Origin of the sequence: Sulfitobacter donghicola DSW-25 = KCTC 12864 = JCM 14565, assembly GCF_000622405.1 — a bacterium.
Taxonomy (GTDB): Bacteria; Pseudomonadota; Alphaproteobacteria; order Rhodobacterales; family Rhodobacteraceae; genus Sulfitobacter; species Sulfitobacter donghicola.
This window is the reverse complement of record NZ_JASF01000005.1, coordinates 2,565,048-2,620,552: the sequence shown is the minus strand read 5'-3', so window position 1 is coordinate 2,620,552 and position 55,505 is coordinate 2,565,048. Positions and strand designations below refer to the sequence as shown.

The 55,505-nt window shown below is 55.3% G+C and carries 58 protein-coding genes and 3 tRNA genes (2 of these 61 cut by a window edge); 27 read left to right on the top strand and 34 right to left on the bottom strand.

The annotated features are described in order from the left end of the window. Positions 1-426 carry the 3' end of an alpha-hydroxy acid oxidase gene (locus tag Z948_RS0114060; RefSeq protein ID WP_025060192.1) on the top strand. The gene continues 720 nt to the left of window position 1, outside the view, so 426 of the gene's 1,146 nt are visible here — the last part of the coding sequence; the start codon falls outside the window, past its left edge; it ends in the stop codon at positions 424-426. 3 nt (positions 427-429) lie between these two features. On the opposite strand, the gene Z948_RS0114055 is transcribed toward Z948_RS0114060, so the two are convergent. Further along, positions 430-984: a hypothetical protein gene (locus Z948_RS0114055; protein WP_025060191.1), complete on the bottom strand. Its 555-nt coding sequence runs from the start codon at positions 982-984 to the stop codon at positions 430-432. Positions 985-1,233: 249 nt separating this feature from the next. Between Z948_RS0114055 and Z948_RS0114050 the strand changes: the two genes are divergently transcribed. The 3 genes from Z948_RS0114050 to Z948_RS0114040 all read left to right on the top strand — a co-directional run bounded on the left by Z948_RS0114050 (position 1,234) and on the right by Z948_RS0114040 (position 5,221). Then, the gene (locus Z948_RS0114050) at positions 1,234-4,671 is read left to right on the top strand and encodes a pyruvate carboxylase (RefSeq protein ID WP_025060190.1); all 3,438 of its coding nucleotides are present in this window, start codon (positions 1,234-1,236) and stop codon (positions 4,669-4,671) included. After that, positions 4,672-5,067, top strand: a complete 396-nt coding sequence (locus tag Z948_RS0114045; protein ID WP_342665870.1) for an MAPEG family protein — start codon at positions 4,672-4,674, stop codon at positions 5,065-5,067. Positions 5,068-5,146: 79 nt separating this feature from the next. Further along, positions 5,147-5,221: transfer RNA gene (locus Z948_RS0114040), tRNA-Gly, on the top strand. 144 nt (positions 5,222-5,365) lie between these two features. Here Z948_RS0114040 and Z948_RS0114035 read toward each other — a convergent pair. The 7 genes from Z948_RS0114035 to Z948_RS19280 form a co-directional block, all read right to left on the bottom strand. Next, positions 5,366-6,010, bottom strand: a complete 645-nt coding sequence (locus tag Z948_RS0114035; protein WP_037951911.1) for a response regulator — start codon at positions 6,008-6,010, stop codon at positions 5,366-5,368. 10 nt (positions 6,011-6,020) lie between these two features. Next, on the bottom strand, positions 6,021-8,114 hold the full coding sequence (locus Z948_RS0114030) for a sensor histidine kinase (protein ID WP_037951909.1): 2,094 nt from the start codon (positions 8,112-8,114) through the stop codon (positions 6,021-6,023). 119 nt (positions 8,115-8,233) lie between these two features. Continuing rightward, positions 8,234-9,406, bottom strand: coding sequence for a surface lipoprotein assembly modifier (locus tag Z948_RS0114025; protein WP_025060186.1), 1,173 nt, complete (start codon positions 9,404-9,406; stop codon positions 8,234-8,236). Between the two features lie 41 nt (positions 9,407-9,447). Further along, positions 9,448-10,119, bottom strand: a complete 672-nt coding sequence (locus Z948_RS18975) for a hypothetical protein (protein ID WP_025060185.1) — start codon at positions 10,117-10,119, stop codon at positions 9,448-9,450. A gap of 275 nt (positions 10,120-10,394) precedes the next feature. Further along, complete coding sequence (comE, locus tag Z948_RS0114015; protein WP_025060184.1) at positions 10,395-10,949, bottom strand: sulfopyruvate decarboxylase subunit beta; 555 nt, start codon at positions 10,947-10,949, stop codon at positions 10,395-10,397. Beyond that, a complete protein-coding gene (gene comD, locus Z948_RS0114010; RefSeq protein WP_025060183.1) occupies positions 10,946-11,452 on the bottom strand; it encodes a sulfopyruvate decarboxylase subunit alpha in 507 nt (168 codons plus the stop codon). The genes comE and comD overlap by 4 nt, the downstream gene beginning before the upstream one ends. A gap of 57 nt (positions 11,453-11,509) precedes the next feature. Continuing rightward, positions 11,510-11,641 carry a hypothetical protein gene (locus tag Z948_RS19280; RefSeq protein WP_255209609.1) on the bottom strand — a complete coding sequence of 44 codons (132 nt, stop codon included), beginning with the start codon at positions 11,639-11,641 and terminating at the stop codon, positions 11,510-11,512. Between the two features lie 276 nt (positions 11,642-11,917). On the opposite strand from Z948_RS19280, the gene Z948_RS0114000 reads away from it, so the two are divergent. The 5 genes from Z948_RS0114000 (at position 11,918) to Z948_RS0113980 (ending at position 16,933) form a co-directional block, all read left to right on the top strand. Further along, positions 11,918-13,159, top strand: coding sequence for an NAD(P)/FAD-dependent oxidoreductase (locus tag Z948_RS0114000; RefSeq protein ID WP_025060182.1), 1,242 nt, complete (start codon positions 11,918-11,920; stop codon positions 13,157-13,159). Between the two features lie 25 nt (positions 13,160-13,184). Continuing rightward, entirely contained in the window at positions 13,185-14,174 is a 990-nt protein-coding gene (locus tag Z948_RS0113995) for a TRAP transporter substrate-binding protein (protein WP_025060181.1), read from the top strand. A 67-nt stretch (positions 14,175-14,241) separates the two neighbouring features. Next, positions 14,242-14,955, top strand: coding sequence for a TRAP transporter small permease (locus tag Z948_RS0113990; RefSeq protein WP_025060180.1), 714 nt, complete (start codon positions 14,242-14,244; stop codon positions 14,953-14,955). Then, positions 14,952-16,265, top strand: a complete 1,314-nt coding sequence (locus Z948_RS0113985) for a TRAP transporter large permease (RefSeq protein ID WP_025060179.1) — start codon at positions 14,952-14,954, stop codon at positions 16,263-16,265. The genes Z948_RS0113990 and Z948_RS0113985 overlap by 4 nt, the downstream gene beginning before the upstream one ends. After that, positions 16,262-16,933 (top strand): aspartate/glutamate racemase family protein, encoded by a 672-nt coding sequence (locus Z948_RS0113980; protein ID WP_025060178.1) that lies wholly within the window; start codon positions 16,262-16,264, stop codon positions 16,931-16,933. Before Z948_RS0113985 ends, Z948_RS0113980 begins: the two co-directional genes overlap by 4 nt. Here Z948_RS0113980 and Z948_RS0113975 read toward each other — a convergent pair. Further along, a complete protein-coding gene (locus Z948_RS0113975) occupies positions 16,926-17,258 on the bottom strand; it encodes a hypothetical protein (protein WP_052033121.1) in 333 nt (110 codons plus the stop codon). The two genes, Z948_RS0113980 and Z948_RS0113975, sit on opposite strands and share 8 nt — an antisense overlap. After that, positions 17,258-17,497, bottom strand: a complete 240-nt coding sequence (locus Z948_RS0113970) for an Lrp/AsnC ligand binding domain-containing protein (protein ID WP_025060176.1) — start codon at positions 17,495-17,497, stop codon at positions 17,258-17,260. Before Z948_RS0113970 ends, Z948_RS0113975 begins: the two co-directional genes overlap by 1 nt. A gap of 127 nt (positions 17,498-17,624) precedes the next feature. Here Z948_RS0113970 and hisB point away from each other — a divergent pair, with 127 nt between their 5' ends. Beyond that, the gene (hisB, locus tag Z948_RS0113965) at positions 17,625-18,212 is read left to right on the top strand and encodes an imidazoleglycerol-phosphate dehydratase HisB (protein ID WP_025060175.1); all 588 of its coding nucleotides are present in this window, start codon (positions 17,625-17,627) and stop codon (positions 18,210-18,212) included. Next, on the top strand, positions 18,213-18,851 hold the full coding sequence (gene hisH / locus Z948_RS0113960; RefSeq protein ID WP_025060174.1) for an imidazole glycerol phosphate synthase subunit HisH: 639 nt from the start codon (positions 18,213-18,215) through the stop codon (positions 18,849-18,851). Positions 18,852-18,934: 83 nt separating this feature from the next. Here the strand turns inward: hisH and Z948_RS0113955 are convergent, their stop codons facing one another. Further along, positions 18,935-19,318, bottom strand: a complete 384-nt coding sequence (locus Z948_RS0113955) for a DUF2147 domain-containing protein (RefSeq protein ID WP_025060173.1) — start codon at positions 19,316-19,318, stop codon at positions 18,935-18,937. Between the two features lie 134 nt (positions 19,319-19,452). On the opposite strand from Z948_RS0113955, the gene hisA reads away from it, so the two are divergent. From hisA to Z948_RS0113940, 3 genes are all read left to right on the top strand, one after another. Further along, positions 19,453-20,172, top strand: a complete 720-nt coding sequence (gene hisA, locus Z948_RS0113950) for a 1-(5-phosphoribosyl)-5-[(5-phosphoribosylamino)methylideneamino]imidazole-4-carboxamide isomerase (protein ID WP_025060172.1) — start codon at positions 19,453-19,455, stop codon at positions 20,170-20,172. Between the two features lie 88 nt (positions 20,173-20,260). Continuing rightward, a complete protein-coding gene (gene hisF / locus Z948_RS0113945; RefSeq protein ID WP_025060171.1) occupies positions 20,261-21,022 on the top strand; it encodes an imidazole glycerol phosphate synthase subunit HisF in 762 nt (253 codons plus the stop codon). Continuing rightward, positions 21,019-21,324 (top strand): phosphoribosyl-ATP diphosphatase, encoded by a 306-nt coding sequence (locus Z948_RS0113940; RefSeq protein ID WP_025060170.1) that lies wholly within the window; start codon positions 21,019-21,021, stop codon positions 21,322-21,324. The genes hisF and Z948_RS0113940 overlap by 4 nt, the downstream gene beginning before the upstream one ends. Positions 21,325-21,425: 101 nt before the next feature. On the opposite strand, the gene Z948_RS0113935 is transcribed toward Z948_RS0113940, so the two are convergent. From Z948_RS0113935 to rlmB, 3 genes are all read right to left on the bottom strand, one after another. Next, positions 21,426-21,893 (bottom strand): CoA-binding protein, encoded by a 468-nt coding sequence (locus tag Z948_RS0113935; protein ID WP_025060169.1) that lies wholly within the window; start codon positions 21,891-21,893, stop codon positions 21,426-21,428. 77 nt (positions 21,894-21,970) lie between these two features. Beyond that, positions 21,971-22,150, bottom strand: a complete 180-nt coding sequence (locus Z948_RS19220) for a hypothetical protein (RefSeq protein WP_052033119.1) — start codon at positions 22,148-22,150, stop codon at positions 21,971-21,973. Between the two features lie 138 nt (positions 22,151-22,288). Then, positions 22,289-23,065 carry a 23S rRNA (guanosine(2251)-2'-O)-methyltransferase RlmB gene (rlmB, locus tag Z948_RS0113925; protein WP_025060167.1) on the bottom strand — a complete coding sequence of 259 codons (777 nt, stop codon included), beginning with the start codon at positions 23,063-23,065 and terminating at the stop codon, positions 22,289-22,291. A 186-nt stretch (positions 23,066-23,251) separates the two neighbouring features. Here rlmB and Z948_RS18970 point away from each other — a divergent pair. Next, positions 23,252-23,335: transfer RNA gene (locus Z948_RS18970), tRNA-Tyr, on the top strand. A gap of 162 nt (positions 23,336-23,497) precedes the next feature. On the opposite strand, the gene Z948_RS0113915 is transcribed toward Z948_RS18970, so the two are convergent. Together Z948_RS0113915 and Z948_RS18150 are read right to left on the bottom strand one after the other, a co-directional pair. Then, positions 23,498-25,654, bottom strand: coding sequence for a hypothetical protein (locus tag Z948_RS0113915; RefSeq protein ID WP_025060165.1), 2,157 nt, complete (start codon positions 25,652-25,654; stop codon positions 23,498-23,500). A 281-nt stretch (positions 25,655-25,935) separates the two neighbouring features. Next, entirely contained in the window at positions 25,936-26,529 is a 594-nt protein-coding gene (locus Z948_RS18150; RefSeq protein WP_025060164.1) for a hypothetical protein, read from the bottom strand. A 114-nt stretch (positions 26,530-26,643) separates the two neighbouring features. Between Z948_RS18150 and Z948_RS0113900 the strand changes: the two genes are divergently transcribed. From Z948_RS0113900 to Z948_RS0113880, 5 genes are all read left to right on the top strand, one after another. Further along, positions 26,644-27,648 (top strand): hypothetical protein, encoded by a 1,005-nt coding sequence (locus tag Z948_RS0113900; protein ID WP_025060163.1) that lies wholly within the window; start codon positions 26,644-26,646, stop codon positions 27,646-27,648. A gap of 260 nt (positions 27,649-27,908) precedes the next feature. After that, the gene (locus Z948_RS0113895) at positions 27,909-29,189 is read left to right on the top strand and encodes an O-acetylhomoserine aminocarboxypropyltransferase/cysteine synthase family protein (RefSeq protein WP_245604581.1); all 1,281 of its coding nucleotides are present in this window, start codon (positions 27,909-27,911) and stop codon (positions 29,187-29,189) included. Between the two features lie 150 nt (positions 29,190-29,339). Continuing rightward, positions 29,340-32,123, top strand: a complete 2,784-nt coding sequence (locus Z948_RS0113890; protein ID WP_025060161.1) for a hypothetical protein — start codon at positions 29,340-29,342, stop codon at positions 32,121-32,123. 184 nt (positions 32,124-32,307) lie between these two features. Then, the gene (locus tag Z948_RS0113885) at positions 32,308-32,766 is read left to right on the top strand and encodes an Lrp/AsnC family transcriptional regulator (RefSeq protein ID WP_025060160.1); all 459 of its coding nucleotides are present in this window, start codon (positions 32,308-32,310) and stop codon (positions 32,764-32,766) included. 32 nt (positions 32,767-32,798) lie between these two features. Then, positions 32,799-34,706 carry a cation:proton antiporter domain-containing protein gene (locus Z948_RS0113880; RefSeq protein WP_025060159.1) on the top strand — a complete coding sequence of 636 codons (1,908 nt, stop codon included), beginning with the start codon at positions 32,799-32,801 and terminating at the stop codon, positions 34,704-34,706. A gap of 19 nt (positions 34,707-34,725) precedes the next feature. Here the strand turns inward: Z948_RS0113880 and cobT are convergent, their stop codons facing one another. Further along, entirely contained in the window at positions 34,726-35,736 is a 1,011-nt protein-coding gene (gene cobT / locus Z948_RS0113875; RefSeq protein ID WP_025060158.1) for a nicotinate-nucleotide--dimethylbenzimidazole phosphoribosyltransferase, read from the bottom strand. Between the two features lie 82 nt (positions 35,737-35,818). On the opposite strand from cobT, the gene cobS reads away from it, so the two are divergent. Next, complete coding sequence (gene cobS / locus Z948_RS0113870; protein ID WP_025060157.1) at positions 35,819-36,568, top strand: adenosylcobinamide-GDP ribazoletransferase; 750 nt, start codon at positions 35,819-35,821, stop codon at positions 36,566-36,568. Between the two features lie 53 nt (positions 36,569-36,621). On the opposite strand, the gene Z948_RS0113865 is transcribed toward cobS, so the two are convergent. From Z948_RS0113865 to Z948_RS0113845, 5 genes are all read right to left on the bottom strand, one after another. Then, positions 36,622-37,140 carry a CarD family transcriptional regulator gene (locus tag Z948_RS0113865; RefSeq protein ID WP_025060156.1) on the bottom strand — a complete coding sequence of 173 codons (519 nt, stop codon included), beginning with the start codon at positions 37,138-37,140 and terminating at the stop codon, positions 36,622-36,624. A gap of 263 nt (positions 37,141-37,403) precedes the next feature. Next, entirely contained in the window at positions 37,404-37,739 is a 336-nt protein-coding gene (gene fdxA / locus Z948_RS0113860; protein ID WP_025060155.1) for a ferredoxin FdxA, read from the bottom strand. 54 nt (positions 37,740-37,793) lie between these two features. Next, positions 37,794-38,183 carry an RNA-binding S4 domain-containing protein gene (locus tag Z948_RS0113855; RefSeq protein WP_025060154.1) on the bottom strand — a complete coding sequence of 130 codons (390 nt, stop codon included), beginning with the start codon at positions 38,181-38,183 and terminating at the stop codon, positions 37,794-37,796. Beyond that, positions 38,180-40,900 (bottom strand): helicase-related protein, encoded by a 2,721-nt coding sequence (locus Z948_RS0113850; protein ID WP_025060153.1) that lies wholly within the window; start codon positions 40,898-40,900, stop codon positions 38,180-38,182. Before Z948_RS0113850 ends, Z948_RS0113855 begins: the two co-directional genes overlap by 4 nt. An 18-nt stretch (positions 40,901-40,918) precedes the next feature. Continuing rightward, the gene (locus Z948_RS0113845; RefSeq protein WP_025060152.1) at positions 40,919-41,482 is read right to left on the bottom strand and encodes a tetratricopeptide repeat protein; all 564 of its coding nucleotides are present in this window, start codon (positions 41,480-41,482) and stop codon (positions 40,919-40,921) included. 76 nt (positions 41,483-41,558) lie between these two features. Here Z948_RS0113845 and Z948_RS0113840 point away from each other — a divergent pair, with 76 nt between their 5' ends. The 3 genes from Z948_RS0113840 (at position 41,559) to Z948_RS0113830 (ending at position 44,953) form a co-directional block, all read left to right on the top strand. After that, on the top strand, positions 41,559-41,849 hold the full coding sequence (locus Z948_RS0113840) for an SCP2 sterol-binding domain-containing protein (RefSeq protein WP_025060151.1): 291 nt from the start codon (positions 41,559-41,561) through the stop codon (positions 41,847-41,849). Between the two features lie 11 nt (positions 41,850-41,860). After that, a complete protein-coding gene (locus Z948_RS0113835) occupies positions 41,861-42,811 on the top strand; it encodes an alpha/beta fold hydrolase (protein WP_025060150.1) in 951 nt (316 codons plus the stop codon). Between the two features lie 321 nt (positions 42,812-43,132). Next, positions 43,133-44,953, top strand: a complete 1,821-nt coding sequence (locus Z948_RS0113830) for a M3 family oligoendopeptidase (protein WP_025060149.1) — start codon at positions 43,133-43,135, stop codon at positions 44,951-44,953. 51 nt (positions 44,954-45,004) lie between these two features. Here Z948_RS0113830 and Z948_RS0113825 read toward each other — a convergent pair whose 3' ends face one another. From Z948_RS0113825 to Z948_RS0113805, 5 genes are all read right to left on the bottom strand, one after another. After that, a complete protein-coding gene (locus Z948_RS0113825; RefSeq protein WP_025060148.1) occupies positions 45,005-45,763 on the bottom strand; it encodes an enoyl-CoA hydratase in 759 nt (252 codons plus the stop codon). A gap of 55 nt (positions 45,764-45,818) precedes the next feature. Further along, the gene (locus tag Z948_RS0113820) at positions 45,819-46,682 is read right to left on the bottom strand and encodes an alpha/beta hydrolase family protein (RefSeq protein WP_025060147.1); all 864 of its coding nucleotides are present in this window, start codon (positions 46,680-46,682) and stop codon (positions 45,819-45,821) included. Continuing rightward, positions 46,675-47,145, bottom strand: coding sequence for a MarR family winged helix-turn-helix transcriptional regulator (locus Z948_RS0113815; RefSeq protein ID WP_025060146.1), 471 nt, complete (start codon positions 47,143-47,145; stop codon positions 46,675-46,677). The genes Z948_RS0113820 and Z948_RS0113815 overlap by 8 nt, the downstream gene beginning before the upstream one ends. A 174-nt stretch (positions 47,146-47,319) precedes the next feature. Next, a complete protein-coding gene (rpoH, locus tag Z948_RS0113810; RefSeq protein WP_025060145.1) occupies positions 47,320-48,216 on the bottom strand; it encodes an RNA polymerase sigma factor RpoH in 897 nt (298 codons plus the stop codon). Between the two features lie 173 nt (positions 48,217-48,389). Next, positions 48,390-49,424, bottom strand: a complete 1,035-nt coding sequence (locus Z948_RS0113805) for an RluA family pseudouridine synthase (protein WP_025060144.1) — start codon at positions 49,422-49,424, stop codon at positions 48,390-48,392. Here Z948_RS0113805 and Z948_RS0113800 point away from each other — a divergent pair. Then, positions 49,423-49,707: a DUF6476 family protein gene (locus Z948_RS0113800; RefSeq protein ID WP_025060143.1), complete on the top strand. Its 285-nt coding sequence runs from the start codon at positions 49,423-49,425 to the stop codon at positions 49,705-49,707. The genes Z948_RS0113805 and Z948_RS0113800 overlap by 2 nt on opposite strands. Positions 49,708-49,752: 45 nt before the next feature. Here Z948_RS0113800 and Z948_RS0113795 read toward each other — a convergent pair. Further along, positions 49,753-49,829: transfer RNA gene (locus tag Z948_RS0113795), tRNA-His, on the bottom strand. 210 nt (positions 49,830-50,039) lie between these two features. Between Z948_RS0113795 and Z948_RS0113790 the strand changes: the two genes are divergently transcribed. Further along, a complete protein-coding gene (locus tag Z948_RS0113790) occupies positions 50,040-50,240 on the top strand; it encodes a DUF6324 family protein (protein ID WP_025060142.1) in 201 nt (66 codons plus the stop codon). Here the strand turns inward: Z948_RS0113790 and Z948_RS0113785 are convergent. From Z948_RS0113785 to Z948_RS0113755, 6 genes are all read right to left on the bottom strand, one after another. Further along, complete coding sequence (locus Z948_RS0113785) at positions 50,237-50,692, bottom strand: MmcB family DNA repair protein (protein ID WP_037951902.1); 456 nt, start codon at positions 50,690-50,692, stop codon at positions 50,237-50,239. The two genes, Z948_RS0113790 and Z948_RS0113785, sit on opposite strands and share 4 nt — an antisense overlap. A gap of 307 nt (positions 50,693-50,999) precedes the next feature. Further along, on the bottom strand, positions 51,000-51,224 hold the full coding sequence (locus Z948_RS0113780) for a hypothetical protein (RefSeq protein WP_025060140.1): 225 nt from the start codon (positions 51,222-51,224) through the stop codon (positions 51,000-51,002). Positions 51,225-51,661: 437 nt separating this feature from the next. Further along, a complete protein-coding gene (gene nusB / locus Z948_RS0113770; protein WP_025060138.1) occupies positions 51,662-52,150 on the bottom strand; it encodes a transcription antitermination factor NusB in 489 nt (162 codons plus the stop codon). Further along, positions 52,147-52,698 carry a 6,7-dimethyl-8-ribityllumazine synthase gene (locus Z948_RS0113765; RefSeq protein ID WP_025060137.1) on the bottom strand — a complete coding sequence of 184 codons (552 nt, stop codon included), beginning with the start codon at positions 52,696-52,698 and terminating at the stop codon, positions 52,147-52,149. The genes nusB and Z948_RS0113765 overlap by 4 nt, the downstream gene beginning before the upstream one ends. A 5-nt stretch (positions 52,699-52,703) precedes the next feature. After that, positions 52,704-53,825 (bottom strand): 3,4-dihydroxy-2-butanone-4-phosphate synthase, encoded by a 1,122-nt coding sequence (ribB, locus tag Z948_RS0113760; RefSeq protein WP_025060136.1) that lies wholly within the window; start codon positions 53,823-53,825, stop codon positions 52,704-52,706. An 83-nt stretch (positions 53,826-53,908) separates the two neighbouring features. Continuing rightward, complete coding sequence (locus tag Z948_RS0113755; protein WP_025060135.1) at positions 53,909-54,499, bottom strand: riboflavin synthase; 591 nt, start codon at positions 54,497-54,499, stop codon at positions 53,909-53,911. A 101-nt stretch (positions 54,500-54,600) separates the two neighbouring features. On the opposite strand from Z948_RS0113755, the gene Z948_RS0113750 reads away from it, so the two are divergent. Further along, positions 54,601-55,505: the 5' portion of a capsule biosynthesis protein gene (locus Z948_RS0113750; RefSeq protein WP_025060134.1), read on the top strand. The gene runs 388 nt beyond the window's last position; the window shows 905 of its 1,293 coding nt (coding positions 1-905); it begins with the start codon at positions 54,601-54,603; its stop codon lies beyond the right edge, outside the window.

Sequence of the window (55,505 nt, the reverse complement as noted above, 5' to 3'; positions counted from 1 at the left end):
GTCGATTGGCTAAGGGACGCATGGCAAGGCGATTTTATCGTAAAAGGCGTTATGCGCCCCGAAGATGCAACCAAACTAGAAGCCGCTGGCGTGGATGCCTTGTGGGTCTCGAACCACGCCGGACGCCAATTTGACGGCGCGCCAGCCACAATCGAAGCCTTGCCCGATATACGCGCAGCCACCACACTGCCGCTGATCTTTGATAGCGGGATTGAAGGGGGTTTGGACATTTTGCGCGCCCTCGCATTGGGCGCCGATTTTGTCATGTTAGGCCGTGCCTTCCATTACGCGCTGGCCGCACTAGGGCCAATGGGGGTCGACCATTTGATAGATGTACTGGCCAAAGATATGGAATCAAACATGGGCCAAATCGGGGCGCGCAACCTATCCGAGCTGCCCGCCACCATTAAATTAAGCCCTAGCTGACCCTTATTGCGCGCGCAGTTTCGCATCCCCAGAAATGAACTGGAACCGCGTATCACCAGGAGGGAACGGTTCGCCGTTTGCACCAACTGTGCTGACGACATACCCATTACCAGACCGAAAATATGTACCACAAAAGCTGCCGCCAAATTCATTGATCAGCTGACGCGAACCCGCAAGAACAAATGCTGACGCGGTATCACGGCCCACCACCGACAGATCATTGGCCCGCGCACAGGATTTGCCGTCTTGGATCGTGCTATTGGTAATCAGCTCAACGCGCTGCGTGTTATTCGAACCAGGGATTTTTAGCGCCGCGATCTCTTGGGTGATCATCCTATTCCCCTCCACCCGCGCCGTTATGATCGAAGAACAGCTATTGGACGCAGCCTCATATTCAAAGCAGGCCTTTTTACCAGGATTGGCCGCAATAATATTCTGAATCCCCAGCTGCTCACCTTTTTGCAGGGCTTTCGCGGCGAAAGGGTCCTGTTCGACCGCACAACCCGCCAAAACCCCCAACGCCAGCCCCATCCCAGCGGCAATTCCCAGCTTTCTCATGGCCTAAATCTCCTGTTTTCTTATTTTTCTGCTTGAGAACAGGTTATCCAACGCGAGATTTGTTTCAAGTGTAACAACAGCTATGTGCCCGAATTACCACGAAATTCCACTCAGATCAGGCCAGTAAGGCCCCAAAACAGCATATAGTTGTGCCAAAATCCGCCCTTTCTACCCAATGTCACGCATTGCAGCTTTGCACCCGTTGCGCCTACAAATCGTCCAATTGACCTATAATTAAGGCCTGAATACATGACCGACTTCCGCAAAATCCTGATCGCCAACCGTGGTGAAATCGCCATCCGCATTATGCGCGCTGCAAACGAGATGGGAAAAACGACCGTTGCCGTTTTTGCCGAAGAGGACAAACTTGGCTTGCACCGCTTTAAGGCGGATGAGGCCTATCGCATCGGTAAAGATCTCGGCCCCGTTGCGGCGTATCTGAGCATTGACGAGATGATCCGCGTTGCCAAAGCCAGCGGTGCAGACGCCATCCACCCTGGATACGGTCTTTTGTCAGAGAACCCCGATTTTGTAGATGCCTGCGCCCAAAACGGTATCACCTTCATCGGCCCAAAGGCCGAAACCATGCGCGCCCTTGGCGACAAAGCCAGCGCGCGCCGTGTGGCCATTGCGGCCGATGTGCCTGTTATCCCAGCGACAGAGGTCTTGGGCGATGACATGGAGGCGATCAAAGCCGAAGCCAAGGAAATCGGCTATCCGCTGATGCTCAAGGCATCATGGGGCGGAGGCGGTCGTGGCATGCGCCCCATCTACAACGAAGACGAGCTGGAAGAAAAAGTACGCGAAGGCCGCCGCGAAGCCGAAGCCGCATTCGGCAATGGCGAGGGCTATCTGGAAAAGATGATCCTAAAGGCGCGCCACGTTGAGGTGCAGATCCTTGGTGACAACCACGGCGATATCTACCACCTGTACGAGCGCGACTGCTCGGTTCAGCGCCGCAACCAAAAAGTGGTTGAGCGCGCGCCAGCCCCCTATCTAACCGAAGAACAACGGGCACAGGTCTGTGAGCTGGGCCGAAAAATCTGTGAACATGTGAAATATGAATGCGCAGGTACCGTTGAATTCCTGATGGATATGGAAACCGAGGAGTTCTACTTTATCGAGGTGAACCCCCGCGTTCAGGTGGAACACACTGTGACCGAAGAGGTCACCGGCATTGATATTGTACGCTCGCAAATCCTGATCGCAGAAGGCAAAACCATCGCCGAGGCCACAGGCAAGGCCCGCCAAGAAGACATCACCCTGACGGGGCACGCGCTGCAGACACGGATCACCACAGAAGATCCGCAGAACAACTTTATCCCTGATTACGGGCGCCTCACCGCATATCGGTCGGCCACGGGCATGGGCATTCGTCTGGACGGCGGCACCGCCTATGCGGGCGGCGTGATCACGCGCTACTATGACAGCCTGCTGACCAAAGTAACCGCCAAAGCACCAACGCCAGAGATGGCCATCGCCCGTATGGACCGCGCCCTGCGCGAATTCCGTATTCGCGGCGTCTCTACCAACATTGCCTTTGTGGAAAACCTGCTGAAGCACCCGACGTTCCTCGACAATACGTACCACACGAAGTTCATTGACGAGACGCCGGATCTGTTCACCTTCAAGGCCCGCCGTGACCGCGGCACCAAGGTTCTAACCTATATCGCCGACATCAGCGTGAATGGTCACCCTGAAACCAAAGACAAGCCCCTCCCCGCAGCTGCTTCGCGCGCGCCTTTACCACCAGAAAACCGCGCCGAGCCCATGATGGGCACGCGCAACCTGTTGGAACAAAAAGGCCCGCAAGCCGTGGCCGATTGGATGGGCCAGCAGCGTCAGTTGCTGATCACCGACACCACCATGCGCGATGGGCACCAGTCTTTGCTGGCCACGCGTATGCGCAGCCATGACATGATCAAAGCGGCCCCTGCCTATGCCGCCAACCTGCCGCAGCTGTTTTCGGTTGAGTGCTGGGGCGGTGCGACATTTGATGTGGCCTATCGCTTTTTGCAGGAATGCCCATGGCAGCGCCTGCGCGACATTCGCGAAAAGATGCCAAACATCATGACGCAAATGCTGCTGCGTGCCTCAAACGGTGTGGGCTATACCAACTACCCCGATAACGTGGTGCAGCATTTTGTAAAAACCGCCGCCAGCAGCGGCGTAGACGTGTTCCGCGTGTTTGACAGCCTGAACTGGGTCGAAAACATGCGCGTCGCGATGGATGCCGTGCAAGAGGCCGGCAAGGTCTGCGAAGGCACCATCTGCTATACTGGCGACATCTTTGACCCTGATCGTTCGAAATATGATCTGAAGTATTATGTCGATATGGGCAAACAGCTGCGCGACGCTGGTGCCCATGTTCTTGGCCTGAAAGACATGGCTGGCCTGCTCAAACCCGCGCAAGCACGCCAACTGGTCCGCGCGCTGAAATCCGAGGTCGGCCTGCCGATCCATTTCCATACCCATGACACCGCAGGCATCGCCACGGCGACCATCCTTGCCGCCTCTGAGGCGGGTGTGGATGCGGTTGATTGCGCCATGGATGCGTTTTCGGGCAATACATCACAGGCCACGCTGGGCTCGGTCGTAGAGGCGCTGCGCCACACCGACCGCGACACAGGTCTGGACATGAACGCCGTGCGCGAAATTTCCGATTACTGGGAAGAAGTGCGTCACCAATACGCCGCCTTTGAAACCGGCATGCAGGCCCCCTCCTCTGAGGTGTATCTGCACGAAATGCCCGGTGGTCAGTTCACCAACCTCAAGGCCCAAGCCTCCAGCCTTGGTCTGGATGACCGCTGGCCCGAGGTTGCGCGCACCTATAGCGATGTGAACAAAATGTTCGGCGATATCGTAAAGGTCACGCCATCCTCGAAGGTTGTGGGTGACATGGCGCTGATGATGGTGTCCCAAGGGCTGACACGGGCGCAGGTCGAAGACCCCGGAACGGATGTTTCTTTCCCTGACAGTGTCGTGGACATGATGCGCGGCAACCTTGGCCAGCCTCCCGGTGGCTTCCCAACAGGTATCGTCAACAAAGTCCTGAAGGGCGAGAAACCCAACACAGATCGCCCAGGTGCCCACCTAGAGCCTGTCGATCTTGAAGCTGTGCGCGCCGAGCTTGCGGCCAAATTCGACACTGAGATCGATGACGAGGACCTCTGCGGCTATCTGATGTATCCAAAAGTCTACACCGACTATATGGACCGCCACGAAACCTACGGCCCTGTGCGCACCCTGCCCACGCCAACGTTCTTCTATGGCATGGAGCCCGGTGAAGAGATCGCCGCCGAAATCGACCCCGGTAAAACACTGGAAATCAGGTTGCAGGCCATTGGCGAGACCAATGAAGACGGCGAAGTAAAAACGTTCTTTGAACTCAACGGTCAACCGCGCGTTATTCGCGTGCCAAACCGTCTGGTCAAAGCAACAACCCAGCAACGTCCAAAAGCCGAAGCAGGCAACCCCAACCACATCGGCGCGCCGATGCCGGGTGTTGTTGCCTCTGTGGGCGCGATTGTCGGCCAGACCGTAAAAGAAGGTGATCTGTTGCTAACGATTGAAGCCATGAAAATGGAAACAGGCCTACATGCCGAACGCGACGCTGTTGTAAAAGCAGTGCATGTTTCCGCAGGTGGCCAGATAGACGCAAAAGACCTGCTGGTAGAATTGGAGTAAATGACAATGCCATTAGCAATCACACCTCTCTACGCTGGTCTTCTGGCGCTCATCTTTATTGTGCTTAGCGTTTTGGTCATCCGCGAACGATTTGCTGTAAAAAGCTCGGTTGGGGATGGCGGCGACCAAGGTTTGATCAAGCGCATGCGAATCCATGCCAACTTTGCCGAATACGCCCCACTTGGGTTGATTCTGATGCTTTGTGCCGAACTTCAGGGCGCGCCTGCAGTTGCAGTTCATGCAATGGGCGCCAGCCTGCTGTTGGGCCGTTTTCTACATGCGGTCGGCATGTCGCGCACCCCACAGATCATTGCCCTCCGACAGGCAGGAATCCTACTTACTTTTGCGATGTTGACCCTTAGCGCACTCACTCTGATTGGCCATTCGATCTTCTAAATGAAACTTTTTTCGAAACTTGTGAAATTACCTCTTGCGGCTCCCAGCGCAGAGGGCTAAATCACCCCCACTAGCGGATGCGGGCGTAGCTCAGGGGTAGAGCATAACCTTGCCAAGGTTAGGGTCGGGCGTTCGAATCGCCTCGCCCGCTCCAGCTAGTTAAAGAAAAACAAAGAGTTACAGCGCAAGCTGTAGCTCTTGTTTGTTTTTGGGGTCCTGATTTTCCCTGCACAGGCTTTTTGCGCCCTCCCCGCTTATTCAAACCAGAAATCGTTAAATCCGATAGGCTTTGCGTGAATCACTCATCGGTGAGAAACCCCATACGTGCCGCCTGATAGGCCGCTTCTGCGCGATTCGAGATGTTGAGCTTGCGGTAGATCGCCTTGACGTGACTCGAAATTGTGCTGGGGGCTAGACCCAGCTCTGCTGCCACATCCGAAACACGCATGCCCCGCCCCACCAACGATAAAACTTCGCCCTCACGCGGGGTCAGTTCAGGTTCGGAATCCACACTAGGGCCAGTAGCCCGAAAGTGCCCCAGTACACGCCGCGCAATTGCAGGTGAGAGCGGCAACTGCCCCTGTGGAATTAACCGGATGTGACTTGCGATCATATCGCGCGGATCGCTTTTCAAAACATACCCATCCGCCCCTGCGGACAAAGCGGCCACAATAGCAGCGTCACTTCCCAGTGCTGTCGTGACAATAGAAATGACGCGATCCTGTGTCTGAGCCAATTTGCGCAAAACTGAATACCCGTCACCATCTGGCAGCTGCAAATCAACCAAAGCCAGATCAAATTGTGATCTTTCACACAGATGAATCGCTGATCGCAGGTCCACGGCCTCGGACACTGAGGCACGTGGGAAAACGTCCCCAAGGATATCGACCAAAAACGCTCGCGCCTGTGAAATATCCTCTACGATAAGAATCTCTTTGATCATCAAACCTCTTTCAGGCGCCTTGAACTGCACCGCTCTTTATAGGCACTTCAAATTTCACTCCCGAGCCGTCCTGATCACTTTCAAAGGCCAAATTGCCTTTCATCGCTTTGACACGTGCCGCGATGTTATCAAGCCCCGCACCACGTTTGACAGTTTGCGGATCGAAAGCTGCCCCATTGTCGCGAATGTGGATTTCTATGCTATCCCCCTTTTGGGTGAGGGAAACTTGCATTCGGGTCGCGCCGGAATGTTTGATCGTGTTGCTCGTGACTTCGCGCAAGATTGACCGAAGGTTGTTCACAAACAGATAAGGCAGGGCCGCATCGCATTTTGGTACAGTTGCCATTGGCCAATCCAACCCGATGTCATGGATTTCCAACCGGTCCGCCATTTCAACCCGCAGATCAGCCGCAACATCGGCAAGGTTGAATTTTGCCGAAAACCCATCGCTGATGATAAGGCGCAGATCCGCTAAGGTTTCGCGTAAGAGCGCATCCTTGTTGGTGTTTTCCGGCGTGTGCAACGCGCTGAGAAGCTGGGCCCCGATATTGTCATGCACATCACGGCTGATCCTGTCTCTTTCAACCGTTACGCCCCGTTCATAGGCGACATGGCTGTCATGGGCGACCCCCAGCATTTGTATCAACACGCCAGCCGCGGTTACATCTGCCGAATTGAACAAACGCCGACCGCCATCGGCATATTGCAATTTACGCCCCTCCAAACCTGAAACCATCGGGATCAGCAAAGACAACCCGTTATCTGCTATTTGAACAACCGCAGGGGGGGCCTTTAATTCGACCACAGTACTGGCCGTCGAAAAGAAGTCCTTTAACAAACGATCCCAACGCGCCCCCTGAAGACGTTTTGTCGGGGCCAATGCCACCTCGAATACATCGGGGATATGTTCTGAAGGGCGTGGGGTTTTGGGCGATAGTATCTTGATCAACAGGAACTGGCGCAAAGGGAAATACAGAAAGCTGGCGATAACCAATGCAATCGCCAATGACGTTAGCGGCTGGTTACTAAGCCACAGCAAGAGCAGGAAGTCCGTTGCAAAGATCAAAAAGACCCCTGCCAGCCACAACCATATGAAATAGGCATAACGATCCAGATCAAAGACCCGCCAGCGCACCACCCCCAAGGCCAAACCGATTTGCATTAGATTGAAAAAGCCAAACGCATAGGATTGTGAAATCACCCCCTGTTCCGCCAACCCCAAAACGGGCGGCAAGACAGACAGGCAAATGAATAAGGTGCATCCGATCAGACAAAACAGGAAAAACCACCGCAGGCCCGCGCGATCCAGTTGATTGCCTTTTGATCGCCGCCACTGAAGCACACCAAAGATGATAGAGATGATCAGCTGGGTGCTGATGATCAAATTGATCCATAGCTCTTCACCAACGTAAAGCATCTCTAAAACCAACCCGACGCCATAAACGCCAAGAGGCAACAGCAGCCAAATCGGGCGCACGATCGGGCGCGGATACATCATAAACAACCCGACCAAAGCAATTCCAAAAGCCCCTGATCCGAAATGGTTTATGCGCGACAGTATCCCGAACTGATCCCCCGGAAGCGCGATTTGACGGGTTGAATAAACAGCAGCCGCCATCGCGGAAACAGCCAGAAACAACCCCGTCAAGGCGAACATACGCGCGCCCCACTCGCGCCCCTTTAGCGACATCACCCAGCCCGCCATCAAAACCCCAAAGATGCCCACCGCTTGCTGAAACCAAAATGGGAAAGGAAGGTCGGAAACGGCACGCGGCCTTGGGGCGTAAACATTGGTTTGTTGCTTGCCCTCAAGGGTTTCAAACGTCACCTCGACCTGAGCCTTTTCCAACCGCTCTGCGATTTCGGTCTGCCGTGCAAAAAACTTCGTTAATTTTGGATAGGTTCCCAAATGATCAGGTTCAATCAACCGGTCAGACGGGATCAATTCAAAATCTTCAACTTTGATCACGGTTACCCCTTTGGGCAAATCCATGAACGGACGGTTCACCGCAACAATGACCGAAACCATCGACATCACCAAAGCCAGAAAAACCGAAACTCCAACAATAGAAAGAGGTGTAATTCGAAAGGAAGAAAAATTCATAATGCCGCTTCTGCCTCCTGCTGTTTTTGGATCATACGAACCCAATCTCAAAACACGCGATACTCGGCAAAATACGCTCAAAGCCTAGCCGAGCCGCGTAATATTGCAAGTTTCCCTGTTTAAAACTTGCGCGTAACGCCAATGGACACACTTCTGTTCAGGTAATTCGCGACAGGTATGTTTGAGTTATTTTTCTCAATGGCAAAGCGGATTTGGGGGGCCAAAGAACCGATCGTAAAGTTCGTGTGATGCAGGCTAAGGTCCAAACCCACCTTATGATCCTTTCGCGCGACACCAAAGATCGGGCTGATCCCGCTGCGCCGATCTATCTCGCCTCTCAGGGTGACACTCGCCGTTAGGCCGCCATCAAAAGAGTAAGAGCCGCTGAGCGACAATCCTTGGCGCAAACCATCCGAAACCGCCTGATCGGTGCTTGAGACATCGACAAACGCATTCACTGACGCCGATGCATTCCCGCCAATCTGCTGCTGGTAGCCTATGTTGAGGAACATGCGGTCGATATCAGCCCGCCCATATCGGCGAAAGGCGCGTGAGACCTCGGAACCGACCCGCAATGTCCCTGCATCTCCGACCCTACGTGCATGGTGGAAATACAGGCCCAACGTATCGGAATACGGATCATCCGCGATCATCCGCGTCCCCAGTTTCACGCCGCCTTCCCAATACTTTAGCGGATCACGATTAAAGGACAGCCCAGCGCGCCCGATCAACTGATAATCACGTAGAACTTCCTGAGAGGAATACTTCAAATGGGCGTTCAATGAAAACTTGGCCTTCACCCCCGGCTTTAGGGTCGGCGCATAGGTGACGCCCGCGTTTAGCAATGCGCTGACCGCGGGCTTGCCGATCGCGGCATCATCCAGTTGCAAAGGAAAGCCGCCAACGATTACCACCTGCCCCTCGGTTTGTTTGGTGCCGTTCGATTCCGGCAGGATGTTGAAATTGAGGTAGCCCGACCAAACCTTTCGCGCGTTTAGCTTAACGATCATGGAATTCACCAACTGCCGCTGCCCAGTGTTCAGCTCCGCGCCCAGCAGCCGATTGAAATGGTACTTTGATCGCGCGTCCCGCCCGAGGTGGTACAAGGCCAAAGCCAGTTCATAGCGGTAATTCTTGTTTGTGGGGTCTTTCGCGACAAGCCCCTCTAACAGCGGCAGAGATTGAACATGTGCACCAGTCGATTTGAGACGCAGCGCAACTTGCCACGCCTCCCCCTCTGGGGGCTGGGCATTCGCCTGTCCAAGCATCAGCAAAAGGCAAAGACCAAACATAGCCCCCGCCTTTTGTAATCTTCTTATGCCCTCAGAAAAGGTCAATCGCGGTCAACATACCATGTGCCGCCCGTGATCTGATTGGCCCCCGTTGAAGGATCAATAACAACCGCCGAAGCACCAAAGGCCCCTTCGCCGTCAACGCCAACCATGTTGCCCTGCAACGTCATCAAAGCATCCCCCGTCAACGTGGAGCCTGGATCGGACAATGCGCCGCGCATCTCAACTGAAAGGCCTGTAAAGGTCGTTGCGCCCTGCCCCGGTACGTTCACCGTTGAGGTTGTCACCGCATTCACGCCAGACGGTGCGTTTGCTGTGCTCAATGATCCCCCCACATCGGTCTGAACGCCGTTGATCTCACCCGAGAAGTTTGACGCCGTAGCAGAAATGGGGCGGTTTACGTTGGGGTCAAAGTTGACCGTCATGGCCAGATCACCCACGACGATCTCATCAGAGTTCGCGTTGTTGGCATCTGTCCTTACACTAACTTCGCCAGAAAAATCGCCCGACCCTGTGAGTGCCGTTTGTGTTGGTAATTTCATCGACGCGGCGTCAAAGCTGTCTTGGAAGCTGGAACCGCCGCCACCTCCACCGCCGCCGCCACCGCCACCGCCTCCAGCGGCTGTACCGCCATTTGAGCTACCGAAACAGGCAGCAAGTGACAGGCAAGCGACCCCAATAAATGAAATCTTTAGTGTCCGTTGTATAAACATTTTCTAATTCCCGTTTTTAAGGGCGCAAAAGCCCTCAATTGCATGAAAGTCGCTACAAATATTCGACTTGCAGCATGGTTCTGCATTCACGGGATCACATCACTCCCCCCAACAGGGGAGAAGTGTTAACGAATTTCTAATCATTCTCCACTTATGGGGGAATTTCGGTTTTGCCACGTCAGAATCGATCACGCCAACGGCGCAACAAATAAGGGCCGCACCGTTTGGTGCAGCCCTCTTTTCGATTAGACATCGCCTTGCAGGGTGGCCCTGCTTCAGGCGCTAACGGCTTTCATAAACCGATCACGGATCACAACAGGATCCATGGTGATAACAGGCAGCTTAATGTTGCCGCTGTCGCATTTGCAAACGATCACCGTCATCTGTTTGCTGTCGATCGCTGATTGCAATACGGGGCCAAGATCCTTGTCTTGCACCTCAATCACATTCTCACAGCCGCAGGCTGTTGCCACTGCCGCCAGCGAGGTCTTTTTGCCCGCATAGGTCGGCTGATCGCCCGTCGAACCATAAGACCCGTTGTCGATGATCAGCAGGATATAGTTATCCGCCACGTTGTTTGCGATGGTTGGCAGCGTGCCAAGGTTGGTCAAAACCGACCCATCCCCATCAATCGAGATCACAGTCTTGTCTTGGGCAAGGGCAAGCCCAAGGCCGATCGACGAAGACAGGCCCATCGTGCCCAGCATGTAGAAATTTGTCGGCTGGTCGTCTATCATATGCAGCTCTTGGCTGGGGAGACCGATGTTACAGATTACCAATTGATCCCGTAGGATCGGCGCGATTTCACGTAAGATTTCAGAGCGTATCATTGTTCGCCGTACCCTCCCCAGAAATTAGCATCCGTCAGGATCGCCACGGGCTTGTTGCACATAAAGGTGTATTTCAGGATCGCGTCAAATTCCTGCACATCGGATTGGTGATGGAAATGGTAGGTCGGGATGTTCATCTCGGCCAGCAGCGCCTTTGTGTGAACGGCCATTTCGACCTGACAGGCAATCGGTTCGCGTAGCTCACCACGATAGGAAATCAGCATTGGCAGCGGCATCCGGTAATATTGGATCAATGTCGCCAGCGTGTTGATTGTCACGCCAATCGCCGTGTTTTGCATGATGATCGCTGGACGTTTGCCGCCCATATAGGCGCCCGCGCATAGGCCCATGCCTTCGTCTTCTTTGTTGGAAGGGATGTGAAAAATCTCGTCGCGCGCCTCGACCTCATCGATCACACCAGCCAGCTGTTTGCAGGGTACGGTGGTCACAAAAGAGACGTTGTTGGCGACAAGATCATCAGTGATCTTCTTGTCGATGTTCATCTGGGTTGAGCCTTTCTCAAGCGTTAATTGCATACAGTGTCAGCTAGCAGCGGCGTTTCACCACAAAAGCTGCTCTGTTTTGCCATGTCCAAGATAGGCATACATGCCAGCGCCGCAGATACCAACGCCCTCCACACGGATCGGGCGCACCGCTTTATCCAGCCAGCCCCAAGCAGGCTCAGGCAACACTTCCAACGCCCCTTCCCCCCATGACCCTTTATTGCGCGCCTGAGCTTGCGCAAATCGTCAAAGTTCACCCGCCACAAAAGGCGCGCTGAAAAACTGCGTTAACTTTAATCGCGAACCAGCATCGCGCGCCGCCTCTTTGATTTCTTTTCTTGAAACCTTGATCCTGCTTCGTGAAACATAAAGGCCAAAGCAAAAGGGATTATCCCAACGAGCCCTATTCGGGTGCACCCGTTGCGCGCCCAATGGTCAAACGACACAGGTCAAGGAGCTGACTTTATGCAGATATTGGTTGCAGGGGCAGGAATTGTCGGAATTTCGACAGCGATTTGGCTGCAACGTGCAGGCCATGACGTAACGGTTGTAGATCGCGAAGGCCCAGCAAGCGGCACAAGCCACGGAAACGCTGGCGTTTTGGCCGCTGGGGCTGTTGTTCCCGTTACAACGCCTGGATTGATGGGCAAAGCGCCAAACATGTTGTTTGATCCCAACGGGCCATTGTTTTTGCGCTGGTCTTACCTGCCCCGCCTGATCCCGTTTTTGACCCGCTATTTATCTTATGCAACCGACGCCCATGTGGATCACTATGCCACCGCCATGTCATCGCTTTTGCACGATAGCGTAGAGCAACACCAAGCTTTGGCCGCCGACACGCCCGCCGCCCGCTTTATCTCGACCGAGGATTACTGTTTTGGCTACACAACCCGCGCGGATTTTGAAGCCGACAGCTATGGCTGGAGCAAACGCGACGCACAGGGTGTGAAATACGAGGTCGTTAGTGGCGCAGAATATGCGCAATACGATCCTGTTTTCGGAAATACCTTTGAAACAGTGGTCCGCTGCAAAAACCACGGCCGCATCAGCGACCCCGGCGCATATGTCAAAGCGTTGGCCGCGCATTTTGTCGAACAGGGCGGCACGCTACAGATTACCAACATCAACGACATTGAAACAAAGGACGGCGCGATCGCCGCCCTGCTAACGGATGATGGCCGCCTTAGCGCGGATAAGATCGTTTTTGCCATGGGCCCTTGGTCACGGGAGATTGCCCATAAACTGGGCGTCAAAGTCCCCTTTGAAAGCGAACGCGGCTATCACATCGAACTTATGAACCCCTCTGCCATGCCTCGGTCTGCGATGATGGTTGCTTCGGGTAAATTTGTGCTGACCCCAATGGAGGGAAGGCTGCGGGCGGCAGGTATCATTGAATTTGGCGGGCTAGACGCGCCAGCCTCGCGGGGGCCTTTGGATATGTTGCGCCGTCAGGTGAAAAAGCTACTGCCAGATTTGGAATATGACGAAATCGTCGAGTGGATGGGCCACCGCCCCGCCCCCGCAGATAGCCTGCCCGTGATCGGTGCCAATGATACAGGCAATCTTAGCTTTAGTGCCTTTGGACATCAGCATGTCGGATTGACAGGTGGGCCAAAAACAGGTCGAGTAATCGCAGAACTGATTTCCGAGCGCACCCCGAATTTGGATTTGCGCCCGTTCGACCCTTCAAAATTCAAAGACCAATAAAAACGATCAACACTGGGAGTATACCATGACTACATTTACAAAATTCGCTTCATCCGTCGCGGCAGCGGCCCTATTTAGCGGCGCGGCATATGCCGATGGGCACGCACAAAAATGGGATATGCCAATGGCTTATGCCGCAACAAACTTTCATTCCGAACAGGGTGTGATCTTTGCCGACAAAGTGCGTGAATACACCTCTGGCGCGATCGACATTACCGTACACCCCGGTGGTTCCTTATTTGGCGGTGGCGATATTAAACGCGCCGTTCAAACCGGTCAGGTCAACATCGGCGAACGTTTCATGTCTGCCCACGCAAACGAAGCCCCCCTACTGGGATGGGATAACCTGCCCTTCCTCGCGACCAGCTATGAAGACAATGCAAAGCTGTGGGATGTGGCCAAAGACACGGTGAACGCCCAGCTATCCGACCTGAACATGGTCGCGCTCTATACCTGCCCATGGCCGGGTCAGGGTTTTTACTTCAACAAAGAAGTTGGTTCGTCTGCTGATACAAAAGGCGTCAAATTCCGCTCGTACAACTCGGCCACAGCGACCTTCGCCGAAGAGCTGGGCATGATCCCTGTTCAGATCGAAGCGGCAGAACTATCCCAAGCGCTGGCAACAGGCGTGGCGTCTGCCTTCATCTCATCCGGCTCCACAGGTTATGACCGTAAGGTTTGGGAGCACCTAAGCCACTATTACAAGGTCAACGCATGGCTGCCGCGCAACTATGTTGTCGCGAACAAGCAAGCGTGGGATGCACTGGACGAAGCAACACAGGCAGGCGTTATGAAGGCGGCAGACGAAACAGCAGCCTCTTGCGCAGCCAAATCCGCCGAGCTTTCCAGCTTTTACTTTGACGAGCTTGCGAAAAACGGCATGACCGTTACAGATGCTTCGCCAGAATTCTTGGCCGAGCTGAAAGTGATCGGCGAAAAGATGACAGCCGAGTGGCTAGAGACAGCAGGCGCGGACGGTCAGGCCATTATCGACGCGTTCAAAGCGGCGAACTAAGCCATCAAATTGACAAATACAGGCGCGCCCAACTCTTTGGGCGCGCTATATATTTAAAGGATTTTCCATGCGCGATTGGTCTCCAGTGCTGGGTTTGCCCCTGTGGGTTTGGTTGTTTGTCTTGCCTTCCCTTTTCGGGCTGTTTTGCTTTTTCGCACGGCCAAAGCTTGAACGGGTCATGCGGCCGATCTGGCGCGTGCTTGATGGGGTCTATTTCGCATCGGGGGCAATTGCTGCCTGCTTCATGGTGACCATTTTATTGTTAATCGTCGCGCAGATGGTGGCGCGATGGACCGACATCGCCCTACCCGGCACGACGGAATTTGCAGGTTACGCGATGGCTGCAACCTCATTCTTTGCGCTGTGCCATGCGCTGACCCGTGGCGCGCATATTCGCGTTTCGATCATCCTGAACTGGAACCGCCATACGTCACGCTGGCTGGATCTATTCGCGGTCTTTGGTGCGGCGGTGATTGCCACTTATTTTGCGCGCTTTGCCGTAAAAACCAACATTTTCTCGGAAATGCTGAACGACCGCACACAGGGGCAGGATCAAATCCCTGAATGGGTTGTCACGCTATTCTCACTCCCCGCAACGCCCGTAGGCGAATGGGGCAACGCGCTGGGGAATGCATCATCCAAGCTGGTCTATACCCCCGTCTGGATACCCCAACTCGCCATGTCAGCGGGGGCGATCCTACTGGCAATCGCCCTGTGGGACACGCTGTACCGCACCATCATAACCGGTGAAAACCCAATCGTATCGGAGGGCGTGGAATGATCGAAGCCTATGCAACCGTCGTCTTTCTATTTGTCCTCTTCACCTTGCTGGCCTCATCCATCTGGATCGGCCTTGCCTTGATGGGGGTCGCGTGGGTGGGGCTAGAGCTGTTCACCACACGCCCTGCAGGGGATGCGATGATCACCACGATCTGGACCTCCTCCAGCAGCTGGACCCTCACCGCGCTGCCCCTGTTCATCTGGATGGGTGAAATCCTGTACCGCACCCGCCTTTCCCAAGACATGTTCCGCGGCCTTGCCCCGTGGATGCGCTGGCTCCCTGGTGGGTTGCTACACACAAACATCGCGGGATGCACGATTTTCGCCGCGGTTTCAGGCTCTTCTGCGGCGACCCTCACCACCGTTGGTAAAATGTCGATCCCCGAGCTGCGCAAGCGGGGCTATCCTGAATATATGATCATCGGCACGCTTGCAGGTGCTGCAACGCTGGGCCTGATGATCCCCCCCTCCCTGACGTTGATCGTCTATGGTGTCTCCATCAACGAAAGCATTATCAAATTGTTCATGGCCGGTATCATCCCCGGATTGGTTCTTGCCGGATTGTTCATGAGCTACATCGCGATCTGGCATTTTGTGAAACCCGATCAGCGCCCAGCGCCAGAGCCGTCAATGTCTTTCGGCACGATGCTGGCGGAAAGCCGGTTCCTGATCCCTGTTTTGATGCTGGTCTTTGCTGTCATCGGGTCGATGTATTTCGGTTGGGCCACCGCGACCGAGGCCGCAGCGGTCGGCGTTCTCGGCTCGCTCACGCTGGCGCTTTTCCAGCGCTCCCTCACGTTCAACACGTTTTTAGAAAGCCTGATGGGCGCCACACGCACCTCGGCGATGATCGCGCTGATCCTGATGGGGGCTGCGTTTTTGTCGCTGTCCATGGGCTTTACCGGTCTGCCCCGCGCGCTGGCCGCATGGATTGACCAGATGAACCTGTCGCCCATCACGTTGATCGCGGCCTTGACGGTCTTCTATATCATCCTTGGCATGTTCTTGGACGGGATTTCATCCGTTGTGCTGACCATGGCGATTGTCGAGCCGATGATCCGCCAAGCAGGGATTGACGTGATCTGGTTCGGCATTTTCATCGTTGTGGTCGTTGAAATGGCGCAGGTAACGCCGCCAATCGGGTTCAACCTATTTGTCCTTCAAGGCATGACCAAACACGAGATTTCCTATATCTCAAAAGTCGCCCTGCCCATGGTGGGCCTGATGCTGTTGATGGTGGTGATCCTCGTCGCCTTCCCCGAAGTTGCGACATGGCTGCCAGAAAAGATCAGCGAAAACCAAAGCCGATGACGCCCCGCGTCACGGTTTTGCAACTTGATACCGACTTCCCCCGTATTCCGGGGGATGTTGGGGCGGTTGAAACCTATTCGACACCGCCGCAAATCATCCGCATTGCAGGCGCATCTGTGGGCAAGATCGTCATAGATCGCCCCGAAGATATAGACATCACTCCTTTTGCCGATGCCCTAGCGCAAGCAGAGGGAGATGTGATTGCCACCTCCTGCGGGTTTCTCGCGTTTTGGCAGGATCATCTTGCGGCTTTGACGGATCGCCCCTTTGTCGCGTCATCCTTGATCGCGCTGGATGGTTTGAGTGATACGCTGAGCCCAGAGGAGTTAATGATCCTCACATTTGACGAAAGCGCCCTTGGCACCGCCCATCTCAGAGGGCACGACGACTACAGCGCGTCTATCCTAGGGCTCGCGCCCCAAATGCATCTGCGCCAAGTGATCAGCCAAAACCAAGGCCGCCTGAACCCGACCCTAGCAGGGCAAGAAATCGTTTCCCTTGTCGCCACCCAGATAACAAAGGCGCATAAACATATACTACTGGAATGCACCAACCTGCCGCCTTACCGCAGGGCGTTGCAGCAGGTCACAGGCCTGCCCGTTACTGACATTCTCTCAGTGATCGAAGAGACCTGCCCAAACGCCATCGCGCCGGCGTTTATCAGTTAATCGGGAACCTTTTGAGGCAGCGCGGTGCGTTTCGCTGATAATCGGCCAAGGTCTCTTCCACATCGCGGCGATCCCGCATGGCTTCCATTGCGCGTTTTTTAGCCGTCCATGATCCGCTGACGTGATTTTCGAGGATCAGAACCGAAATACCGATCAGCACATCCTTTTCGGCGTCCCCCATCAGACCAGCGCCATTCAGGGTCACCCCTGTCATCGCCATCATGTTGGCACAGCGGATCGCGGCGGCTTCGTCGCCTTCATAGACCCGTTGGGCGGCTGTGGCCTCTGTTGCGACCAATGCCAACACCAGAGCAAGCGCGCGCATCAAAATACCTTAAACGTCATGGTGGTGAGCGACCTTTCGATCCCTTCAATATCCAGCAGGTTATCGTTGATATAGACGCCTACGTCCTGATCTTCGGGGATATAGACCTTCATCAGCAGGTCAAAATCCCCAGACGTCGAATACAGCTCGGAATGGATTTCACGCAGCGCAATTTCCTCAGCGACCGAATAGGTTTTGCTGGGCTTGCAACGGATTTGGATAAAGACACATGTGCTCATGGCAGGGCTCCTGACGTAGGTTATCCATAGGCTGTCACGAAGCCCCGCTGGCCGCAATCCCCGTTCGCCCCTTGGCGATATGTTGTGCCCTGCTATAAGGACACAAACACGTCAACGGAGCACCCCCATGCGCAAGGCCCAGATCACACGTAAAACCGCCGAAACGGATATCTCGGTAGAGATCAACCTCGACGGTACTGGCATCTATGACAATGAAACCGGTGTCGGCTTTTTTGATCACATGCTGGACCAGCTGTCGCGCCATGCCTTGATTGATATGAAGGTGCGTTGCTCGGGTGATTTGCACATCGACGATCACCACACTGTAGAGGATGTTGGCATCGCGCTGGGTCAGGCCCTGACCCAAGCGGTTGGCGATAAACGCGGTATCGTGCGCTATGGTTCTTGCCTGCTGCCGATGGATGATGCGCTGGTGCGTGCTGCGCTTGACCTGTCGGCGCGCCCTTTCCTGATCTGGAATGTCGACCTGCCCACCGCCAAGATCGGATCATTCGATACCGAACTGGTGCGCGAGTTTTTCCAAGCCTTCGCAACGCACGGCGGCATCACCCTGCACGTTGACCAGCTGCACGGCATCAACAGCCACCACATCGCCGAAGCGGCGTTCAAAGCGGTCGCCCGCGCGCTGCGTGATGCGGTGGAAAGCGATCCGCGCAAGGCCGATGCCATCCCATCCACCAAAGGCATGCTCTGAATGTTAACCGCGATTATCGACTACGAAAGCGGCAACCTCCACTCGGCCCACAAAGCGTTTGAGCGTATGGCGCGTGAAGCGGATGCGGGTGACGTAACGGTCACCGCAGATGCCGATGTGATTGCACGGGCTGACCGCATCGTCCTACCCGGTGACGGCGCCTTTCCTGCCTGTATGTCCGAGCTAAAAGGCAAAAGCGGCATCTTTGCTGCTATGGTAGAGGCAGTCGAGGAAAAGGGGCGGCCCTTCCTTGGGATCTGCGTTGGCATGCAGCTGATGGCCACGTGGGGGCGTGAATACGAGGACACAAAAGGCCTTGATTGGGTCGGTGGCGAAGTCACCCGCATCACCCCCAGCGACACAAGCCTGAAGGTTCCGCACATGGGCTGGAACGATTTGATCATCGATGTGCCCCACCCTGTCTTTGAAGGTATCAAATCGGGTGATCACACCTATTTTGTGCACAGCTATCATATGGCCGTGACCAACCCCGCCCAACGTCTGGCCCATGTAGATTACGCCAGCGATGTCACCGCGGTGATCGGGCGCGACAATATGATCGGGATGCAGTTCCACCCCGAGAAAAGCCAAGCAACAGGTTTGCGGATGATCTCGAACTTCCTGAAATGGGCGCCCTGACCCTGCAAGCGGCGCTAAAAAATGAAAAAGCGCGAACACATCCCGTGTCCGCGCTTTTCTTTTTGCCGTTGCTGGTCAATGGATCAGTTCACGCGGCTCCACGTCTGCTTTTTACAAATCGGGCCAACACAACCTGACACTTTCAGCTTGCTACCTGACAGCGTCATCTTTGATTTAAACGTCTTACCCGTGGACGGCTGCCAGATTTTGCCGTTCTTGTAAGACCCACCGCCTGCTGGTGCCATATCCCAAACCAGCTTCTTGCCTAGATTTGCGGATTTGTATTCACCGCTGTCGTTAAAGGTGCGCGCAATCGTGCCACATAGGGCTGCGCCGCATTTGCTCATCTTCACATGGGCATACGCGCCATCATCCACTTGGGTTTTCCACGTGCCTACCGCTGGGTCCGCCCATGCGGCACCTGCAAAGGAAACTGCAGCAACGGCTGCGGCCAAAATCATTTTCATATTGGTTCCTCCCTAGAACTGGGCAGCAGCATGACCCATACAACCGCTTTCAGGCAAGGTTAACCTTGGGTCGCGTTGCACATCCGCTCATTCCATGCAAAACCGCATACAAGCTAATTCAAAGGGTGCATGCCATGATCCTCTATCCCGCAATTGACCTCAAAGACGGCCAAGCCGTGCGCCTTGTTCACGGCGATATGGAACGCTCAACCGTGTTCAACGACAACCCTGCCGCCCAAGCGCAGGAGTTCGTGGATGCAGGGTGCAAATGGCTGCATCTGGTTGATCTGAATGGCGCCTTTGCGGGTGAGCCGGTGAACGCCGCCCCTGTTGAAGCAATCCTGAAGCAGTGTAAGGTTCCCGCACAACTTGGTGGTGGCATCCGCGATATGGCCACGATTGAGGCTTGGCTGGACAAAGGCCTCGCCCGTGTAATCCTTGGTACTGTCGCCGTAGAAAACCCCGATCTGGTCCGCGAAGCCGCCCGTGCCTTTCCGGGCCAAGTTGCCGTGGGAATTGACGCCCGCAATGGCCGCGTGGCAACCAAAGGCTGGGCCGAGGAAACCGACGTGATGGTCACCGACCTTGCCAAATCCTTTGAAGACGCAGGCGTTGCAGCGATCATCTATACCGACATCATGCGCGATGGCGCGATGGGCGGCCCCAACATCGACGCCACAGCCGATCTGGCCCGCGCGGTGAGCATCCCCGTCATCGCCTCTGGCGGCGTGTCCTCGCTGGCCGACCTTGAGGCCCTTAAAGCAACAGATGTGATTCAAGGCGCGATTTCTGGACGTGCCCTTTATGATGGTGCGATTGATCTGAAACAGGCGCTGGATACGCTCGCAGGCTGACCAATTCTGGCCTTCACCTCGATCAGAGCTAATCCACGAAAGGGCCAAGTGCCTTGCTCCGCCCCAAAGCCCCAGTTAGACAACACCCATGCTTAAAACCCGTATCATCCCCTGCCTAGATGTCGCCGATGGCCGCGTGGTCAAAGGTGTGAATTTTGTCGGCCTGCGTGACGCAGGTGATCCCGTTGATGCTGCCATTGCTTATGACGCCGCTGGCGCGGACGAGCTGTGCTTTCTCGACATTCACGCCACCCATGAAAACCGCGGCACCATGTTTGATCTGGTCCGCCGCACGGCTGAGCATTGCTATATCCCCCTTACTGTCGGTGGCGGCGTGCGCACCCCTGCGGATGTCCGCGCCCTTCTACTGGCTGGCGCGGATAAGGTCAGTTTCAACTCTGCCGCTGTCGCAAACCCCGATGTGGTGGCTGAAGCCGCAGATCAATTCGGCAGCCAGTGCATTGTCGCCGCCATCGACGCCAAAACTGTCTCCCCCGGAAAATGGGAGATTTTCACCCACGGGGGGCGCAAACCCACGGGCATCGACGCGGTCGAATTTGCAATCACCATGATGGAAAAAGGGGCGGGTGAAATCCTGCTCACCTCCATGGACCGTGACGGCACGAAACAAGGCTTCAACCTGCCCCTGACCCGCGCCATTTCTGATGCGGTCACCATGCCTGTCATCGCCTCGGGTGGTGTTGGCAACCTTGATCACCTTGTGGATGGCGTGATTGAGGGCGGCGCCTCTGCCGTTCTGGCCGCGTCGATCTTCCACTTTGGCGAATATACCATCGGCGAAGCCAAACAACATATGGCCGACGCTGGCATCCCCATGAGGCTCACATGACGCTTGATGATCTTTACGCAACGATTCTGTCCAGAAAAGACAGTGATCCCTCCTCCAGCTGGACCGCTCAACTGCTGGCCAAAGGCCCCGAAAAATGCGCCGAGAAGTTCGGCGAAGAAGCCGTTGAAGCCATCATCGAGGCCGTGAAAGACGACAAAGCGGGCCTTACAGGCGAAGCCGCTGACGTTTTGTACCACTTGCTGGTCATGCTCGCCGCGCGCGATGTGCCGCTGGCGGATGTGCTGGATGAACTTGCCCGCCGCCAATCCCAATCCGGCATTTCGGAAAAAGCGAGCCGCTAAGGCCAAAACATCTCTGCAAAAACACATCTTTCCTGCGGACTGCCCCGCGCACAACAGGCGGGACCACAAACATGTTTTCGCGCGTCAGCGCGGCCGCTGGATCACAGCTTGCTTGAGATCACACCCGTCGCAAAGCCGCCCATGCGCAGCTCGCCAAACAACCGCTGATATTCGATCTTTGGGCAGCGATTTTGCACAACGTCAATACCTTTGGCTTCTGCCGTGGCCGCCGCCTCGGCGTTTTCAACGCCGATCTGCATCCACACTGTTTGCAGGTCTGGCAGATGTTCCAATGCCTCATCCACAATTGCAGGCACCGCATCTGAACGGCGAAAGATGTCGATCATATCAACCGATCCTTCGATCTCGGCAATCGAGCCAACCACCTTTGCCCCGAACAAGCTCTGCCCCGCCAGTTTGGGGTTCACAGGCACCAATTCGATACCGCGAAGGGAGAGATAGCGCGCAACAAAATAGCTTGCCCGTACTGGATTGTCGGAAATGCCCACAATCGCAACGCGCTTCATTCGTTTCAGGATTTTCCGCAGAAAGGCATCGCTATAGCTCATACATGCACCTTTTGTCCGTTAAACAATTCTGGGTCGCGCCCCCAGCAAAGCCCGAAAACCGTCGCAGATCGCCCCCATCAGTCGAAAATATCTTCGATGAAATCAAACGCTTCTTCGGCAAATTCCCACAGCAGGCTTTTGCGTTTCTTTTTGGGTTTCTCACGGCGGTAAGGCCGCTCTTTGGTTGGTTTTTGCTTTTTGGGGACGTGGGGTTGGTGGCTAATGGCTCGCGGCTTGGAGGGTGCGGCCACTGGCATTGCTTTTAGCTTGCTCAGTGGCGCTCCACAGGCCGAGCACGTCAAAGTGTGGTGCCCTGCATCAAGGCGCAGCAGCGCCCGTGTTCCACAGTGGCAGCAGGTTGCAATTTTGGTCGGCTGGCCGATGGCCCTACCCCCTTATGAATGGTCCTTAGTAGCATATAGGCCGATTGCAGCCGCATTCGAGACATTGAGCGAGCCAAATCCGCCCTCTGCGTCAATTTTAACCAAAGCATCTACCGTTTCGCGGGTTTTCTCGCGCAGCCCTGGCCCCTCGGCCCCTAGAACCAACGCAACCGCGCGGTCCCGTTTTCCTTCAACAGCGGACTCGATTGTCATTTCGGCTTCGCCGTCCAGCCCCAAGACAAGATACCCCATATCCTGCAGCTCGCGGATACCATCAGCAAGATTGCGGATACGCAGGTACGGCTGGCGTTCTAACGCGCCAGAGGCAGTTTTCGCCAGCGCGCCCGTCTCAGGGGCTGAATGGTGCCGTGTGCCAATCACCGCCGACGCACCAAGCACCTCGGCAGAGCGCAAGATAGCCCCGACATTATGAGGGTCAGTAACACGATCCAGCATAATCACCCGCGGTGCCTCTGCTCCGATGCAAACATCGGCCATACGGCCCCAATCCAGCGGCTTTACCTCTAATACCGCCCCTTGGTGTACCGAGCCCTGATCAATAGGCGGGCGGAATTTGCGCGGGTCTACGACCTCGGGTGTGATCCCGCTGGCTGCAACGGCTTCCTCCAGCTTGGCCAAAGCATTGGGCGTGACCATCAGCTTGATCTTTTTGCGCGCCGGATTCATCAACGCATCGCGCACCGCATGCAGGCCAAACAACCAAAGCGTCTCGCGCGCCTCGATCTTCTTACCCTGCTCTTTTGCCACAACCCACTTTGGTTTCTTCATGATCGCCCCCAATATTGCGCGTCTATCGTCCCCTCTACCCTGTCAAAGGCACCGCGCCAAGCCTTCGCATCTGCTTGTGCCCACCATCCGAAAAATGGGCGCGGCGCATTGCCATGTGAAATCATGCAAAATCATTCGATTTAGAGGTTGACGCCCCCCAGACCCACAGGTAATCCAAGCGCCAGTGGGCGACAGGCCGCAAGGTGTGGCAGGGGACTGTAACTCCCTCGCGGAGACGCACGCCTGGTTCGATTCCAGGGTCGCCCACCACTATTCCATTCATCACCGTTAAACAAAACGCACCCCCTTTGGGGCCATGTTGCAAACGCGGCTTGGGTTGCACATCGCGTTTTGCCGCGCCTTTGCCAAACAAAAGAGGCCCCCGCCCTTTTCAGGGCGGAGGCCTTTTTCTTTTCAAGTCAAAGCGCTAGCTTAGATGATCAGGTCATCTTCAACGTTGTCCAGCTCATTGATTTCAGCCTTAAGCTGGTCATCATCAACAGGCTGAAGAACAGGGATGCCTGCAACGTATTGTACGTCGTACTGGCCACCTTTGCCATCATCCGCCACGTCATCTTCTTGATCTCCTGGCGCAACGAATGTCAGGTCATCAACAGCACCCGAACCAACAAGGTTCACTTCCAAAGATGCCACGTTATCCGCGTTGATGATCAGCTCCTGCTGGCTGTTGTTGCCTGCGGCTGGAATGTCCACCGTGTTGATCAGGCCGCCGTCTACGTCATACAGATCGATTGTGCCGCCTTCTTCTTCGATGTCCAGCACGTTGATGCTGACAACCTCGGAAGGTTCGTCGAAATCAAACGTCATGGTGCCGCCGCGCGCGTTGTCATCTGCATCCGAGCTGTCGTTGTCTTCGGAGATGATGAACGCGTTGCCAACACCGTTGTAGCCCAGATCATAGTCACCGCCCGTTGGGTTATCGGTGTCAAAGATCATCGCGTCGTTTTCGCTGCTGTCTGAATCGCCGGCACGCTGTGCAGAGATTGTGACACCGTCGAACTGGTCGGAAATCACATCACCCGAGTTCAGGCCTTCGAAATCAACAACAGTGGCTTCGCCCGTGGCAACGCCTTCGCTGGTTTCTGTGACAGTCAGGTTGTCAAAGAACACACGTTCGTTGCCCGCCGAGATGTCAGACACGATGCGGAACTGAACATCGCCGTTCACGTCGTCCAGCGAACCACCGGAATATGTCAGCGTGCTGCCGCTTTCGGTGATCTCGTTGCCTGTGTTGCTACCAACCAAGGCAGTGCCTTCGTCGTTCACAACAAACTTGTCCAATGTTTCCCAGCTGCCACCCTCGGTACGAACCTGAAGCGTCAGATCGTCAGCATAGCGGCCAGTTGCTTCGAACTTGCTTGCGTCATCAACACGCACATCAAAGCTAAGGGATACATCACCATCCGCTGCAACTGCGGCTGTTTTCAGCGTACCATCGTTGCCACCGCTTGTCTTCAGCTCGTCACCGTGAACGTCCCAACCGCCATCAGCTTTGATGAAGTCGCTTTGTGACGGATCATTGATGTCGTCAAAGTCTTCGGAGAACAGAACAGTTTCAACCGCTTGCGCTTCGCCGCCCTCAACTTCTTCAGAAGCCGTAACCGAGATGTTGTCGAGTTTGATGTATTCGTTGGACGCTGTCACATCAGAGATAAAGCGGAACTGAGCCGACTCTTCTGCGGTGTCCAGAATGCCACCTTCATACAGAACGCTGCTGGCGCTGTTGCCAAAGGTCTGACCGGTTTCGGAGCCAACAATCGCGGTACCCGCATCGTTCACTTGGAATTCGTCCAGCAGGATCCATTCGCCACCATCAATGCTGACTTCTACACGCAGGCTATCTTCTGCTGAGCCAGAGTTTTCGAACAGACGTGTGTCATGAACATTCGCGTCAAAGGCAAAGGAAACAGGACCATCTGTGCTGACAGTCTTAAGCTCCAGAACGCCTTCGTTTTTGCTGTTTGTTACCAGCTTGTCCCATGCCGCAACCCAGTTGGTGTTGCCTTCCACGATGGTGGACTGTTCGCCATAGTTCAGGTCGTTAAAGTTATCGAACAGAACTTCTTTGGAAACCAGAACCGGATCTGCGTCTGGCGTATCGCCCGTTGTAAGAACCTGACCGTTTTCACCATCGCTGTTTACAACAGTTGCAAAGCTGTTGATGTCCAGATCAGAGATGCTCATCGGGCCATTGTCAGAGAACAGGGTAAAGTTCGCCTGCACCACTTCGCCAGTTGTCGCGCTTGGGTCTGTGCCAAACTGGATACCTACGTCATATGCGTCAGATGTTTGCGCACCGTTTGCCAGCGTATCAACGCTGTTTACAGCCGCCTGAACGCCAGTCACTGGTGAATAGATCGAACCGGTGTTTGCATCAGGGAAGAAATTCAAGCTGTCCAACGTGCTGTCGTCGGAGAGGTTGAAAAACACACCATCCAGATCAACCGGCATGGTTGGATCAGCAGATGCAACAACGATAAATAGCGTCCCTGTGTCCGTTTCAGAGATCGTAACAACGGCTTGTGGATCACACCCAAGGGTTACGGAAATAGAATTATTGGAGCTCATGGCAGTGTTCTTCCCAATCATTAATTACAGTTCGGCTACTGTCATAATCATACTCGCCACGAGCTGCCGAGGGGAAATCACGAAGTTGCCACTCACAGGACACAATCGCCTTATTTTGGCCTGATTGATCGCATTAACGGGTCGTTAATGTTTCCCCCCGCGCAACAAAACAAAAAATTCGCCACCTTTGTTCAATTCATTTTTTTCGGCTGCCGCATTTTCCGAATCACTAATCAAATCAAATGCTTCGAAAAGTTCCCGCCTCGATATACATATTCCCGTTAAGGTATGCGTATCTCGTTGCTCGCAAATGTTGCGATGTCTTGGGTCAAATCATCATAGACGATTTGAACGGTCACGCGCTCTACACTGCCCTGCGGGTAGGTAAGGTAGGGCAAGCCATCTTCTTCAAGGATCACATTCGCCGAGCGGTACTCGGTATGGCATTTGGGCAGGGGTAAATTTTCCATCGCTCCGTCGTTAATCGAGATCGCCATTGCGCTCAGCCCGCAGCGCCACGCCCAAAGGTGGCTGACATAAACCAGATCATTCCCGCCATAGTCTCGCAACGCGACCCAATTCGCTTTGGTGGCCTCCAAAATGGGTTTGACCTCTACTGCAGTTGTGAATTTTCCAGTCGGCGTTTGCGCCTCGGCGGCCAAACCTTTGGGTATGACGCTTTGGTCAATCTCAAGGCCACCCGCTGTTGCGGCGGGGCTTCCCTCAATTAAAGTCGCAGAGCCAATGGAAACGCCCTCTCCTATCACCACACTACCTGACGCCGCGCTTTGCGGCGGGTCGTTTGGCGCGGTTACGGTTTCTGGTGGGTTGGCCGCAGCAGCCATTGCAACCACAGCAAAAATAAAGTCGAGCATGAAAAATCCCTCGTTCTAATTGGTTAAAATGTCTTCTTTCAAAAATGTCCCTGCGCCGTATACTGATGCGAAAAAGCGCATCCCGTGACACGCAGGAGCAATTGAGGACAGAGTATGGCACGCCCCAAAGCTGCAAAACAATCTTTCAACGTGGCTATTGTGGGCCAAAACGGGCGTTTATCCTATGAAGCGCTCATTTTCGTCGCCTCTCTTCGTGCAAACAGCCCCGATTTCAAAGGGCGCATCCTAGTTGCCGAACCTCAGCCAGGGCCGCGTTGGGTCAAAGACCCTAGCATGCGTTCGCAGCCCATTCGCGAGGCGTTGGCGGATATGGGCGCCGAAATTGTCCCGTTCGAAAACAAACACTTTGGCGAAAGCTATCCCTTTGGCAACAAGATCGAGATGCTCTCGGCCCTCCCCAAGGGAGAGCCCTTTGTCTTTTTCGACACGGATACGTTGATCACGGGCGACCTCACATCGGTGGCTTTCGATTTTGACAAACCCAGCGCGTCTTTGCGGCGTGAAGGCACTTGGCCAAATCCGCAACTATACGGCCCCGACTATAGCGGCCTGTGGAAATCGCTTTACGATAAATTCGGGTTAGATTTCGACAGCTCGCTCGACCTCAGCCAGCCCGATGAATACTGGCGCCGCTACCTCTACTTTAATGCTGGCTTCTTTTTCTACAAATGCCCGCACGCCTTTGGCGCAAAGTTCTTGGACTACGCTTTGGCCATTCGTGACACCCCACCGGTTGAGCTGTGCGCCCAAAGCTTTGATCCTTGGCTGGATCAAATCGCCCTGCCCTTGGTCATCCATGCGCTTGGCGGTGGTCGCGATACATTGCCAGACGGGTTGCTGGACGGAAGCGTCAGCTGCCACTACCGCCTTCTCCCCCTATTGTATGCCCGCGAAAGCGATCATGTTGTTTCGGTTCTGGAAAGCGTGACAGCGCCAAACAAGCTGAAGAAGGTTCTCAAAACATACGACCCTATTAAGCGGATGATCTACCAAGGGCGCGGCGCCAAAGCCCGCGCGCTATTTGATCGAGAGAACCTTCCCCGCAAAGAGCAAGCCATCCGAAATCAGCTAAAGTCCAACGGCTACTGGATGCGCTAACCCTGCGCGCCTTCAATACTCTGACGCAAGTCGTATACGGGCTCGCCCCCTTTTCCGCCCTGTAAATGGCCCGCCCTTACATGCTGCATCGTGATGCGCCGCGGATTCGGGTGGGAATAATTCCCAACCGCCCCTAGCTGGGAAAATCACCTCTCTTTTTATCCCTACAAATCAAAGACCTCCCTCATCTTCCGCCGCGTCACTTGTTTGTGACCAGCCTGTCCCGTAACCATTACCCAACAATAATGAGGAGGAATGCGATGTCACACGGTTTTGACACACTACAGATTCACGCGGGCGCACGCCCTGATCCAGCAACAGGCGCGCGCCAAACGCCTATTCACCAGACGACAGCATATGTGTTTCGCGATGCAGATCATGCAGCCGCCCTTTTCAACCTCCAAGAGGTCGGGTTTATCTATTCCCGTCTAACCAACCCGACGGTCGCCGTTTTGCAAGAACGCATCGCGACGCTGGAAGGTGGCGTTGGCGCTGTTTGCTGCTCATCCGGTCACGCGGCCCAGATCATGGCCCTGTTCCCGCTGATGATGCCCGGCAAGAATATCGTAGCCTCCACCCGCCTATATGGTGGTACCGTCACGCAATTCAGCCACACAATCAAACGGTTCGGCTGGGAAGTTAAGTTTGTAGACTTTGACGATCTCGATGCTGTGAAAGCCGCCATTGATGGTGACACCCGCGCCGTCTTTGGCGAAGCCATCGCCAACCCCGGTGGTTACATTATGGATGTGCGCGCCATCGCTGACATCGCTGATGCGGCTCAGATTCCTCTGATTATCGACAACACAACAGCCACGCCTTATCTCTGCCGCCCAATCGACCTTGGCGCGACGCTGGTTGTGCATTCGACCACAAAATACCTGACAGGCAACGGCACGGTGACTGGCGGCTGTGTTGTAGACAGCGGCAATTTTGACTGGTCCGCGACGGATAAGTTCCCCTCCCTCAGCGCGCCAGAACCCGCCTATCACGGCCTCAAATTCCACGAAACCTTTGGTAACCTTGCCTTTACCTTCCACGGGATCGCTATTGGTCTGCGGGATTTGGGCATGACAATGAACCCACAGGCCGCTCACTATACGCTAATGGGCACTGAAACCCTCAGCCTGCGCATGGATCGCCACGTCGAGAACGCATTGAAAATCGCCAAATGGCTCGAGGCGGATGATCGTATTGATTACGTCACCTACGCGGGCCTCGAATCATCGCCCTACTTTAGCCGCGTTAAAGATGTCTGCCCAAAGGGCGCTGGTGGCCTGTTCACCTTTGCTGTCAAAGGCGGCTATGACGCCTGCGTTAAACTGGTGAACTCACTCGAGATTTTCAGCCATGTTGCCAACCTTGGTGACACGCGTTCCCTGATCATCCACTCGGCTTCGACCACGCACCGCCAGCTAACACCTGAGCAACAAGAGGCAGCAGGCGCAGGGCCAAACCTTGTCCGTGTCTCGATCGGGACGGAAAACGCGGATGATCTGATCGCCGATCTGGATCAGGCATTAAGCCAAGCCGCCTCGTAACCGGCGAACGCTACGCGAGCCCCTCTCGCGTAGCGTTTTCAAGGCTGCTGTGCCAAAATCCGCTTGCAGACCTTTCCATAAACGTCTGTTTGCGATAGCCTATTGGGATACAAAGTTGTTGGTTAATCAGACCCGTGATAGAGGCAACGCATGAAGCCTAATTTTGCCCTTTCCCTGTCTTTCGAAGGCATAAAACTATTGCACCGCGCTGCCGGTGGCTGGCGTGAAGTCGGCGAAGTTGCTGTAACCGCTGATGATTTAGCTGGTGAACTGGCGATGCTGCGCAAAACCGCCAGCAGCCTAGAACCTGGTGGCGTGCGCTCGAAACTGCTGATTCCCGAAAGCCAGATCAAATATCTGACAATCGACACCCCAGGTCTGTCGGACAGCGCGCGGCGCAAAGCAGCCGAGACCGCTTTGCATGACGCAACCCCCTACGAGCTATCCGAACTGGCCTATGACATCAGCGTTGATGGCCCCAAAACCCATATTGCCGCTGTCGCCCGTGAGACCCTGACCGAGGCAGAAACCTTTGCGACCGAGCATCGTTTCCACCCCGTCAGCTTTGTCGCTGTTCCGGGTGACGCGCCCTATCTTGGTGAACCCTTCTTTGGTCCAACCAAAGGAGCCACCGATTTACTAGAGCCGGGAGAGGGTGTTGAAGCGGATGGCATTGCAGTTGTCATCGTCGGCGCGGTTTCCCCTGAAACAGTGTCGCCGACACCCCCTGTCGCCCCCCCCAAGCCAGAGCCTGACCCACAGCCCGAGCTGCCTCTTGCGGCAGAACCAACTGTGCCCCCCACAGCTCAGCCCGAGCAGCCTGTGCCAACAGAGCCAACACCTGAGCCTGCATCCAAGCCAGCGCCAAATGCTGAAGTGCCACAAGCCGCGCCCAAACAATCAGAACCAACACCCAAAGCACCAAGCGCTGAAACCGCGCCTACGGTAGAACCCGTCGCAAAAGAGGCCAACGCCGAAGCCCCAAAAGCTGCGGCTGAACCCTCCGTGCCCCCCTCGCAAGCCCCCCAAGAAACAGCAGACACCGCCAAGGCTGATGAGCCTATGGGAGATGAAAGCGATAGCGGGGTTGCCGCACCTGTTGCAGCCCCCCTTGCTGCTGCAGCGGCTCTGACTGCACAAACATCTCCGCCTAGCGCCGAGCAACCACTGGCAGAACCAACCGCTAGCGGGTTCAGCAGCCGTCGCGGCGCGCCTCCCGTGGCGGGCAAGCCGCTTGGCGGGGCCCAGCGCGCGACAGCAGCCAGCGTAGCCATACCTGCGGTGGAAACACCTGCGCCTGACAGCAGCTCGTTGACACAGCAGCAGGTCGTTCCCCCAGCGGCAGAACCTGCGGTTGCGAAAACGGGGTTCTTTAGCCGCCGCAAACCACGCGGAGGGGCAGCAGCCCCCGTGCCTGCCCCAACAACACGCGTTGCCGCAGCGGGCAGCGAAGCAGAACGCATGACCGTCTTTGGCGCGCGATCTGATCAGATTGGCGGCAAACCTCGCTTCCTTGGCCTGATCATGACCGCAATATTGCTGGTCTTTCTTGCAGGTGTTGCGGCTTGGGCCGCTGTCTTTTTGGACGAAGGACTGGCAGGTTTGATCAGCCGCGATGATGATCGCACAACCGCCTCCGCGCTGGAAAACCAGATCGACCCAGAGATCATTCGCACAACTGAGGGCGCCGAAGATCCTGATCCGGCCACAGGCGAAACGGTTCAGATTGCGGCCCTAGATCCTGTATTATCCGCCGAAGACACTGCCGTACTGGATGCCCTACAAGATGCGCGACCAGAGCCTCAAACACCTGTCATTACGGAACAAGAAGCCGCCGCACGTTACGCGGTAACAGGCATCTGGCCGCTGGCCCCTACCACGCCGCTGGCCGCGCCGGATACAATTCCCGAACCCGTCTATCGCAGTGGCATTGATGGGGCGAGCCCTGCCAATGATGCCATTGCCCTGCCTGAGGTTCAGGAGCTGGAGGCGAATGTACAACTTGCTGCGGCGCTTTCTCCACCGCCCTATGGGCAATCCACCGCCCTTGATGCCAACGGGCTGGTTATTCCCACGGCTGCGGGTGTTGTCACGCCAGGTGGCTTTACCCTGATTGCTGCCAGCCCTCCGGTTAAGCCGCCAGCCACAATCGCGCGTTTTTCAACCCAGCCCAGTGTAACACCTGCTGTTGTTGCGCCTGAAACATCGCCACTGTTCCAATTCCGCCCCCAAAACCGCCCTCGTGGCTTGTCCGAACGGGCAGAGCGCGCCCAATTAGGGGGTGTTTCTAGGGTTGAGCTGGCAGCCTTCCGCCCGTCCCTGCGCCCCCGTTCATTGCAGGACCGCGCCAGACAGGCCGAAGAAGAGGCAAAAGCGAAGGAAGAGGCCGCAAAAGCCGCTGAAGAAGCCCGCACAGCAGCGGCTGCCGAAGCAGCTACCGCCGCAGCGGCCGCAGCCCTGACCCTACCCACACCAGAAACCGAAGCCGCAACTGCGGCGGCTGCCGCAGCCGCGGCCGCAGCGGCAGCCGTCCAAAGTGGCACCAAATTTGCAATTGCCAAATCCACGCGTCCCGATCCGCGGCCCCGCAATTTTGCCCGCATCGTCAAACGCGCCGAAAGCAAAGCCCCCAAAGAAACCCGCGTTGCGGCCGCCGCCCAAGTTGCACCTCGCACTGTCGCGCCCAAAGTGCCCTCTAAAGCATCGGTTGCCCGCAGCGCCACAGTGAAAAACGCGATCAACCTGCGCAAGGTTAACCTGATCGGCGTCTACGGCAAACCGTCCAGCCGTCGCGCCTTGGTTCGTTTGTCAAATGGCCGCTACAAGAAAGTTCGTGTTGGTGATCGTATTGATGGGGGTCGGATTTCGGCAATCAGCAATTCGGAATTACGCTATTCCAAAGGCGGGCGGAATGTTGTGCTGAAGATGCCTTAAGGCGTCTCTTCCTTGCCCCACTGCCCCAACCGTTTCAGTCAAAACTGCGCTTATCCAGCGCGCCGTCATCAAGGTGACACAAAACAGCGCCATCACAGCAACCTGTGCATCGTATTCACATCAGCCCTAGCCCCCATACGGAATTTGCGCAAAATATCAGACGTAACTTCAAAAGGTTCGCACCATGCTCGATGATATCGACAACCGCCTGTTGGCCGCATTGCAAAAAGACGCACAGCTCACGGCCCAACAACTTGGCGAGGCGCTCAACCTCTCTCCTTCTCAGGCCGGACGGCGGCGGCAAAAGCTGGAAGCTGACGGTGTAATCCAAAACTACACAGCACAGGTAGATCCGCGAAAGCTGGGCTTGGCCGTGCAGGGGTTTGTTCAGGTTTACCTAAGCACCCATGGGCCGGAAAACTCCACCAGCTTTGCGCGGTTGATCGCCAATCGCGGTGAAATTGTTAGTGCTTGGGCGATGACGGGTGATGCGGATTACCTGTTGCGCGTGTATTGTGAAGACCTACCCGCCCTAAACCGGCTGATTCACGATATTCTGCTGCCCCATCAGGCCGTTGCCCGCGTGCATAGCCAGATCGTTATGGACCAGCTCAAAAGGGATGGCCCTCTCCCTACAGATTAACGCCCTCTCAGGCCAAATACGAAAGACATTTAATGGAAGGTTTCCTGTTTCAGGCCTCGATCTATCTAGCAGCTGCGGTGATCGCTGTACCGATTGCAGCCCGTTTAGGGCTAGGCTCGGTCTTGGGTTATCTGGCAGCGGGGATCTTAATCGGGCCGGTTTTGGGGCTTGTCGGGGCCGAGACCAAAGATCTGCAACATTTTGCCGAATTTGGCGTTGTGATGATGTTGTTTCTCATCGGGCTAGAGCTAGAGCCGCGCGCCCTATGGGATATGCGCCACAAGCTGTTTGGCCTTGGCGGGCTACAGATTGGCCTTAGCACATTGGCCCTTATGGGAATTGCGATGGCCTATGACCAACCTTGGGGAGTCTCTTTGGCCATCGGGCTGACGCTTTCGCTCAGCTCAACAGCCATTGTGTTGCAAACCCTTTCTGAAAAAGGATTGATGCGCACCGCCGGTGGGCGGTCCGTCTTTTCTGTTCTGCTGTCCCAAGACATCGCCGTTATTCCCATGTTGGCATTTCTGCCGCTTATCGCCGTGACAATGCCTAGCGCGGTTGTCTCTCCGGATGGGTCAATCACGCTAGAGGGGGCCCAGAACGGCGGGCATGGGGATGACCATGGCGGCCATGGTGCCGATGCAGCCTTTACCTTTATTGATATGCTTCCTGCTTGGGGTGTGCCTCTTGTTACGATCGGGGCAATTGCAGCGATCATCATCATGGGCGTTTTCTTTACCCGCCCTGTCTTTCGTTTCATCCATTCGGCCAAGCTGCGCGAGATGTATACCGCCCTTGCTTTGCTGATCGTTGTTGGCATCTCTTTCATCATGATGCTGGTCGGGCTTTCCCCCGCCCTTGGCGCGTTTCTGGCGGGTGTTGTTCTGGCAAGTTCCGAGTTCCGGCATGAGCTGGAAACCGATCTTGAGCCGTTCAAAGGTCTCCTCTTGGGGCTCTTCTTTATTACCGTTGGGGCTGGCATTAACTTTGAGCTGCTGGCCTCTGACTTTGTCATTATCTTTGGAATGGCGATTTTGGTAATTCTGGTAAAGGGTCTCATCCTTTTCTGGCTGGGGCGGTTGTTCAAACTACATGGGCGCGATCAGTGGTTGTTCGCCTTGGGGTTGGCCCAAGCAGGTGAGTTTGGATTTGTATTGGTCAGCTTTTCCGTCACAACCGGCGTTATTCCGGATGCGGTGGCGGAAACCTTGCTGCTGGTCGTTGCGCTGACCATGCTGATTACGCCGCTCCTCTTTATCCTCTTTGATATGATTTCCAAACGCAGTGCTGATGCCTCGGTGCGCCCGCCAGATGACGAGATTGATCAGGAAGGCCCTGTTATCATCGCAGGCATTGGGCGTTTTGGTCAGATTGTGAACCGGTTGGTTCAGGCATCTGGTTTCGAAACCGTGGTTCTGGACCATAACCCTGATGCCATCGCAGTGATGCGGCGGTTTGGCTTTAAGGCTTTTTTGGGTGATCCCACGCGGCCTGACATTCTCCGCAAGGCGGGCCTTGGTGATGCGCGGGTGCTGGTTGTGGCCCTTGATGATCCTAAAGCCGCCCGTAAGCTGGTGAAATACGCCCGCAAAATGTGCCCCGAATTGCATATCATTGCCCGCGCCAACGACCGAATTGATTCATTTCATCTCTATCAATCGGGCGCAAATGACATCGTGCGCGAACTGTTTGACAGCTCTCTTCGCGCTGGTCGCTATGTTTTGGAAAACTTGGGCCTGTCCGAATATGAAGCCGCCGAAGCGGAAAAGATGTTCTACCATCATGACCGAACATCCGTCCGCGAATTGGCCCAACTATGGGACCCCGATGTCCTGCCCGAAAACAACAAAGCCTATGTCGCGCGTGCGAAGGAATTGCAAAAGGATCTCGAGACGGCCTTCCTCGACCTTTCGGCCGAGAAAGAGAACAAGCAGGGCTAACCCGCGCTCAGGCTTAGGCTCAGGCGTCTGTGACGCCTGCCTCGGCAAAGGTGGCCATACCGCTGTGGCATTCCAGCGCTGCTTTGACGATATGGATAGCAAGGGCGGCGCCTGATGCTTCGCCTAGCCGCAGGCCAAGCGATAGCAATGGCTCTTTGCCTAGCGCCCCTAACAGCCGCGCATGGGCACCCTCAGCGCTTTGGTGGCCTGCAACGCAATGGTCCAACGCCCCCTGTGAGCTATCCGCAAGGCAAGCAGCCGCAGCCGAGCAAATAAACCCGTCAAGGATAACAGGGATGCGCAAGCTGCGCGCGCGCGCGATCGCCCCAGCCATGGCGGCCAGTTCACGCCCGCCTAGACGGCGCAGCATCTCTACCCCGTCGCCTTGCCCTTTGTGAAGCGCAAGACCTTCGTTCACAACGCGGGTTTTGTTAACCAGACCTGCGTCATCTACGCCTGTCCCACGCCCTGTCCACTCAGCCGCCTCGCCCCCTAACAAAGCGGCAGCCAAAGCCGCGGCAGGTGTGGTGTTGCCGATCCCCATTTCGCCAACGACAAGCAGATCACTCTCCGCTCGCACCGCATCCCAACCAACAGCCAGCGCCGAAACAACATCTGTTTCGCTCATCGCAGGGCCTTGGGTGAAATCATTTGTCGGGCGATCCAGCTCTAACGCATGCACATCCAGTTGCGCCCCCGCCGCGCGCGCCAATTGGTTGATCGCGGCGCCGCCGTGTTGAAAGTTCATCACCATCTGCTCGGTCACTTCTGGTGGGAAGGCGGAAACCCCTTGGGCTGCAACACCGTGGTTGCCCGCAAAAACGATCACTTGAGCCGCTTCAACGCGCGGTTGAGGGTTGCCGCGCCAGCCAGCATACCATTGCGCCAGCTCTTCCAGACGCCCCAAAGCCCCCGGAGGCTTGGTCAGTTGCCCGTTGCGTTCCGCCGCACCGTCCCGCGCTGTTGAATCAATTTGTGGCAATGCAGCAAGTACCGCGCGAAAACCATCAAGATCAGAAAACTCAGCCATCCCAGAAACCCCTTATTGCCAGATCGTTCCAGCCTGTTTACCCAATAAAGCGCTGCTCACAAGCATTGAAAGGGGCAACGTCATGGATAAAAACGACCCGCTACGTCAGGTTTTGTTGGCTGCGGCCCTTTTGACGCGTCTTCCCCTGCCTCAACTCCCACAGGGTGCCTTTGACAAAAGCGCAAAAGCTGTCTGGGCCTACCCCGTGATCGGGGTGATCGTTGGGGCGGTCGGAGTGGTTGTTGGAAAATCGGCTCTGGGGGTCGGAATCCCCCTTTTTGCGGCTGCGACACTGGTGATCATCACCACGATGGCCCTTACAGGCGCCATGCACGAAGACGGGTTGGCGGATGTTTTTGACGGCTGGTGGGGCGGCTATACGCCAGAGCGCCGGTTAGAGATCATGCGCGATAGTCAGGTCGGAACATTTGGCCTTTTAGCTCTCACGACGGTGTCCCTTTTACGGATCAGCGCGATTGCTGCCTTGCTGGCAGTCTGGTGGCCAGCAATCATCGTTTCAACTGTTCTATCCCGCGCGGCCATGCCCGTACTGATGTTTGGCCTGCCCTATGCGCGCAAAGACGGCCTATCACACAGCGTTGGAAAACCGCGTTCGGCTTTTGCCATCACGTCGCTGGCCCTTGGGCTGGTGATCTCAATTTTCCTGATCGGGTTTTCCGCATTATTGGCTTTCGCCCTGACAATTGCCGTAACGCTGGCGGTTGCGGTTTTGGCCAAACGCAAGATCGGCGGACAAACCGGAGACGTTCTAGGGGCGTTACAACAACTCAGCGAAGTGGCGATCCTGCTGGGCTGCACAGCGCTTTTGTAACGAAAAACGGCGCCTGAATTTCAGACGCCGTTTCAATCATTTTCGATCCAGACTTAGGCAGCTGGGGCGATACGGCTTTCGAGCACATCGCTGATCTGCTTAGCAGCCGCCAATTCGTCACCCCCAGCAACAGCAGCAACTTCTCGCGTCAGACGCTCCAAAGCTGCTTCATACAGCTGACGTTCGGAATAGGACTGCTCACGCTGGTCATCGGTACGGTGCAAGTCACGCACAACCTCGGCAATTGCGATCAGATCGCCCGAGTTGATTTTCTGTTCGTATTCTTGCGCGCGGCGCGACCACATTGCGCGCTTCACTTTGGCCTTACCCTTTAGCGTTTTCATCGCGTGCGCGATAACGTCAGGAGAGCTAAGCGCGCGCATGCCGATTTCAATCGCCTTTTGCGTCGGAACCCGCAGGGTCATCTTGTCTTTTTCAAAGGTAATCACATACAGCTCTAGGGATGTACCCGCGATTTCCTGCTCTTCGACGTCTGTGATCTGGCCCACACCATGCGCGGGATAAACAACAAACTCGTTCGTGCGGAAATCTAGTTTCTTGGACTTACTCATACTCTTCAGGCTCCTACTGTGGCGCGGCCAATGGGGGCAACGCACAACAAACGCACCCAGCAACAGGCGATTGCCTGCGCGTCATGCGTTAAAATTTGAATGGTTAGCTGCGCCGTGATTGGGCGGCGTCTAGGGGTGTGTAAAAACGTATCATCCCCAACAGTATATCACAAAATCGCCCCCCCTAAAAGAGGCGCAAAATGCCAATGCAGCAACGCTAAAACGCTGCTGCACCCAAAACAACACGAATCACCGATAACGGGTTAACCGCCCTCTCCAGGCGCCTCGGAAAACAGCTCCATCTTACCCTCTTTACCATCCATCTCTTCGGCGGAAGGCAGCTGGTCTTTCTTGGTGATGATCACAGGCCAGAGTTCGGAGTACTTGCGGTTGAACTCAACCCATTTTTCCATCTCTGGATCTGTATCAGGCCGGATCGCATCTGCTGGGCATTCAGGCTCACACACGCCGCAGTCGATACACTCGTCAGGGTGGATCACCAGCATGTTCTCACCTTCATAGAAACAATCAACCGGGCAAACCTCGACACAGTCGGTGTATTTGCAGGCGATGCAGGCGTCGTTCACGATATAAGTCATGGGAGGATGTCTCTGTCAGGATTGCTCAGCCTGTAGCTAGTCCAGCAGCGAGGATCATTCAAGATGGCGCGCCTTAGAAAGATCAAGCTGACGGCGGTCGCGTTTCGTCGGACGCCCTTTTCCCTCAAATGCGGGGTTGTGAGGAACTTTTTCCCGAACGGCACGCTCAGGCGGGGCCATATCGGTGTAAAGTTCTTGTGCTTCGGGCGCTGGCCCCCTGCGGGTGCCACATGCCTCGACACGAATAACGCGGATATGATCGTCTTTGGGAAAGGTCAAAACATCGCCCGCAGAAATGGTCGTGCTGCGTTTTGATGTGGGTGTTCCGTTGATCCGGACGTTGCCTCCGGCGACAATTGTTGCCGCCAGAGATCGTGTTTTAAAGAACCGCGCATACCACAGCCATTTATCCAGCCGTAGTTTTTGCGGTGCAGCCTCGCTCACGAGTCGTTTTTGAGGCCCATAAGAGCCGCAGCAAACGGGTTGTCGGGATCGATCTGCTTTTCCTTCTTGGGCGGGCGCGCCGAGAAGTTCTGGCTTTTGCCGCCTTTACCACCATCACGTTGGCCTTTTTTGCCACGCGGGTTCGGTTTGCCCTTACCTTTAGGACGATCGCCACCCGCGTTTTGGCGGCGCGGTGCGCGGGCCCATGTGAAGGTGTAGAAAGTTTCCATTTCTGGTTCTGCGGCTTCAGTAGGCGCGGCCTCTGCTGGCGCTGCCTCTTCACTTGGTGCAGCTTCCGCTTCAGCGGCAGGCGCCTCAACAGCGCCTTCAGGCGCGGCTTTCACTTTGGCGCGCTCGCCCGCTTCGGCTTTATAGCCCAAGCCCTGCATCAGATCAGCGAACTGTTCCAATGTGGTGCCTGAAATCGACAGCATGTCGGCCTTGGCTTCAAAGCCGCCACGCGAATCTTCATTGCGCAGCATGTCGGCCAAACGCTCCAACATATCGATGCGGATCGCGCGGGTACCGGCATTGCGATAGCCCGACATTGTGTCGGCACCGGCTGGCGCGCCAGATTCCACAGGGATCGTCACCAAACCAGGGGGGGGCGATTCGGGGAATTCGGACAGACCATTCACCAAAGACCACAGAACCAGTCGCAGACGCGTTGGCGCAGGTTTCAGCAACAGCGGCATAAAGATGGTGAACTGACCAAAGCGGATGCCGTGCTTGCGCAGCGCGCCGCGGGCATCTTGATCCAGCGATTTCACTTCTTCGGCGATGTCAGCGCGTGGCAGAACACCAAACCCTTCAACCATCCGGAACGCAAACCCACGGGCAAGACCCGTCAGCGCCTCATCCTTTTGCAGGGCGATCAGCGGCTCAAACAGCGCGGCGACCTTGCGATCAATAAAGTGCTGGAGGCGGCGCTGCACCTTTTGCAAAACATCAGGACCAGCCACATCATCCACAAATACTTCGACTTGCGGCTTTAGACCGTCTGCGCCAGCCACCAATTTACCAACAGCCGAGTTGCCCCACATAAGGCCCCCCTGCTCGGTGAAATCAATTTCGGTATCAGGCGCGTTATAAAAACGATCCGCCCGCAAATGGAATTGCGGCGCAAGCGCTTGCAATGCTGCCGTCTTGATCGTTTTGCTTTCTGCCGTACCAGCACCTTTGTCTGCGCGGAAACGGAACCCGTCCAGCTTGCCTACAAATTCGCCTTCTACGGTTACTTCACCGGTCTCGTTTACTTCGGCCACCATGGCTTCCTTCTGTCCTAGCCGGCGCAACAATACAGATGTACGCCGATCTACAAATTTTTCGGTCAAACGCGCATGTAACGCATCCGACAGTCTGTCTTCTACGACACGCGCCTCGCCGCGCCAATGACTTTCGTCATTTGTCCAACCTTTGCGCTGGGTGACGTAGGTCCATGTGCGGATAAACGCCAATCGTTTCGAGAGTGCGTCAATATCCCCATCTTTGCGGTCAATGCGTTTGATCTGGCGTGCAAGCCAGTCATCAGGCAACGACCCGTATTGATGCAGGTAGTTATAGATTATTTCCAACAGGTTTGCATGTTCTGCGTGACTGATCCCGCGAAAATCGGGAATGCGGCACACATCCCACAACAGGCGCACCGATGGGCCGTTTGTGCAACGCGCCGCTATTTCCGCGTCTTCGCCCAATGTTTTAAGGACGCGCAGGTCATCTGCTTCGCGCGCTTTCACCAATCGCTCGTCGGTTGGCGCCTCTTCCAGAGATTTCACCAAATTCGGGATGCTGCCAAATTGCAAACGTGGATTGCGCCAGTTGATTTTGTTTTGTGGGCTGAACTGGTGATCCATAATGGCACGGGCGACCCCATCGTCCAGCGGCCTCGCATCGCCTGTCACGCCAAAAGTCCCATCCTTCATGCCGCGACCAGCACGCCCCGCGATCTGGGCCAGCTCATTTGGGGCCAATGGTCGCATCCTGCGCCCGTCGAATTTCGACAGGCTGGAAAACGCCACGTGATCCACATCCAGATTGAGCCCCATCCCGATGGCATCCGTCGCCACCAGATAGTCAACCTCGCCGTTTTGATACATCTCGACCTGCGCATTGCGCGTGCGCGGCGATAACGCCCCCATCACAACCGCTGCACCGCCCTTTTGGCGGCGGATCAGCTCGGCAATGGCATATACATTTTCAACCGAAAACCCCACAATTGCGCTGCGAGGGCGCATCCTACTTATCTTTTTCTGACCTGCGTAGGTTAATTCGGACATTCTTTCGCGTTTGATGAATTGCGCCTCTGGCACCAGCGACGCGATGGTGCCGCGCATGGTGTCAGCCCCCATAAACAGGGTCTCGTGCAGCCCACGCGCCCGCAACAATCGGTCGGTAAAGACATGCCCCCGTTCTGGATCAGCGCATAGCTGGATTTCATCCACGGCGACAAAATCGGCGCCCATCCCCTCGGGCATCGCCTCCACCGTACAGATCCAATATTGCGCGCGCGGCGGCACGATACGCTCTTCGCCCGTCACCAACGCCACAACCGAAGGGCCCCGCGCCGCAACAACGCGGTCATAGACCTCGCGCGCGAGCAGCCGTAGCGGCAAACCGATAATACCCGAGCGATGCCCCAACATACGCTCGATCGCGTAAGTGGTCTTACCCGTGTTGGTGGGGCCTAAAACGGCCACAACCCTGCCTTGCGTGTTCACCGCAATATCCTAACCTGTTCAGAGAGTACGCCCGATGCCTTTGGTCTTGAGCTGTTCAAGGGCCGATTTGGCGTTTTCGTGGTTCGGGTTCAACGCCAACACACGGCGATACAGCTGCGCAGCAGATCGGGAATTCCCGACCTCTTCCAACAAAACAGCAAGGCCAAAAATAGCATTAAAATTATCAGGATTTAGCGCAAGAGCGGTCTCCAGATCATCCGCAGCTGGCCCATATAGATTCGCCCGATAATAGGCCGTGGCGCGGGCATGGAACCCTTCGGCAAACTCCGGCGCGTGATCCGTCAAAGCCGTAAGGTGATCAATCGCAACCGAAAATTCCCCCACAGCCATGGCATCCCGCCCGCGTTTCAGCAACAAATCCATCGCAGCCGATCCTGATCGAGACCATTCTCGCTCGATATCTCGTTCAACCGCCCGAGCTTCCTCAGGGGTTGCCTTGCGCAACGCCTCTAGCAACGTGTCGATCTTGGCCAAATCTTGCGAAAAGACGGGGCCACAAAGCAACACAAACGCTCCAAGTGCCGCAACGGTATGTTTGAGGTTGACGATCTTCATACGCATAACAACACTGAATGTAACAGGTGGCCGCCCGATTTCCAGAGACGACAGCCACCATTTGCCAAAAAAGGGCTGAAAAATGAGTGATGTGATCAATGAAGCGGTAAAACTGCTAACCGAAAAAATGACCGGTCTTGAAATTGGCGGCACCGTCAAATTCGACATCGAAGGCGAAGGCACTGTAATGGTTGACGATAACGGCGTTCGCGCAGGCGACGACGACGCAGATGTAACGCTCAGCGCGGACCCAGACACGTTCCAAGGCATGATGGACGGCGAAACCAACCCCACATCCGCCTTTATGACCGGTAAATTGAAGGTAGACGGTGACATGGGCATGGCGATGAAACTCGCTTCTGCGCTGGCCTAAACGGACCGGAAATGTCATCCCTTTCGCCTGCCCCTTTATTCACTGACCTGCATGCCGGCCCTGAACCGGCAGCAGCGCATTGGACAACCACCTCTGACGGGAAAAAGATCCGTCTCGGCGTTTGGACACCTGAAGGCGCACGTGGAACGGTTTTGATTTTCCCCGGACGCACTGAATACGTTGAAAAATACGGGCCTGCGGCAGCTGAATTTGCCAGCCGCGGGCTTGCCTCTCTCGCCATAGACTGGCGCGGCCAAGGTCTGGCCGACAGGCTGATAGACGACCCTCTTGTCGGGTATGTCGAACATTTTACCGATTACCAAAAAGACGTGGCCGCAGCGATGCGCGCAGCAAGAGAGCTGAACCTACCCCGCCCCTATTACCTAGTTGCCCACTCTATGGGGGGCTGCATTGGCCTGAGGGCCGTTATGGAAGGGCTACCCGTACAAGCGGCGGCGTTTACCGGCCCTATGTGGGGCATAAACATCGCGCCACATCTGCGCATCCCTTCGCGCCTGCTCAGCACTTTCATGCCAAAGTTCAACCAAGGGCATCGTCTGGTAACGGGCACCCTGTCAGAGCCTTATGTTCTTTCATCCCCGTTCGACGACAACATGCTGACGACCGATCAAGAGATGTTTGACATGATGCGGGATCAGGTTACAGCGCACCCTGACCTGCAACTTGGCGGCCCCAGCTATACGTGGCTAAGAGAAGCCCTGACTGAGACAGACCATTTAGCCGAGAGAGCTGCGCCCAACCTTCCCTGCATCACCTTTGTTGGCACCAATGAACGCATTGTTGATATTCCCCGCATACACCAGCGGATGGAAAGCTGGAAAGGCGGACAGCTGCGTGTTGTCGAGGGCGGCGAGCACGAAGTGCTTTTGGAAACACCCGATATTCGGACTCCGGTTTTCCAAGAGATTTCCGGCCTCTTCCTAAACACGGCAGCGGGCTGAATCCACGATTACCCACTTAAAACAAAGGATTGCAGGTCATACCTAATGCAAAGAATTAAGTTTGTCGCCTTGCAAATAGCGCATGCTAGGCCGCTCTGAAACCTTTATCAGGTCATGAAAACCCCGCGCCCCAAGCTGCCTTGTTCGCCAGCATCGCGTGGGCACGCGCATCACCGCGCCACCCCAATAGAGGTATTAACAACCACCGTGGGTTATCATCTTAGCAAAGATTAAACTTTGAAGGGGTTACAAGCAGGCCCAACATCTTGCCCCTTACTCATTTGGTGCATACCTATTGTCCAAACGACCAAAGGATTATCAATGTTTCACCTCCCTACCCCCGTCCGTGACGCAAATGCTGCTGGCTCTGACACGCCCTTCGGTGACTTGCCGGAATGGAATCTAGACGACCTTTATGCGGGTGAAGACGCCCCCGAACTAAAGCGCGACTTAGATTGGCTAGAACAAGCCTGCGCCAGCTTTGCTGCTGACTATGAGGGCAAGCTGGCAGATCTGGATGCAGCCGGTCTTTTGGAATGCGTTCTGCGCAATGAAAAGATCAACCAGATCGCTGGGCGGATCATGTCCTATGCTGGTCTGCGCTATTACCAGCTGACCACCGATGCCGATCGCGCCAAATTCATGTCGGACGCGCAGGAAAAGATCACCAACTTCACCACGCCGCTGGTCTTCTTCACGCTAGAGCTCAACACTCTTGAGGATAGCCATCTAGAGGGCCTGCTGGCCAAGAACGCCGATCTGGCCCGTTACAAGCCGATCTTTGATCGTATCCGCGCGATGAAGCCCTACCAGCTGACCGATGAGATGGAGAAATTCCTGCATGACATGGGCGTTGTTGGTGATGCGTGGGAACGTCTGTTTGACGAAACCATCGCGGGGCTACAGTTTGATGTAAACGGTGAAACGCTGGGGATTGAGGGCACGTTGAACCTGCTGACTGATCCAGACCGCAACAACCGCGAAGCAGGCGCGCGTGAATTGGCCGATGTGTTCAGCGAGAACATCAAAACCTTTGCCCGCGTGCATAATACCCAAGCCAAGGAAAAAGAGATCCTTGATCGCTGGCGCGGTATGGAAACGGCCCAGACAAGCCGCCACCTAAGCAATCAGGTGGAGCCCGAAGTGGTCGAGGCGCTGCGCAATGCTGTTGTAAACGCCTATCCAAAACTGTCTCACCGCTATTACGCGCTCAAGCAAAAGTGGCTGGGCCTCGACAAGATGCAGGTCTGGGACCGTAACGCCCCGCTGCCAATGGAAGACACCAAAACCGTCGACTGGCCCCAAGCCGAAAAGATGGTGATGGATGCCTACAACGCTTTTGATCCCCGTATGGGCCAACTGGCCGAGCCATTCTTTAACAAAGGTTGGATCGATGCAGGGGTAAAACCCGGCAAAGCCCCTGGCGCCTTTGCCCACCCCACCGTTACCGACGTGCACCCCTATGTCATGCTCAACTATTTGGGCAAACCCCGTGACGTGATGACCCTCGCGCATGAGCTGGGCCACGGCGTTCATCAGGTGCTGGCCGCGGGTCAGGGCGAGATGCTATCTTCTACCCCTCTTACCTTGGCCGAGACGGCCTCGGTTTTCGGTGAGATGCTGACCTTCCGTAAAATGCTGGAGGGCGCCCAATCCAAGGCCGAACGCCGTATTCTGCTGGCAGGCAAGGTCGAGGATATGATCAACACGGTTGTCCGTCAGATCGCCTTTTATGACTTTGAATGCAAACTCCACGCGGCCCGCCGCAACGGCGAACTGACGCCAGAAGACATCAATGCGCTTTGGATGTCGGTTCAAGCCGAAAGCCTAGGACCGCAGTTTGAGTTTATGGAGGGGTATGAGACATTTTGGGCCTATATCCCCCACTTTGTCCACTCGCCCTTCTACGTCTATGCCTACGCCTTTGGCGATGGCCTCGTGAACGCGCTTTATGCGGTCTACGAGGAAGGCCTGCCTGGTTTTGAGGATAAATACTTTGATATGCTCAAGGCGGGCGGCTCTAAACACCACAAAGAGCTTCTGGCGCCCTTTGGCTTGGATGCCTCTGATCCGGCGTTCTGGGACAAAGGTCTGTCGATGATCTCTGGCTTCATCGACGAGCTGGAAGCGATGGAAGACTAAAGACATTGCCGCGCCGCCCCGATGTTTTCGGGCGGCGCGGCAAACCCACGCCTATTTAAAAACCGCTGGCCGCTTTTGCATCTTCGCCGCAACCACTTCGGCAAACTCTGGCGACTTCAGCTGCTCTCCAAACATAACAGACTCGCGCTGCATCTGTTCGCTCATCTGCGCATGACCATGACGGATCAGCGATTTTGTCTTTTTCATTGATGTCGGTGCCGATTGTGCCACGCCTTTTGCAACTTCTTGCGTTTGGACCAGCAAGTCTTCGTCCAAAAACACCCGCGAGGCCAACCCAAAGGCGACGGCCTCTGATGCGTCCAGAACGCGACCTGCCAAAAACATATCATTTGCCATCGCATTCCCGATTGCAGCTGGCAACAACATCGAAGACGCCGCCTCGGGGACCAGCCCCAGCTGGACAAACGGGGTGCTAAAGGTTGCCGAGCGCGCAACAAACACCAAATCACAATGCAGCAGCATCGTGACGCCAATGCCAATCGCAGGCCCATTCACCGCAGCGATCAGCGGCTTTGGACAGGAAGAGACTTGCTCTAGAAAGCGGGCCACCGGAGGTTGCTCATCTTCGTTCGAGCCGGTCCAGAAATCTTTTACATCATTGCCAGAGGTGAAATAGTCCTGCGCGCCTGTGATGACGAATGCGCGGACCTCGTCATTGGCCGCATAATCAGCCAAGGCATCGGCCATGGCCCCATACATTTCTTGTGTAATGGCATTTCGTTTTTCCGCACGCGAAAGGGTCATCGTCGTGACACGATCCACAGTTTCGAGAATGATATTGTCGCTCATTTTATTTTCCGTTTGTTCAATTTCTTATTCCAGTTCTGGGTGAAGCCGTTGGCGATCAAGGCTTTGAAAGCCAATCCCAGAATTCCCCCCATAGTTCTTCGCGCCCTTTTCGAAACGCGCCCTCGTGGCCGATACGGCTTACCCCGATGTCCTTTGCGCTCCGCATGACAATCTGCTGTTTCGCATTGGGATAGCTTTTCAACAGGCTTTCTGCAGCAGGCTGCGTAGCAATTGGATCATCTGGAAAGATCCACGATTTGATCGGCGCATCTACCTGATCATAGTGATGCCCTGCCAGCTTGCCGTCATAGTCCGACCTGAAATACTCGCGCCGATTGCTCCAACGGCGCCATGTTTTGAAAAGCTCAGGCGGGAGCGCTTCGCCCTGCCACCCTCCTAGGGGTTTGATATAGCCATACCTAAGCAAGCAATACGTGCCCAAACCCCACCAGAAATACATCTCAGTAGGTAGGTAGCTTTTGTGGTGATACATCCACGACCCTACCCCAACCGAAGCAAACGCATGGCGGCGGATCTTGTTATGGTTCGGCATGAGGCCAATAAAGTGCCCCCCAACGCTATGCGCCAGATGGGTGATCTGCAAATCGGGACAGGCCTGTTCCAGCGCATCCACCGCCGCAGGCATATCCAGCCGACCCCAATCGGGATAGTCGATCCCTGACGCAGCAAGGTCCTCTGCTCCAGAGCCTCCAATACCGCGGTAGTCATAGGTGAGCACAACAGCCCCTCGCTGGGCGAGGTATTGAGCCACATCTTTGTAAAACCGGCGGGGAAACCCCGTTCCTGCGGAAATCAGGATGGCGGTTGTCGGGTTCTCTCCTCGAAACAGACTTCCTGCCAAGGTCCACCCGTCAGGGGCCGCAAAGGTAATCTCTTCACCCAAAATTTCCTTAGCCATCGGCATTTTCGCCTTCCATATTGTTGTTCGCAGCGATGATGCCTTCGGCGTCATCCGCCAAATGAAACAAGAAACGCTCGATAATATCCTGTTCTTGGGCTGAAAAGGGCGCCAGCACCGCATCATTAAAGCGGCTCGTCAGCTGCTTGCCCTTGTTCAGGGCAGCATGGCCAAGGGGCTCTAGATAGATGTGCGTCACCCGCCCGTCCAAGGGCGAAGGAGACCGCCGCACCAGCCCTTTTTCACACATTCGATCGACCAGCCCCGTGATACTGGATTTACCCATCGAAAGGGCTTGTGAAATTTCGCTGATCGGGCGGCCATCCTTGCGGGACAATACGAAAAGAACGCCCAACTGCGATGTCGAAAGCCCAATTTCAGCGCGACACCGATGATCGGCTGCCCGAAAAACAGCACTATAAGCGATTTGCAACTGGTGAAAGACTTTGAATTTTCGTGTCATTGGCGGCTTTGCATGTAACTATATTTAGTTCGTATGCGAAGTAAATTTACAAAGCAATCAATGACGGTTGTGCCGTTGGGTCACTTCATCCCGCGATCGCGGCCTCATAGGGGGGGGGCACCAAAACGCAAAAGCCGCCCTAAAAAGAGCGGCTTTTCCTGTTTGTAGCTGGCTTTAATCCGCCGCTGCCATTCCTTTTTCATGCGCCAGTTCACGCATGCGCTTTTGCAGTTTTTCAAAGGCGCGGACTTCGATCTGGCGAATACGCTCGCGGCTGACGTTATATTGGCCGCTCAGATCTTCGAGCGTGACAGTCTCATCCGACAAACGGCGCTGAACCAAGATGTCTTTTTCGCGGTCGTTCAACACATCCATCGCATCGGCAAGCATCTCGCGGCGGGTTTCCAGCTCGTCACGCGCCTCATAATCGCCAGCCTGATCAGCGTTGTCGTCCTCCAACCAGTCCTGCCACTCCATCGTGCCTTCGCCCTCAGAGCCGACAGTCGCGTTTAGCGATGCATCCCCGCCAGACATACGACGGTTCATCGAAATCACTTCGGCTTCGGTCACACCCAGCTGGGTCGCAATGGTTTTGACGTTCTCGGGGCGCAGATCGCCCTCTTCCAGCGCGCCAATCTTGTTTTTCGCTTTGCGCAGGTTAAAGAACAGCTTTTTCTGGCCCGAGGTCGTGCCGAGTTTCACAAGGCTCCACGAGCGCAGGATATATTCCTGAATGCTCGCGCGGATCCACCACATGGCATAGGTCGCCAAACGGAAACCTTTTTCAGGGTCAAACCGTTTTACCGCCTGCATCAGGCCCACATTCGCCTCCGAGATCACCTCGGCCTGTGGCAACCCATAGCCGCGATAGCCCATAGCGATTTTTGCTGCCAGACGCAGGTGAGATGTCACCATTCTATGCGCCGCTTGGGTGTCTTCTTTTTCCACCCATGCTTTGGCAAGCATGTATTCTTCTTCCGGTTCCAGCAAAGGGAACTTGCGGATTTCCTGCATGTAACGGTTTAAGCCGCCTTCCGGTGTCGGAGCTGGCAGATTTGCGTAATTGGCCATGGCTAATTCCTTTCCCTGACGCCCATGTTACTGGGCTTAACATGCGATATGGGGGCGCAAACATCCCTTTTCAAGAGGCCCTGCGCGGTTTCCTTTATCGTTTCATAACAAGGCCCGCAGGGGAATGGTGTGATCTATGGGATCACCCTCTTGTGCAATTTGTGACAACCCGCTTAGGCGCGGGTCGGTTCAAGTGCGGCAAGCAGCTGTGCCATATCGTCGGGCAATGGTGCCTCAAAACGGATCTCTTCACCGCTGATGGGATGAACAAAACCCAACACGGCAGCATGAAGCGCCTGACGGGGAAATTCCTTTACCGCTTGGGCCAGTTCTTCTGGCAAAGCAGTGCGCGCCAGCTTTCGTTTGCCGCCATAGGTAGGGTCACCAACCAGCCCATGACCCGCATGTGCCATATGCACCCTGATCTGATGGGTTCGACCTGTCTCAAGCCAGCATTCCATCAACGCCAATACTGGCGGCGTGCCAAAACGCGCAACCGTGCGGGCGCGCGTAACCGCATGCCGCCCGCCATTAAACAACACCGCTTGGCGCTGACGGTCGGTTTTGTGACGGGCAAGCTGGGTCGTCAGCTTTAGGATGTTACCACTTTCGAAATTTGCGCCCTTCACGCCGCGCAGGCGCGGGTCATTTGCATCTGGAACACCGTAAACAAGCGTGCGGTAGTACCGCTCAACCGTGTGGGCCTCAAATTGTTTGGCCAAGCCATGATGCGCCGCGTCAGATTTAGCCACGACCAACAGGCCAGAGGTTTCTTTGTCGATCCGATGCACAATTCCCGGGCGCTTCATACCGCCCACGCCGGATAGGTCATCGCCACAATGCGCAAGCAATGCGTTCACCAATGTCCCCGAAGGAGACCCCGGCGCGGGATGAACCACCATGCCAGCGGGTTTATTCACCACAATCAGGTCCGCATCCTCATAAACCACATCCAGCGGAATATCCTCGGGCAGAATGTGCGAATCTTGTGCCTCTTCCACGTCAATGTCGATTGTAGCCCCCTCGCCCACAACCGCCCGCGGATCATGCACCACCACACCGTCGATTTGCACAGCGCCCTGATCAATCAGTTTCGCCAAACGGGTGCGCGACAGCGAAGCCTCCTCTGGCACATCACGCGCAAGCGCCTTATCAAGGCGGGGTGGCGGGGTTTCGCCCAGAATGAATGAAATACGGCGGTGTGACATGGACGATCTTTCTGAGCCGGCAAACCTGCGCTTTTTGCGCCGGATGGTGACGGTACTCACAACAGTAATGATTGTCGGCGTGGTAGTCGTTATTGGCCTGCTTGTCACCCGTCTGAGCCGCGATACCACCGTTTTACCCAGTGAAATCGCCCTGCCAGATGGCGCCAAGCCAACTGCCTTTACCCAAGCGGCCGATTGGTACGCCGTTGTCACGGACCAAAACCAGATTCTCATTTATGATCGGCTAACAGGTGCCCTGCGCCAAACCATCAGCGTTGAATAGAAAAGAAGGTCGTTTCTAGCGACGCGATATTGATGTGCTGAAAAATGGTACCGGGGGATGGTTTCGAACCAACTGCCTCGTGGACCACAACCACGCGCTCTAACCAATTGAGCTACCCCGGCACTGGGGCGTTGATTAGATTGCACAGACGGTCGCGTCAACTCCTATCGGTGCAGTTTTTTGATCCTTTGCACGGATATCTGCAATCAGTTTGAATTGTTACCGCCCAAGCCGTTCATTCTGGGCCATGCTCTTCTGCGATCTGACAAAAGCTTGCCTTCCAGACCTTTCGGCGGTAGCCATCCTCACCAGAAAACACGAAGGAACAGGCCATGGGCATCAACGACGAACGCGACATCGAGGCCGATTTGCAGATCGCCCCAACCGATCAAGGCATGGTGCGCCTGTTTGTCGAAGGTGCGGGCGTTGAGATTCCGATGGATTTCACCCCAGACGAAGCCCAAGAAATTGCCGAAGAGATCATGGCCGCCGCCCAAACCGCAGCCCAACTGGGCGGGAAAAAGCGCCGCTAACCCCTATCGGGATGCATATCGGGGTCACGCATGACCTGTAGGCGCCGCGCCGCGGTTACCGCAAATTTCTGAACCATTACCTTGCGCCGCGCTGGCGCAAGCTTTGCCTCTGGCGCCATCCTGACGATTTCACCGCCATAAGCATCCGCGATGATAAGCCCCTGATCTGGCGGTAATAAATCTGTCGGAAAATCCTCATCCACAGCAAAAAAGAAACGGTCCGCCCACTCAATGTAGCCTTCCCATTTACTGTCAGATGTAAAATCGCGCGGGCTGGATTTACATTCAACAATCCATATCTCGCCCTTTGGCCCCAAAGCCATCACATCAACACGCAGCCCCCGCGAGGGGATCAACTCTTCGATGCAAGCAAACCCATAGGACGCTAAATGCCGCGATACCCCGCGCTGCAACAGCTGCCCCGGTTGAAGGATGGTCGATATCTTAGCCATGGACGAACTATGAACATACAGGGAACATCCGCAACCCTTTTGTTCAAAGCGCTAATCCTTGCGTCAAATTTTAATATTCGGGAATTGGATGAAATCACCCCTTGTCGAACTCTTCCCGCCCCCCTACCTAAGGAGCGTGGCGGGCTCTGCCCTGTTCGACTATCGTTTACATTCCAGTGGCCTTAAGCAAATCCGAGGGAGCTGGCTCTGTCTTAGCCCTGGTTAAATTAACTGGCACCCACCTGTACATACAGGTCCTCGGGAATAAAACTAACCGGCAACGGCGGTCTCGTCACACACTACTCGCCTATCTGACGCGCAATGCATTCCCAAAAAGTTTTGTCATTTCGTCCCGTGTCACGGCACCCTCACCAGAATTTTGTTCAGGCATCTGCGTGGGTTCAATCGTTTTATGGCGTGGTGCAGGTCGGTAGTTTGCACGCTTTGCTTTAGCTTGCAGTTCCTTTTCAGGAACATGCGCATCTTCAGCCTTGCGTGACATAAAAAACAAAATCACTCGTACAAAAAACACTAACTACCGACCCTTTCGCTAAGTGAACCTTTGGTCATAACGACAGGTTATTTTTTACTCAGAGTTGTGCTTCCCGCAAGAATCTTCTCGAAATGCGAGAGGGAATTAACGCTTTGTTAACCAATTCTCTATTTCATTTTTTAAAATTGACGAAGCTACACCTGCAAAAAAAGATGCTTTTACGTCATCATAAAATCTTTTTTATTCAGGAGGTTGGAGATGGCTTTCGCTCAATTCCTGCAAGGGGAAAATGGCTGGAAATCTTCCAATTTCGCGCCACACCTATGTGGCGAATGTGCATCAATCAACAGGAATTCCCCCCTAAGGAGATAGTGAAAGCCGTAATTCAACTTATAGGGGTATTTAGTAGCAAGAAGCCACTCCAAAAGATCCGCCAAAGCAGATCAAACCCTTAGAAAATATAAGATATTTGAAAATCAGAAGGATTCTGGACGGGCTTCACGCGCCATGTGATCCAGAACAGCATTCACGAACCTTGCTTCTTTTCCGTCGGGGAAAAAGGCCGATGCTAAATCTAGATATTCAGAGATTACAACCTTAGGTGGTGTCGCATTATCCCGCATCTCAGCTCCGGCTGCGCGGAACAGGGCGCGCAGCGTTGGATCAATGCGCGCGATTGGCCATTTTGCAACCAATGCGCGATCGGTCATTTGGTCGATCGCAGCCTGATGGTTCACGGCATCTTCCAGCACACGGGTAAAATGTGCCTCGTCGCCATCCAGCATTTCGTCACCATCCAGAACATCGCCAAAGCGATAGTCAAGGAACTCTAACCGCACTTTATCCAGCGTCAGGTTTGAATGCTCCATCTGGAACAACGCCTGCACGGCGTAGAGGCGCGCGGCAGAACGCATTTTGCGCTTCATGTTGCCGGTCATATTATCAGTGCGGTTAGGCGTGCTCATGCGGTGGTGTTTCCGTCCAGATCTCCGGCCATCACAGTGTCCTCGCCTGATGGCTTGAACCCGATACCCGTTGGTGTGGACGTCCACTTACGGGTGAGCGCGATAAGATGCAAGGCCGCGAGTGCCGCCCCGCCCCCTTTGTTTTGCCCATCCGGATCAGCGCGCACATCCGCCTGCTGCTTGTTCTCAACCGTGAGGATGCCGTTGCCGATGCACAGCCCCTGAAGGCCTAGCATCTGAAGCGCACGCGAGCTGTCATTGCAGACGGTCTCATAATGCGTTGTTTCCCCGCGAATAACACAGCCCAGCGCGACATAACCGTCAAAGTTGCTGCGCCGATCCGAGATGCCAATCGCCGTTGGGATTTCCAACGCGCCAGGCATTTCGACAACATCATAAGAGGCACCAGCCCCCTCTAACGCCGCTTTGGCGCCTCTTAACAAACCTGCCGCGATATCGCTGTAATAGGGAGAGACGACAATCAGAACCTTCACCGGTTTGTCAAAATCCGGCGCAGGCAGAACGGTGTGTTCTTCGGTAGCGGCCATGTTGATTACTCCTTGGTGATCGGTTGCGTGCCGACAATCTGCAGATTGTAGGCCTCCAACCCTGTATATTTCGTTTGCGGGTTATCGGTTAGCAGGATCAATTCGTGAACGTCCAGTTGCGCCAAAATCTGCGCGCCCAACCCTGTGCGTTTGATGGTGCGCGGCGCGTCGTCTTCGGCATCCAGTCGCAAGCGCGGATTCGGTTCGCGGAAAAGCAGAACCGCGCCGCGCCCAGCATCAGCAATGATCTGCATCGCATTTGGCAGCTCATTCGGAGCACTAGAGCCAAGCCCCAAAACATCCTCCAACGCGTTCAACGCATGGGTCCGCGCAAGAACCGGCGCGCCATCGCTGATATCCCCTTTGCTCAGAACAACGTGGTCAGTGCCCGAAATCTGGTCTTCGAAGACGCGCATCCGCCATTCGCCGCCATAAGCAGACTGAACCATACGATCATCACGTTGCACCAACATATTATCGTGTTTGTTGCGATAGGCGATCAGATCGCTAATCGTACCGATCTTCATGTTATGCTCGGCAGCAAAGCTCACCAGATCAGGCAGGCGCGCCATGGTGCCATCGGGTTTCATGATCTCGCAAATCACGCCAGCGGGCTTTAGCCCTGCCAAACGGCTGATGTCGACCGAAGCCTCGGTGTGCCCTGCGCGCACCAGCACCCCACCATTACGCGCCCGCAATGGAAACACATGGCCCGGTGTGGCGATTTCAGCGGCGGTGTTTTTTTCATCAATTGCAACGGCAACTGTCAGCGCGCGATCAGCAGCCGAGATCCCCGTGGTCACGCCATCACGCGCCTCGATGCTCACGGTAAATGCAGTTTCATGGCGCGAAGAGTTGTTCACAGCCATCATGGGCAGCTCTAGCGTATCAATCCGGTCTTGCGTCATCGGCAAACAGATCAAACCACGCCCGTGAGTCGCCATAAAGTTGATCGCCTCTGCATCGGCAAACTCAGCACCGATCACCAGATCGCCTTCGTTTTCGCGGTCCTCATGATCCACAAGGATATACATCTCGCCAGCGCGGCAGGCGGCGATGATATCTTCAATCGGCGAAATCGCATTGGCAAGTTCGGCTTCTACCGGACCAGGTGTTTCAAAGCTCATGGGCGAGGCTCCTTCATTTCTATCCCTGCCCTAACTGACAGATCCCAACGTGACCAGAGAAACCGCTGCGTCACACATGCATATCAGCCCTGCATCTCGGCCAAACGGGCGACATAGCGGGCCAGCGTGTCGATCTCTAGATTGATCCGATCACCAACTTTCACATCCCCCCAAGTCGTCGCAATCTTGGTATGGGGGATAAAGTTAATGCCAAAGTCGCAGTTATCGACTTCGTTTACAGTGAGGGACGTTCCGTTCAAAGCAACAGAGCCTTTAGGCGCAATGAACTTTGCCAAGGCTTTGGGGGCGCGCAACGTCACCCGCGTGCTGTCGCCCTCCTCGCGCATTTGGATGACTTCGGCAACGCCATCAACATGCCCAGACACAATATGACCGCCCAGCTCGTCACCCACCTTCAAGGCGCGTTCAAGGTTCACACGCCGCCCCAGCTTCCAATCGCCCAGATTGGTCAGGTCAACGGTTTCACGGCTCACCTGCACTTCATACCAGTCAGCGCCCAAATCAACCACGGTCAGGCAAACGCCGTCACTGGCGATCGACGCGCCCATATCGATGCCCGCCGTGTCATATTTGCAAGCGATACGCACCCGCAGGTCGCCCTCTTGTTTCAGCTCGGTTATGGTCCCGATATCGGTAATAATCCCCGTGAACATCGTATTCCCTTCGGTTAATCAGTATCTAACAGGACACTGGTCATAATTTGGTCAGAGTTTTGAGACTAAATAAAGCGAAGAGCAACCAAAGAAAGCCGATCATGGCACCGCACACCCCCGACAATCGGGTATTTTTGTTCCTACAAGGCCCGCATGGCCCCTTTTTCAACCGCTTGGGCAAAATGCTGCACGCGGCAGGGGCTGATGTATGGCGGGTCGGGTTTAACGCAGGTGATCGCGCGTTTTGGTTCAACTCCAGCACTTATATCCCCTATCGCGGCGCGGCCGACGAATGGCTTGAGACGTTTAAATCCTTGCTGGATGAAAAATCTGTCACCGATATCGTTCTTTATGGTGATACCCGCCCCGTGCACGCCCAAGCGGTGGTTGAGGCCCGTGCGCGCGGCCTGACGGTTCATGTCTTTGAAGAGGGCTATATGCGCCCCTATTGGGTCACTTATGAGCGCGGCGGCACCAATGGCAATTCGCGCCTGATGGATATGACCATCCCCCAAATGCAAAAGGCGTTGGAGAAATCCGACATGGAGGCGCCCCTGCCCCCTGGCCATTGGGGCGACATGCGCCAGCACGTGTTTTACGGCGCGCTTTATCATTGGTTTGTGATGTTCCGAAACGGCGACTATCGCAACTTTCGCCCCCATCGCGACCTGCCAGTGACCAAAGAATTCCAGCTTTACCTTAAACGCCTGTTACTCATGCCTGTCCAAGGGTTAGAGCGGCGCTTGGCGACTTTGCGAATCCGCTTTGGCGGCTTTCCCTACCATCTTGCGCTATTGCAGTTGGAGCACGACAGCTCGTTCCAGAAACATTCGCCCTTTGACACGATGAGCGACTTTCTTGAGCTGGTGATCGACGGCTTTGCAAATGGCGCGCCCCAGCACCACCATCTGGTGGTCAAGGCGCACCCGCTGGAAGATGGTCGCGTCCCCGTCCGCAAGGAAATCAAACGTCTCGCCAAAGAGCGCGGCGTGGACAAACGCGTGCA

Coding starts and splice junctions, on each gene's coding strand:
- Z948_RS0114055 (WP_025060191.1), bottom strand. CDS start 984: ATGAGAAAGCTGGGAATTGCCGCTGGGATGGGGCTGGCGTTGGGGGTT.
- Z948_RS0113995 (WP_025060181.1), top strand. CDS start 13,185: ATGACTACATTTACAAAATTCGCTTCATCCGTCGCGGCAGCGGCCCTA.
- hisB (WP_025060175.1), top strand. CDS start 17,625: ATGCGCAAGGCCCAGATCACACGTAAAACCGCCGAAACGGATATCTCG.
- Z948_RS0113970 (WP_025060176.1), bottom strand. CDS start 17,497: ATGAGCACATGTGTCTTTATCCAAATCCGTTGCAAGCCCAGCAAAACC.
- cobT (WP_025060158.1), bottom strand. CDS start 35,736: ATGGCTGAGTTTTCTGATCTTGATGGTTTTCGCGCGGTACTTGCTGCA.
- ribB (WP_025060136.1), bottom strand. CDS start 53,825: ATGAGCTTTGAAACACCTGGTCCGGTAGAAGCCGAACTTGCCAATGCG.
- fdxA (WP_025060155.1), bottom strand. CDS start 37,739: ATGACTTATATCGTGAACGACGCCTGCATCGCCTGCAAATACACCGAC.
- hisA (WP_025060172.1), top strand. CDS start 19,453: ATGATCCTCTATCCCGCAATTGACCTCAAAGACGGCCAAGCCGTGCGC.
- Z948_RS0114035 (WP_037951911.1), bottom strand. CDS start 6,010: ATGATCAAAGAGATTCTTATCGTAGAGGATATTTCACAGGCGCGAGCG.
- Z948_RS0114045 (WP_342665870.1), top strand. CDS start 4,672: ATGACAATGCCATTAGCAATCACACCTCTCTACGCTGGTCTTCTGGCG.
- Z948_RS0114000 (WP_025060182.1), top strand. CDS start 11,918: ATGCAGATATTGGTTGCAGGGGCAGGAATTGTCGGAATTTCGACAGCG.
- Z948_RS0113825 (WP_025060148.1), bottom strand. CDS start 45,763: ATGAGCGACAATATCATTCTCGAAACTGTGGATCGTGTCACGACGATG.
- Z948_RS19220 (WP_052033119.1), bottom strand. CDS start 22,150: ATGCCAGTGGCCGCACCCTCCAAGCCGCGAGCCATTAGCCACCAACCC.
- Z948_RS0113980 (WP_025060178.1), top strand. CDS start 16,262: ATGACGCCCCGCGTCACGGTTTTGCAACTTGATACCGACTTCCCCCGT.
- Z948_RS0113755 (WP_025060135.1), bottom strand. CDS start 54,499: ATGTTCACGGGGATTATTACCGATATCGGGACCATAACCGAGCTGAAA.
- Z948_RS18975 (WP_025060185.1), bottom strand. CDS start 10,119: ATGTTTATACAACGGACACTAAAGATTTCATTTATTGGGGTCGCTTGC.
- Z948_RS0113955 (WP_025060173.1), bottom strand. CDS start 19,318: ATGAAAATGATTTTGGCCGCAGCCGTTGCTGCAGTTTCCTTTGCAGGT.
- Z948_RS0113790 (WP_025060142.1), top strand. CDS start 50,040: ATGGGCATCAACGACGAACGCGACATCGAGGCCGATTTGCAGATCGCC.
- Z948_RS0113835 (WP_025060150.1), top strand. CDS start 41,861: ATGTCATCCCTTTCGCCTGCCCCTTTATTCACTGACCTGCATGCCGGC.
- Z948_RS0113820 (WP_025060147.1), bottom strand. CDS start 46,682: ATGGCTAAGGAAATTTTGGGTGAAGAGATTACCTTTGCGGCCCCTGAC.
- Z948_RS0113880 (WP_025060159.1), top strand. CDS start 32,799: ATGGAAGGTTTCCTGTTTCAGGCCTCGATCTATCTAGCAGCTGCGGTG.
- Z948_RS0113785 (WP_037951902.1), bottom strand. CDS start 50,692: ATGGCTAAGATATCGACCATCCTTCAACCGGGGCAGCTGTTGCAGCGC.
- Z948_RS0113800 (WP_025060143.1), top strand. CDS start 49,423: ATGGACGATCTTTCTGAGCCGGCAAACCTGCGCTTTTTGCGCCGGATG.
- Z948_RS0114025 (WP_025060186.1), bottom strand. CDS start 9,406: ATGTTTGGTCTTTGCCTTTTGCTGATGCTTGGACAGGCGAATGCCCAG.
- rpoH (WP_025060145.1), bottom strand. CDS start 48,216: ATGGCCAATTACGCAAATCTGCCAGCTCCGACACCGGAAGGCGGCTTA.
- Z948_RS0114030 (WP_037951909.1), bottom strand. CDS start 8,114: ATGAATTTTTCTTCCTTTCGAATTACACCTCTTTCTATTGTTGGAGTT.
- nusB (WP_025060138.1), bottom strand. CDS start 52,150: ATGAGCACGCCTAACCGCACTGATAATATGACCGGCAACATGAAGCGC.
- hisH (WP_025060174.1), top strand. CDS start 18,213: ATGTTAACCGCGATTATCGACTACGAAAGCGGCAACCTCCACTCGGCC.
- Z948_RS0113885 (WP_025060160.1), top strand. CDS start 32,308: ATGCTCGATGATATCGACAACCGCCTGTTGGCCGCATTGCAAAAAGAC.
- Z948_RS0113975 (WP_052033121.1), bottom strand. CDS start 17,258: ATGCGCGCGCTTGCTCTGGTGTTGGCATTGGTCGCAACAGAGGCCACA.
- Z948_RS0113840 (WP_025060151.1), top strand. CDS start 41,559: ATGAGTGATGTGATCAATGAAGCGGTAAAACTGCTAACCGAAAAAATG.
- Z948_RS0113915 (WP_025060165.1), bottom strand. CDS start 25,654: ATGAGCTCCAATAATTCTATTTCCGTAACCCTTGGGTGTGATCCACAA.
- Z948_RS0113890 (WP_025060161.1), top strand. CDS start 29,340: ATGAAGCCTAATTTTGCCCTTTCCCTGTCTTTCGAAGGCATAAAACTA.
- Z948_RS0113900 (WP_025060163.1), top strand. CDS start 26,644: ATGGCACGCCCCAAAGCTGCAAAACAATCTTTCAACGTGGCTATTGTG.
- cobS (WP_025060157.1), top strand. CDS start 35,819: ATGGATAAAAACGACCCGCTACGTCAGGTTTTGTTGGCTGCGGCCCTT.
- Z948_RS0113990 (WP_025060180.1), top strand. CDS start 14,242: ATGCGCGATTGGTCTCCAGTGCTGGGTTTGCCCCTGTGGGTTTGGTTG.
- Z948_RS0113985 (WP_025060179.1), top strand. CDS start 14,952: ATGATCGAAGCCTATGCAACCGTCGTCTTTCTATTTGTCCTCTTCACC.
- comE (WP_025060184.1), bottom strand. CDS start 10,949: ATGATACGCTCTGAAATCTTACGTGAAATCGCGCCGATCCTACGGGAT.
- Z948_RS0113940 (WP_025060170.1), top strand. CDS start 21,019: ATGACGCTTGATGATCTTTACGCAACGATTCTGTCCAGAAAAGACAGT.
- Z948_RS0113815 (WP_025060146.1), bottom strand. CDS start 47,145: ATGACACGAAAATTCAAAGTCTTTCACCAGTTGCAAATCGCTTATAGT.
- comD (WP_025060183.1), bottom strand. CDS start 11,452: ATGAACATCGACAAGAAGATCACTGATGATCTTGTCGCCAACAACGTC.
- Z948_RS0113845 (WP_025060152.1), bottom strand. CDS start 41,482: ATGCGTATGAAGATCGTCAACCTCAAACATACCGTTGCGGCACTTGGA.
- Z948_RS0113895 (WP_245604581.1), top strand. CDS start 27,909: ATGTCACACGGTTTTGACACACTACAGATTCACGCGGGCGCACGCCCT.
- Z948_RS0114050 (WP_025060190.1), top strand. CDS start 1,234: ATGACCGACTTCCGCAAAATCCTGATCGCCAACCGTGGTGAAATCGCC.
- hisF (WP_025060171.1), top strand. CDS start 20,261: ATGCTTAAAACCCGTATCATCCCCTGCCTAGATGTCGCCGATGGCCGC.
- Z948_RS0113765 (WP_025060137.1), bottom strand. CDS start 52,698: ATGGCCGCTACCGAAGAACACACCGTTCTGCCTGCGCCGGATTTTGAC.
- rlmB (WP_025060167.1), bottom strand. CDS start 23,065: ATGAAGAAACCAAAGTGGGTTGTGGCAAAAGAGCAGGGTAAGAAGATC.
- Z948_RS0113865 (WP_025060156.1), bottom strand. CDS start 37,140: ATGAGTAAGTCCAAGAAACTAGATTTCCGCACGAACGAGTTTGTTGTT.
- Z948_RS18150 (WP_025060164.1), bottom strand. CDS start 26,529: ATGCTCGACTTTATTTTTGCTGTGGTTGCAATGGCTGCTGCGGCCAAC.
- Z948_RS0113935 (WP_025060169.1), bottom strand. CDS start 21,893: ATGAGCTATAGCGATGCCTTTCTGCGGAAAATCCTGAAACGAATGAAG.
- Z948_RS0113805 (WP_025060144.1), bottom strand. CDS start 49,424: ATGTCACACCGCCGTATTTCATTCATTCTGGGCGAAACCCCGCCACCC.
- Z948_RS0113830 (WP_025060149.1), top strand. CDS start 43,133: ATGTTTCACCTCCCTACCCCCGTCCGTGACGCAAATGCTGCTGGCTCT.